This is a genomic window from Paracraurococcus lichenis (assembly GCF_030657435.1).
Lineage (GTDB): Bacteria > Pseudomonadota > Alphaproteobacteria > Acetobacterales > Acetobacteraceae > Paracraurococcus > Paracraurococcus lichenis.
Window position 1 is genome coordinate 1 of sequence record NZ_JAUTWS010000020.1, and the last position, 54,929, is coordinate 54,929.

Here is a 54,929-nt window from a genome sequence, read left to right on the forward strand (position 1 = left end):
AGGAGCGGGAGTCGCCAACTCGATTGTATTATACCTGACGCATGCTATCGCGCCCATTGCAGGACGAGGATGCTAGACCCGAAGCCGCAGCTAGGGGCAATGGGCGGGGCGGTCTTCCATTTTTCCCATGGCACTACGAGGATGAGCATCTCTACAGCTTGATCGCCCGATACGTCCGATATTCTCAAAGCTCTCCAAAGTGGGTGCGAGAGGAGCTTTTCGGCTCGAAGAGATACTTCATGTCATTGGATGTGCCGGACTCGATCGGCGACTTCTGCTCCGCGATCGGCGCTGGCGCGCTTTCCGACACAAACTTTGTGATCCAGAACCTGACGCCGTTTAATTACATGGTTGCCTACACAGCGGGAGCGGAGCGCAAGGCGCTGTTCGACAGAATGGTGTCAAGACGCGTGAGGGGCAAGCCTCTCCAAGTCCGTCGGGGCATCGTAGTCCCTCGTGTCAGCGGGTTACGGTATTGCGCATCATGCTTTCGCGAAGACCAGAAGAGTCGTCCGATAGGAGAACTATTTTGGAGAAGGTCGCACCATCTCCCGACCGTAATCGTGTGTACGAGGCATCGCATCCCGCTGCTGGAGATTGGATGGGCTGTTACCGGCAGTCGTACTAACTTCGCGCACCCATCTATAGGACTAATCGACGCTCGCATCGTGAGCGCGGCGCCGATTGATGATACCGCGATGTCGATGCTCCACGAACTCGCCGTGAAATCGGAGCTTCTGCTGAACTGCCAGTTCGAAGTTGAGTCGCCAGCCGTCACCATTGAAAGCTACAGAGCGGAGATCCGACGTATAGGTCTCACAAAGGCGGGCCGACTCGATCTCGCTGCAGTGGCGATCTCCTTTAAGGAAGTGATGATTCCTGTCCTGAAGTTTTTCCCTTTTCTGCTCGCCTCTGACGGATATCCCTCTTGGTGGCTGCAGGTTTTCTTGGCTGGTGGAAGTCGAGTTATCAAACAGCCGCTCCTGCACCTGCTTGTCGAGCAATGGCTTACCCGTGCTAGCTCGGTGCGGGACGACGACGGCCGACGTGATATCTTGCGGGTCACCAGGGCTAAGAACCCGGGGCGCGGAAGTGTCGCTGGATGTCAGCCGGAAATTCGCGACGCCATCTCAGCCAGCCAGGTTGCAAAAGCAGCGCATCGGATAAGGTCGAAGGTCCCGCTGACGCGAGTGACCCGAATGAAGCTGGCGGGTGAACTGGGGATCTTGACCTTTTCCTCGCATTCCCGAGCAGAAAGGGTTTGGCCTCTTACCTCCCAAGCGATCTTGGGTGAAGTGGAAACCTTCGAAGTGTTTTTTCAGCGGCGGCTCAAATACGAAATCGAGAAACTCACGGCAGAGGGCAGGGAACCACGGGTTCACCTTGTTCTCAAACGACTGGGTCATCGCAATCGGCATGCCGATGTGGCGCAGGGTATCGCAGCGTGGAAGGCGCAATCCCGCAGCAGCTGATGAAGCAGCCGAATTTGAAAAAGTTAATTTTTGGTCGGGAAGGCCGTTTGTAAGCCGATTTGGAACGGGTTAGCCGACATCAATGGCCATCTTGCAAGGGCAGTTGGGACCGGTTCATTTTTTCACTACATCCCCGCGCGGGATCGTGAGCGCCGCGCCCGGGCCTACTTGCGCCGCCGCAAGGCCGCGGCATGCCGGCCGGGCTGGATTGCTCCCTTCCAGGAGGGAAGCGCCATGCCGAAGACCATGATGGCCGCCGTCTTCGTCGAGCCCGGCACGATCAGGCTGCGGGAGAAGCCGGTGCCCGAGGTGGGGCCGCTGGACGCGCTGCTGCGGATCACCACCACGACGATCTGCGGCACGGATGTGCATATCCTGAAGGGCGAGTACCCGGTCGAGCGCGGGCTGACCATCGGGCATGAGCCGGTCGGCGTGATCGAGCGGCTCGGCTCCGCCGTGCGGGGCTACCGGGAGGGCCAGCGCGTCATCGCCGGCGCCATCACGCCCTCGGGCCATTCCAATGCCTGCCTCTGCGGGTTCTGCAGCCAGGACGGCGCGGGCACAGCGCATGGCTGGAAGCCGCTCGGCGGCTGGCGCTTCGGCAACACCATCGATGGCTGCCAAGCGGAATACGTCCTGGTGCCGGATGCCATGGCGAACCTCGCCCCGGTGCCGGATGGGCTGACGGACGAGCAGGTGCTGATGTGCCCCGACATCATGTCGACGGGCTTCGGCGGCGCCGAGAGCGGCGCCATCCGCATCGGCGACACGGTCGCGGTCTTCGCCCAGGGGCCGATCGGCCTCTGCGCCACGGCAGGCGCGAAGCTGATGGGCGCGACGCGCATCATCGCGGTGGACCGGGTGCCGGAGCGGCTGGAGATGGCGAAGCGCCTCGGCGCCGATGCGGTGGTGGATTTCTCCAAGGCGGATCCCGTCGAGGCGATCCGGCAACTGACCGATGGCCGCGGCGTCGATGTCTCGATCGAGGCGCTAGGCCTGCAATCCACCTTCGAGGCGGCGCTGCGCGTGCTGCGGCCGGGCGGGACGCTCTCCTCGCTCGGCGTCTATTCCACCGACCTGCGCATCCCGCTCGACGCCTTCATGGCCGGGCTCGGCGATCATCGGATCGTCACCACGCTCTGCCCCGGCGGCAAGGAGCGGATGCGCCGGCTGATGTCGGCGATCAGCTCCGGCCGCGTGGACCTGAAGCCGCTGGTGACGCACCGCTTCCGGCTGGAACGGATCGAGGAGGCCTATGACCTGTTCAGCCACCAGCGCGACGGCGTGCTGAAGGTGGCGATCACGCCATGAGCAAACCCCTCGGGGTTTGCGACGCAAGAAGATCCTCAGCAGGCATTCATCCCAGGGGCCTGGGCCGCACGACCTATGGCCCGGGCCGCGAACGCCTGCCGAGGCCCGCGGGGCAGGGCGGGTGCTATTCCTCGAAGATCGCCACCGCCCGCGTCCAGCCGGCCGAGCCGCGATGCACCTTCACCGGGAAGCAGGCGACCATGAAGCCGTCCGCCGGCAGGGCTTCCAGGTTGTGCAGCTTCTCGAGGTGGCAGTAGCCGATCTCCCGGCCGGCACGGTGGCCCTCCCAGATGATGTCGGGCGAGGCGCCCTCGGCGATGCGCCGCTTCGTCACGCTGAAGGGCACGTCCCAGGACCAGGCATCGGTGCCGGTGACGCGGATTCCCTGCTCCAGCAGCCAGAGCGTCGCCGCCCGGCCCATGCCGCAGCCGGTATCGACATAGTCGTCCTCGCCATAGCGCGCGCCGGCGGCGGTGTTCACCACCACGATCTCGAGCGGCTTCAGCACATGGCCAATGCGGTCCAGTTCCCGCTGCACCTCCTCCGGCTGCACGGTATGGCCGGTCGGCAGGTGGCGGAAGTCGAGCTTCACCCCGGGCTGGAAGCACCAGTCGAGCGGGACCTCGTCGATGCGGAGCGAGGGGCGGCCGCCGGGCGTCAGGCGTTCGTCCTGGCGGGGGAAGAAGTGGTAGGGCGCATCCAGATGCGTGCCGGCATGGGTCGAGAGCCGCGCCTGCTCGCGCGCCGCGTAGTTCCCCTCCGGCAACTGGTCCTGTCGGATGCCGAAGTAGTCGGCGATGGGCGGCGCCGTCATCTGGTGGTCGTGATACTCGATCTGCGGCAGCGCCCAGGGCGGGTCGGACTTGATGCCGGCCCTGAGCGGAACCGAGATGTCGATGATGCGGCGCGCCATGGCGTCCCTCCTGTGTCGTTGCGGCCAGGGTAGGCAGCCTGCGCCGGCGATGGAAGCCGCCCCCAGCCAACCGACCCCAAACCAACCGCCCCTGTCAGGGGCGGCGGTGCGGGCCTATCTTCCGCCCATCCAAGGGAAGGAGACCGGCCATGCTCGATGCCGTCGCAAGCCTGCCGCTGAAGGATCCCGAGCTCTTCCGCCAGGCCAATTACATCGGGGGCCAGTGGGTCCAGGCCGATAGCGGGAAGACGATCGAGGTCCGCAACCCCTCGACCGGCGAGGTGGTGGGCCGCGTCCCGGCCATGGGCGCCGCCGAGACCCGCCGCGCCATCGAGGCCGCGCACCAGGCGCAGAAGGGCTGGCGCGCCATGCTGGCCAAGGAGCGCGCGGCGATCCTGCGCAAGCTCTTCGACCTGATGATCGCCAATACCGACGACCTCGCGGCGATCATGACCGCCGAGCAGGGCAAGCCGCTGGCCGAGAGCAAGGGCGAGATCGCCTATGCCGCCAGCTTCATCGAGTGGTTCGCCGAGGAAGGCAAGCGGGTCTACGGCGACACCATCCCGCAGAACGCCAAGGGCCGCCGGATCATCGTGACGAAGGAGCCGATCGGCGTCTTCGCCGCGATCACGCCCTGGAACTTCCCCGCCGCCATGATCACCCGCAAGACCGGGCCGGGCTGGGCGGCGGGCTGCACCGGCGTGATCCGCCCGGCCAGCCAGACGCCCTTCTCGGCGCTGGCGCTGGCGGTGCTGGCCGAGCGCGCGGGCATGCCGCCCGGCGTCTGCAACGTCATCACCGGCCTCTCCGGCGAGACCGGCAAGGAGCTCACCGGCAACCCGCTGGTGCGCAAGCTGACCTTCACGGGCAGCACGGATGTCGGCCGCCTGCTGCTGGCGCAATGCGCGCCCACCATCAAGAAGACCAGCATGGAGCTGGGCGGCAATGCGCCCTTCATCGTCTTCGACGATGCCGACCTCGACGCGGCGGTGCAGGGCGCCATGGCGTCCAAGTACCGCAACACCGGCCAGACCTGCGTCTGCGCCAACCGCATCCTGGTGCAGGACGGGGTCTACGACGCCTTCGCCGAGAAGCTGAAGGCCGCCGTCGAGGCGCTGAAGGTCGGCGACGGCTTCGAGCCGGGAGTGACCCAGGGCCCACTGATCAACGCCGATGCGGTGAAGAAGGTCGAGGAACACGTTGCCGACGCGCTGCAGAAGGGCGCGAAGGTGGTGACCGGCGGCAAGCGCGCAGACCGCCCCGGCAATTTCTATATGCCGACCATCCTGACCCAGGTTGCCAAGGAGAGCCTGGTCTTCAACGAGGAGACCTTCGGCCCGGTCGCGCCGCTCTTCCGCTTCAGGACGGAGGAGGAGGCGATCGCGCTGGCCAATGACACGCCCTTCGGCCTTGCCGCCTATTTCTATGCCCGCGACGTCGGCCGGATCTTCCGGGTGGCGGAGGCGCTCGAGGCTGGGATGGTCGGGATCAACGAAGGCCTGATCTCGACCGAGGTCGCGCCCTTCGGCGGCGTGAAGGAAAGCGGCCTCGGCCGCGAGGGCAGCCATTACGGCATCGAGGAGTACCTGGAGGTGAAGTACCTCACCCTCGGCGGCATCGGCACCTGAGGCGCGCCGATGACCGAAGGGCCGCATGGCCCGGAGGTCTGAATCGGCTCGCCCAACATACAAGGCGTCCGGCGTAGTGCCCTGGCCAGGGCGTGGTTTGCAGCCATGCCCCTGGCCGGGGTCGGGGTTACCGCCGATGCACGCAGTGACAGGCTGAAACAGGATCTACGCGGTCCTATTTCACCGGTCTGCAGGGCGCGGCATGGCCGGCGCCCCGATCGGATCGGGAGGCCCCTCCGGCATGTCAGCCACCACCCTCGCCGCCGCGCCGTCCCCGGCGCGGCTGGCCGGCATCAATACGCCTGCTGCCCTCGGCGCCGGCGCGCTGCTGGCGCTCGGCGCCCTCGCCATCGGGCAGGCCGCCAGCCCGCGGCAGGCCGCGCTCTACCTGCTCGGCGGCGCCCTCGGCCTCGTCCTCTACCACGCGGCCTTCGGCTTCACCTCCGCTTGGCGCGTCTTCATCGCGGACCGGCGGGGGGAGGGGCTCAGGGCGCAGATGGCGATGCTCGCCATCGCCGTGCTGCTCTTCTTCCCCGCGCTCTCCGCCGGCTCGCTCTGGGGCCAGCCGGTCACCGGCAATGTCTCGCCCATCGGGGTCTCGCTGCTGGCCGGTGCCTTCATGTTCGGCATCGGCATGCAGATCGGCGGCGGCTGCGCCTCCGGCACGCTCTACACGGTGGGCGGCGGCTCGGTGCGGATGCTGCTCACCCTCGCGGCCTTCGTCGCCGGTTCGGCGCTCGGCGCGGCGCATTTCCATTGGTGGCAGGCGCAGTGGCACCTGGCGCCCATCTCCCTGGTGAAGGACTGGGGCGTCGGCCCGGCCCTGGCGTTGAACCTGGTCCTGTTCGGCGCCATCGCCGCCGGCACCGCCTGGCTCGAGCGGCGGCGGCACGGCGCGCTGGTCGCGGCGCGGCCGGCGCCGCGGCAGGGCCTCGCCCGCTTCCTGCGCGGGCCCTGGCCCGTGCTCGCCGGCGCGGTCGCGCTGGCGCTGCTGAACTTCGCCACCCTGGCGCTGGCCGGGAAGCCCTGGGGCATCACCTCGGCCTTCGCCCTCTGGGGCTCCAAGGCGGCGATGGCGCTGGGCGTGGACGCGGCAGGCTGGCCCTACTGGTCGACGCCGCATGGGCAGGCGGCGCTCGCGGGCAGCGTGCTGGACGACGTCACCTCGGTGATGGATTTCGGCATCGTGCTGGGCGCACTGCTGGCCTCGGCGCTGGCGGGACGCTTCTCGCCGAGCCTGAAGGTGCCGCTGCGCTCGGCGCTGGCGGCGGTCATCGGCGGGCTAATGCTTGGCTATGGCGCGCGGCTGGCCTATGGCTGCAACATCGGCGCCTACTTCTCCGGCATCGCCTCCGGCAGCCTGCATGGCTGGGTCTGGATGGCGGCGGCCTTCGCCGGCAGCGTCATCGGCACGCGGCTCCGCCCGCTCTTCGGGCTGGAGGTGGAGCGGACGCCGCGGCAGGCGGGGTGCTGACGCGGTCCGATGACCGCAGCGATTCGCGGCAAGGCCGCGAATGGCGAAGGTCTGAATCGGCCCGCCCCGCTTGTGCCGCGGTCCGATGACCGCAGCGGTTCGCGGCAAGGGCGCGAGGGTCTGACCCGGTCTGCCCGGGTTGCAGGGCTGCCGGGTTACCATCCCGGCGGTCCGGACGCATATACTGCGCAACGGACCGACCCCGGCCGGCGCAGGAAGGGCAGCATCCATGGCCTATGACTTCGACCTCTTCGTCATCGGCGGCGGCTCGGCCGGCGTGCGCTGCGGCCGCATCGCCGCGACGCATGGCGCCCGGGTCGGCATCGCCGAGGAGCGGTTCTGGGGCGGCACCTGCGTCAATGTCGGCTGCGTGCCGAAGAAGATCATGGTCAACGCCGCCGAATACGGCCATTGGGCGGAGGACGCCGCCGCCTTCGGCTGGAGCATCGAGAGGACCGGCTTCGACCTCTCCGTCCTGAAGGCGGCGCGGGATGCCGAGGTGGCGCGGCTGAACGGCATCTATGGCCGGCTGCTGACCGGCGCCGGCTGCACCATCTTCGATGCCCGCGCCACCTTCATCGATGCCCATACGCTGGACGTCGGCGGCAGGCGTGTCACGGCGGAGCGGATCGTCATCGCGGTCGGCGGCCGGGCGGTGCGGCCGGAGATCCCGGGCGCCGAGCTCGGCATGCTATCGGACGACGTCTTCGACCTGACCGAGGTCCCGCGCCGGCTCTGCGTCGTCGGCAGCGGCTACATCGCGCTCGAATTCGCCTGCGTTTTCCGCGGCCTCGGCGCCGAGGTGGACCTGGTCTACCGTGCCGACCTGCCGCTGCGCGGCTTCGACCAGGATATCCGCGTGGCGCTGAAGGACGCGCTGGAGGCCCAGGGCATCCGCCAGCATGTCGGCCACAACCTGGCGCGGCTGGACCGGCAGGGCGACCATCTCCGCCTCTCGCTGCTGGGCGGGGAGGGGATCGAGGCCGATGCGGTCCTCTTCGCCACCGGCCGGGTGCCGCATGTCCAGGGCCTGCACCTGGACCGCGCGGGGGTGATGTGCACGGCGAAGGGCGCGGTGGAGGTGGACGAGGAGCACCGCACCACGGCGCCCAACATCTACGCCATCGGCGACGTGACAGATAAGCTGAACCTGACGCCCATGGCGACGGCGGTGGGCCATGCGCTGGCCGATACGCTCTTCGGCAACCGGCCGCGCAAGGCGAGCTACCTGAACGTGCCGACCGCCGTCTTCACCTCGCCCCCCATCGGGACGGTCGGCATGACGGAAGCCGATGCGGCGGCGCATGGGCCGGTCGACATCTACCTCACCCAGTTCACCCCGATGCGGCATACCATCAGCAAGCGCCCGGGGCGGAAGTCGCTGATGAAGCTCGTGGTCTGCCAGGAGAGCCGGAAGGTCCTCGGCGCCCATATGCTGGGCGAGGATTCGGCGGAGATCATGCAGGGCATCGGCATCGCGGTCGCGGCCGGCCTGACCAAGGAGGATTTCGACCGCACGATCGGCATCCACCCGACGGCGGCGGAGGAGTTCGTGACGCTGCGGACCCGGACGCGGGAGGCCGGGGTGGTGGCCAAGGCGGCGGAGTAGCGCCATCTCTGGGCGCCGATGCGGGGAGGCCGCGCCGGTGTCGGAGATCTTTACAGGCTGCCGCGGCGCGTGATGGCGCTTTCGCCAATCTCTTGATTCGGCGGGCCCGACCTCATCGGCAGGGTATTTGCTCGCCGAGGCATGGGCGGAGGTTCCGCTCATTTCCATGGCAGGCCGGATGGCGCCGGCGACAGCGCAAGCGGCGATCCCACCCCTTGCCCTGCCGGTGCCGCGGCATCGACAGGACGGCGAGCCCATGCGTTGGATCGGATTAGTTCTCTGCGCCTTCATCGCCGCCACCGGCGCCAAGGCGGCGACGCTCGAAATCACCTATGGCTCCGGCCTCGCCGCCCTCGGTGCGCGGCTGACCGGCGCCCTGGCGCCCGACGGCAACAGCTTCATCATCGGCGGCGGCAGCAACTTCACCCGCGGCGGCGCGGTGATCTATGACAGCCCGCCGGTCTTCTTCGGCTCCTATCTGGCCCTTGTCGTGGGCGCCACCGGCCTTGCCGGCGGCACGGCCGGCCTCGTCACCCTGGATGGCTCTGCGATCGACCTGGCCGTCCTCGCGGACAATGGGAACGATGGATTCTTCATCGGGGCAGGCAGCCTCGTCGAGTCCGTGGTCGCCTCCTCCGTCGCCCACGCCGCGGGCAGCTTCGGCGACCTGAACCAGCCCTTCGATCCCAGCCTCTGGCACGCCACCTTGCAGGTCGACAGCACCCCGGTGCCGGAGCCGTTGAGCGCCGCCCTGCTCGGCGCCGGGTTGCTCGGCCTCGGCCTGGTGCGCCGCCGCGCGGCCTGAGCGGCAGCGGTCTGGCAGCACCGCGGAGGCGCCGCCGAGGCCGGCTGTCCCAGCATGACATCCTCGGGTTCACCCCGGCGCCGGGCTCGGCTATGCTTCTCCCCCTTTTAATCAGGAAACGCTCACAATGACCGTGCGCGGGTGGCACCCCGGAAGCTGGCGGGACATGCCGATCCGGCAGGTGCCCGACTACCCCGATCAGGCGAAGCTGGCCGAGGCGGAGGCGCGCCTGGCCAAGTGGCCGCCGCTGGTCTTCGCGGGGGAGGCGCGGCGGCTGAAGGCGGCGCTCGCCAAGGCCGGCCACGGCCAGGCCTTCGTCCTGCAGGGCGGCGACTGCGCCGAGAGCTTTTCCGACTTCACCGCCAACATCATCCGCGACACCTTCCGGGTGCTGCTGCAGATGGCCGTCGTGCTGACCTTCGGCGGCGGCACGCCGGTCGTGAAGCTCGGCCGCATGGCCGGGCAATTCGCCAAGCCGCGCTCCTCCGACAGCGAGACGAAGGACGGCGTGACGCTGCCCTCCTACCGCGGCGACATCATCAACGGTCCCGAGTTCACGCCCGAGGCCCGCATCCCCGACCCGGCCCGGATGGACTTCGCCTATATGCAGTCCGCCGGCACGCTGAACCTGCTGCGCGCCTTCGCCACGGGCGGCTATGCCGACCTGCACCAGGTGCATCGCTGGAATCTCGGCTTCGTCGCCCGCAGCCCGCTCGCCGAGCGCTACCAGGACCTGGCGCACCGGATCGACGAGACGCTCTCCTTCATGCAGGCCTGCGGCATGTCCGACCTGCCCCAGGTGCGCGAGACCGACTTCTACACCTCGCACGAGGCGCTGCTGCTGCCCTACGAGCAGGCGCTGACCCGCGTCGATTCCACCACCGGCGACTCTTACGCCTGCTCGGCGCATTTCCTCTGGATCGGCGACCGCACCCGCCAGCCCGAGGGCGCGCATGTCGAGTTCATGCGCGGGGTGAAGAACCCGATCGGGCTGAAGGTGGGCCCGACCTCCGACCCGGACGAGCTGGTCCGCCTGACCGAGATCCTGAACCCCGGGAACGAGATGGGGCGGCTCACCCTCATCTCCCGCATGGGGGCCGAGAAGGTCGAGGCCAAGCTGCCGCCGCTGCTGCGCGCGGTGAAGCGCGCCGGCCGCAACGTGGTCTGGCTGTCCGACCCGATGCACGGCAACACCACCAGCGTCGGCGCCTACAAGACCCGGCCCTTCGACGCGATCCTGACCGAGGTCCGCCGCTTCTTCGACGCCCATGCCGCGGAGGGCACCCAGCCCGGCGGCGTGCATGTCGAGATGACGGGGCAGGAGGTCACGGAATGCCTCGGCGGTGCGCACCGCCTGTCGGAATCCGACCTCGCGCTGCGCTACCAGACCTTCTGCGACCCCCGGCTGAACGCGGAGCAGTCGCTGGAGCTCGCCTTCCTGATCGCGGAGGAGCTGAAGGCCCGCCGCGCCCCGGGCGCCGCGCAGCCGGCGCGCGCCGCGGAATAACGACACAACGAGGAAACGCCATGGACGGATCGCCGCCGGTCGAACCAGGGGAGGCGGCGATCTCCGCCCGCACCGACGCCTATTTCAATCGCACCCGGGCGATCGTGCAGCGCTTCGGCGACTGCCGCGTCACCTATGCGGTCTTCCTCCGCCGCCCCGTGGTCAGCGCGCCGCGGCTCGCGGTGGACTGGCTGCGGTCCGTGGCGCGGGAGCGCGGCACCGACTTCGACATCGACGTCATCCACCCCGAGGGCACCTGGGTCGGCGCCGGCGATCCGATCCTCACCATCACCGGCTCCTTCGTGCAGCTCTCGGACCTCGAGACGCTCTACCTGCAGAAGATGGGCCCGCCCTGCGTCGCGGCGCACAACGCCTACCAGATGTGCCTCGAGCTGCCGCAGGTCTCCTTCCTCGCCATGGATGCCCGGCACTGCGCCGGCGCCGAGATGCAGGAGATGATGGCCTATGCCGCCAGCGTCGGCAGCGCGGCCGCGCGGCAGGAGGGGGCGAAGGGCTTCATCGGCAATGCCACTGATGCCACCGCCCATTGGTTCGGCGCCTCGCGCGGCTACGGCACCATGCCGCATGCGCTGATCGGCTATGCCGGCAGCACGCTGCGCGCCGCCGAGATGTTCCACGAGACCTTCCCGGACGAGCCGCTGACGGTCCTGACCGACTATTTCGGCCGGGAGGTGACGGATGGCCTGGCCGTCTGCCGCCGCTTCCCGGAGCTGGCTTCGGCCGGCCGGCTCGCGGTGCGGCTCGACACCCATGGCGGCCGCTTCCTCGAAGGCCTCGACCCGGCCGAGAGCTATGCGGTGCTGGAACGCCACGCACCCGGCGCCATCCGACGCTACCGCTCGGAAACCGAGCTTCGCCACCTCGTTGGCACCGGCGTCTCGGCCTCCGCGGTGTGGAAGATGCGGGAGGCGCTGGACGAGGCCGGCTTCCCCAAGGTGCGGATCGTCGCTTCCTCCGGCTTCAACGTGCAGAAATGCCGGGTGATGGCGGAGGCCAAGGCGCCGATCGACGTGGTCGGGACCGGCAGCTTCATTCCCGATCTCTGGTCGGAGACCTACGCGACCGCCGATATCATCGCCTATGACGGCGAGCCGAGGGTCAAGGTCGGGCGCGAGTTCCTGCTGCAGCGCAACGGGGCGCGCAAGCGCAACGGCAGCGGGAGCCACGGCGGCTGAGGCCGTCGGGGGGCCGGAGCGGTTCGGCAGAGGCCTCGGACGGCCGCGGCGGGCTGGACCGGACCGCCTCCCGCACGGCCGCAGGCATCGCCCCGGCGCCGGAGGCGCTGCGGCGGCAGCGTCTGCTCGGCTGGCTCTGCGCCGGCCTGCTGCTCCTGGTCTGGGTCAGCTTCCATCTCATGTCGCGCCTGACCACCCGCCAGGCGCTGACGCCCTGGGACGTCGCGGCGCTCCGCTTCGGCGGCGCCTTCCTCGTCGCGCTGCCGCTGGTCGCCTGGCGCGGGCTGCCGCGCATCGCGCCGCGCCGCTGGCCGGCCATCACCCTCTTCGCCGGCTTCGGCTTCCCGCTGCTCGCCTATGCCGGCTACCGGATGGCCCCGGCGGCGCATGGCGCCGTGGTGACCGCGGCCGGGCTGCCGGTCGCGACCGCGCTGCTGGCGCTCGCCCTCGGGCTCGGCCGGATCGGGCCCTGGAAGGCGGCGAGCCTGCTGCTGGTCGTCGCCGGATCGCTGCTGCTCGGGGTGGCGACCAGCGGCCCGCATCCGGATGCCTGGCGCGGCGACCTGCTCTTCCTCGCCGCTGTCTGCGCCTGGGCGGTCTATACCCTGATGGTGCAGTCCTGGCGGCTGCCGGCGCTGGATGCCACGCTCGTCATCGCCCTCTCGGCCGCGCCGGCCTACCTGCCGGTCTGGTGGCTGGCGCTGCCCTCCGCCATCGGCCAGGTGCCCTGGCCGGTGGTGCTCACCCAGGGCCTCTTCCATGGCGCGGCGGCGGCGGTGCTCGCGGGGCTGCTCTATACCCAGGCGGTCGCCTCCATCGGGCCCGGGCCGACCACCATGATCGGCGCCGCCGTACCGGCGCTCGCCGCGCTGCTCGCCTGGCCGCTGCTGGGGGAGGCGATGACGCCCGCAAGCTTCGCCGCGGTCGGCCTGGTCTGCGCCGGCCTCGCGCTCTCGGTCCTGCGGCCGGACCGCGTCAGCGGGTGAAGCGCGTGCCGTACCAGGGTCCGGTGCTGCCGTCGCGCCGCCAGCCATGCGCCTCCAGCCGTCGCGTCAACGCCTCCAGCGCTGCGCGCCGGGCCGGCGTGTCCGCCACCCAGCCGAGCGCCAGCGGCACCCGGCCGTAGTCGCCGAATTCCAGGTTCGTGCTCTCCGCGATGAAGGGCGGCGCGCGCCGGCCGGGCTCGGCGGCGACGAAATTGCCGCCGGCATAGGTCCGCCTCCCCACCTGCAGCGGTACGGTGACGAGCGAGATCCCGACCACCGCCAGCGCCGAGGGGCCGCAGGCCGCGAGCGCCAGCAGGAGCGGCAAGGCAGGGCATCGCACGGGGCGGGATCCTCCGGAGTCCGGGGCTGAAACCCGCCGCGGCCCGCCGCGTCGCGCCGGGAGGCGTGCCTTCCCGGCCGCCCGGCGCTATGCCTCTCCCGAAGGACGGACCCAGCGATGAGTGCATTCGACAGCGGCCTCTTCGGCCAGCAGGGCGGCTATGCCGTCCGCATCATGGATCTCTCGGGCGGCAACGGTGCCGACCCGGTGGAGACCATTCGCGGCTTCCAGACGGTCGAGCACGCCAATGCCTTCGCCCGCCGCTATGTGCGGGACAGCCTGGAACGCTGCCGGACCCGCGGCATGACGCCCGCAGACGTGGTGCAGGCCTGGTTTGCCTTCGGCGAGGATGCCGAGGTGCTGGGCGGCGCCGAGCATGCCTGGCGCAGCGCCGCGGAACTCAACGACTTCGCCAGCCGCCCGCCCGCGGAGTCCGAGGAGCGGAACTGGCGCGCCCTCGACCCTCGGCGCGACGAGGATGCCGAGGAGGAGGAGGAGTGAGCCGCCATTCCGTCCGCTGCGGCGACCATGCCGACGAAGGCGACCCCGAGGAGGAGTGGCTGGTGGAGGGCTTCGCCTCCGCCGAGGCGGCGCAGGACTATGCCCGCCGCTTCGTCCGCGCCCAGATCGAGGACCTGCGCCGCGAGGCCGGCTCGCCCGCAGAACTCGCCGACATGTACCGCCGCTGGGGCGAATATGCCGTCACCAAGGGCTTCGACGCCGAGGCCTGGGTGGCGCATTGCATCGCCAACCCGGCGACCCGCAAGCAGGACACCGACTACGCCGCGCTGGAGCCCCGATAAGTGAAACTCCGCTTCGCCCCGTCGCCGACGGGCTACCTCCATGTCGGCAATGCCCGCGTCGCGCTGGTCAACTGGCTGCTCGCGCGCCAGCAGGGCGGCACGGTCCTGTTGCGCCTGGACGACACCGATGCCGAGCGCAGCAAACCCGAATATGCCGAGGCGCTGGAGGAGGACCTGCGCTGGCTCGGCCTCGACTGGGACGAGACCTTCCGCCAGTCCGACCGCATGGACCGCTACCAGACGGCGGCGGAGCGGCTGAAGAAGGCCGGGCGACTCTATCCCTGCTTCGAGTCCGAGGAGGAACTTCGCTACAAGCGGGAGCAGCAGATCCGCCAGAAGCGCCCGCCCATCTACGACCGCGGTGCGCTGCGCATGACGCCGGAGCAGTACGAGCGCGCGCTCGGCAACGGCAAGACGCCCTATTGGCGCTTCCTGCTGGAGAGCCGCACGGTCGAGTGGCAGGACGGCGTGCTCGGGCGCCGCGCGGTGAAGCTGCCGAGCCTGTCGGACCCGGTGCTGATCCGCGCCGACGGCACGCCGCTCTACACATTCACCAGTGTCGTGGACGATCTGGAGAGCGGCGTCACCCACATCGTGCGCGGCGAGGACCACGTCACCAATACCGGCGTGCAGCTCGACCTCTGGCAGGCCCTGGGCGGGAACCCGGCCAAACTCTCCTTCGCGCATCTGCCGCTGCTGACCGACACGGATGGCGGGCCGCTCTCCAAGCGGCTCGGCTCGCTGGCGCTGCGGCAGCTCCGCCGGGACGGCGTGGAGCCCGCGGCGCTGGCCGGCTACCTCGCCGCGCTCGGTACCTCGCAGGACCCGCATCCCGGCCTGCCGCGCGACCTGGTCGCGGGCTTCCGGCTCTCCGCCATCTCGAAATCCGCCGCGCGCTTCGACATCCAGCAACTCCTCGCGCAGAACCGCAAGCTGCTGCATGCCGCGAGCTTCGAGAGCGTGCGGTCGCACCTGCCGGAGGGCGCCGACGAGACCTTCTGGCTGGCGGTGCGCGGCAACCTCGACCTGCTGTCCGAGGCGAAGCCCTGGCTCGAGGTGGTGCGCGGCACCGTCGTCCCGCCGCCGCAGCCGGGAGAGGAGGCGTATCTCCGCGCGGCGCTGGAGGCACTGCCGCCCGCGCCCTGGGACGAGGCGACATGGGGCGCCTGGACCGCGGCGCTGCGCGAGCGGACGGGGCGCAAGGGCAAGGCGCTGTTCCACCCGCTCCGCCTCGCCCTGACGGGGGAGGAGACCGGGCCGGACCTCAAGGGCCTGCTGCCGCTGATCGGGCCGGAGCGTGCGGGCCAGCGCCTGCGGATCGCCGCCGGCGCCTGACGGGCGGCGAGGCGGCGCAATGCCGAGCGCCGCCCGCCGCGGGTCGCGCTCCGGCCACGAACTGGTCATGCTGCGGCTCCTAGGATCGCTGGCCTCGTCGGGACCGGTGCCGCATGACCCCCTCGATCCGCCTCTCCGCCCTGCTGCTCCTCGGCCTTCTCGCCGCCTGCGCGCCGCGCCAGGACTTCGTCTGGGATGGCCGCCGCGGCTATGACGGCAATGGCGATTACGGCTACGACCTCGAGGCCTCGCGCGCCGAGGCGCGCAGCTACCGCGCCCGCGCCTCCGCCGCCTATGCCGTGCCCGGCGGGCCCGAGGACCCCTGGGGCCCGCATGTCCGGGAGGCCGCATCCCGCTTCAACCTGCCGGAGCGCTGGATCCGCGCCGTCATGCGCCAGGAGAGCGGCGGGCGGCTCTACGACGCGAATGGCCAGCCCATCACCTCCCATGCCGGGGCGATGGGGCTGATGCAGGTGATGCCGCGAACCTATGACACGCTGGCGGCGCAGCACGGGCTGGGTCCCGACCCCTATGATCCCCGCGACAACATCCTGGCCGGGGCCGCCTATATCCGGGCGATGCACGACCGCTTCGGCGCGCCGATGTTCCTCGCCGCCTACAATGCGGGGCCGGAGCGGGTGCAGTCCTATCTCTCCGGGCGCTCCGTGCTGCCGGACGAGACGGTGAACTACCTGGCCAGCGTCGGGCCGATGCTCGGTACGGGCGGGACCTATGTCGCCAGTGCCGCGCCGGCCTGGCGCGCCAGGGAGATCTCGCCGGCCTGGCGCGGGGCCGAACTCGCCGAGGCCGACCGCGCCTATGCCGGTGGCGGCCTGCGCGGCAGCGACTATGCCGGGACGCTCGAGGCCGATCCCTCGCTCCGCGCCTTCGAGGGCGGCGGTCTGGTCACCCGCGACGCTCCGACCGGCGTGCTGACGCCGCGCCTGCGCTACTGACCGGCGCCGGGAGCCGCCCGGCGCTCGCGCGGGCGGCGGGCCGGCCTTTACCGGGTGGTGGTGGTCGTCCCGGTCGTGTTCCGGTGCGTGTTGGTCGTCGAGTGGCGGCTCACGCCGGAGCTATGGCTCGGGTTCGTGCCCGTCGTGTTGGAGCCCGTCGCATGGTCGAGGGCGCGGCCGGCGGCGGTGCCACGTGGATTGCCCGGGGTGCCGTCCGGCGGGGTCGGCGTGCTGCCGGTGGCATGGTCGAGGGCGCGCTGCGTCGCGGTGCTCGGCGGGTTGCCCGGGGTGCCGTCACGCTGGGCCAGGGCCGGCGCGGCGGCGAGGGTCACGGCGGCGAGGCCGATCACGAATTGGCGGATCATGGTGTCTCTCCCCTGTGGTGAGGCACCCCAAACGCCCTGCGCGCCGCCGGTTCCCTCCGGATTTGCTGGCCTCCCGGGGCGCGCAATGGCATCGTTGCGCCATGCACGCCGCGCCCGCCTGTCGCCGCCGCTGAAACCCGCCGCCACCCTGGCGGGGGAGTGATGCGTTTGGCCTGCGACCGGACTATGGATGCGCCGTGATGACCTCCGACCTCTCGCTGCACAACAGCCTGACCCGCACGCGCGAGCCCTTCGCGCCGATCGACCCCTCGCATGTCCGGCTCTATGTCTGCGGCCCGACGGTCTATGACCTGGCGCATCTCGGCAATGCCCGGCCGGTCGTGGTCTTCGACGTGCTGGCCCGGCTGCTGCGGCGCCTTTACCCGCGCGTGACCTATGTCCGGAACATCACGGATGTGGAGGACAAGATCACCGCGCGCAGCCTGGAGACGGGCGAGCCGATCGCCTCCATCACCGCCCGCACCACGGCCGATTTCCACCGCGACATGGCCGCGATCGGTGCCCTGCCGCCGGACGAGGAGCCGCGCGCGACCCAGTCCATCGGGCCGATGATCGAGCTGATTCAGCGCCTTATTGCCAACGGCCATGCCTATGCGGCGGAAGGGCACGTGCTGTTCAGCGTCCCCTCCTTCCCCGATTACGGCAGGCTCTCGGGCCGCGACCGGGAGGAGATGCTGGCCGGCGCCCGCATCGAGGTCGCGCCCTACAAGCGCGACCCGGGCGACTTCGTGCTGTGGAAGCCGAGCACGCCGGAGCAGCCGGGCTGGGACTCCCCCTGGGGCAGGGGGCGGCCGGGCTGGCACATCGAGTGCTCGGCCATGTCCTGGAAGTCCCTCGGGGAGATGTTCGACATCCATGGCGGCGGGCAGGACCTGCTCTTCCCCCACCATGAGAACGAGCTGGCGCAGACCCGCTGCGCCTTCGGCACCCCGGCCATGGCCCGCACCTGGCTGCACAACGGCATGCTGCGGGTGGACGGGGAGAAGATGTCGAAGTCGCTCGGCAACTTCTTCACCGTTCGGGACATCCTGGAGCGCGGCGCCTGGGCCGGCGAGGCCTTCCGCCTGCTGCTGCTGCGCACCCATTACCGCGCCGACCTGGACTTCACCTTCGCCGGCCTGGACGAGGCCAAGGCGGAGCTGGACGACCACTACGCCATGCTTGCCCGCGCGGTGGAGCCGGCCGACGGCCATGAGGCGACACTCAAGGACATGGCGGACTGGGCGATCGCCCCGCTGCTGGACGACCTGAACACGCCGCTGGCCCTGGCCCGGCTGCGCGACCTCCGCACCATCGAGAACGTGGCGAGCGTCGGCGGCAGCGCCACCGCCGTGCTGCACCGGATCGGCAAGCCCTGGCCGGTGGTCGCGGGGCTCGCGGCGGCGGCCTTCCGCGAGGCGGCGGGTGTGCTGGGGATCTGCCAGGACGAGCCGCGGGCTTGGCTGAAGGGCGGCGAGGATACCGACTGGGTCGAGCAGGCCATCGCCGACCGGCTGGCGGCGCGGAAGGCGCGCAACTTCGCCGAGGCGGACCGGATCCGCGATGACCTCAAGGCCAGGGGGATCGTGCTGGAGGACGGGCCGCAGGGGACCACCTGGCGCAAGGCGTGACCATCCCGGGGGGAGAGAGGACACCTCTCTCCCCCCGGACCCCCACTCACCGCTTTCTCCGAGTTTTGGACCCGACGGTTTGACCGCATCGCCCGAAGAATGGATGGACGCGATCAAGCGGATCGCCCTGACCGACCCCAAGCGGGCCTGGTTCCGGGCGCATCTGGACGCGCCCGACTGCACCGCGACCGAAGCCGACCTCGCCGCCCGCACGGGACAGCCGATCGAGGCCTACCGGGCGCTCGCCGTCGAACTGGCCGTGGCGTTGGAGACGGACCCGCCGGCGGAGCCGCTGGACCTGCTGGCCGAGCGGACGGCGCCGCAGACCTGGCGCCTGCGGCCGGCCTTCGCCTTCGGCCTCGGCATGCACCGCCTGGTGCCGGAAGCCTGGACCCGCGGCGGCAAGCCCGCCGCCGACCTCAAGCCGCTACCCGGCGAGAGCCCCATCGTCGTCCTGGTCCGCCCGCAGCTCGCCGAGAATATCGGCGCCGTCGCCCGCGCCATGGCCAATGGCGGGCTGTTCCACCTGCGCCTGGTCGCGCCGCGCGACGGCTGGCCGCAGGACCGCGCCTGGCGCACCGCCTCCGGCGCCGACGCGATCCTGGAGGCGGCGACGGTCTTCCCCGATACGCCCTCCGCCGTCGCCGACTGCCACCGCGTCTTCGCCACCTGCCCGCGGCCGCGCCACATCGTCGTCCCGCTGCGGACCGCCCGCGCCGCGGCCGAGGACCTCAGGCAGATCAACGGGCGGGGGCTCCGCACCGCCGTGCTCTTCGGGCCGGAGCGCGCCGGCCTCGAGAACGACGACGTCGCCTGCGCCGATACCCTGGTCCGCTACCCCCTGAACCCGGAGCACATGTCGCTCAACCTGGCCCAGGCGGTGATGATCCTGGCCTATGAATGGTGGACGGTGACGGAGCCGACCCCGCCGCGGCAGCTCCAGACCAACGAGACCCACGTTGCCACCAAGGGCCAGCTCGAGGGCTTCCTCGACCGGCTGGTGGCGGAGCTCGACGCCGCCGGGTTTCTGGACAACCTGCCGAAGCGCCCCGGCATGGTCCGCAACCTCCGCCACTGGTTCGAGCGGGGGGAGGTGACGGAGCAGGAGCTTCGCACCCTGCACGGCGTCGTCACGGAGCTTTCCCGCGGCCGGATGCGGCGGGGAAGGCCGGACGAGGATCAGCGCTGAGCGGCGGGCAGCTTCTTCGCCAGCTTCCGCGCCAGCACATAGCCCAGCAGGCCCGCCACCGGTGCCGCCGGCATCACCAGTAGCCAGCCGATATGCGCCCCGTTCACCGCAAGCCCGAGCCCGACCCCGAGCATCAGCCCGCCGACCAGGCTGCCCACCACGCCGGCCGTCAGGCCGAGGACCAGGATCTCTTCGCGCGTCACGCCCATGCGCGCGGAATAGAAGGCGCCTCGCGGGTTTGACAAGGCACCCTTTGACAAGAGGGGGCCCGGGTCCCTATACGGCCGCCCTCTTCCTGGGAACGTGGACGCGCCCCAAGGCGACTTGGTTCGGCGTGCGCCCGCCCTGGCCCATTCGGGGCCCGGGCCTACCGGGACAACCATCGAAGAAGGGCCGCACCCCAATCGGGGGCGGACAACAGGTACGCATGACCAAGCGCGCCGAATCCAAGTACAAGATCAATCGCCGCCTCGGCGTCAACCTCTGGGGCCGGGCCAAGTCTCCGATCAACAAGCGCGAGACGATCCCCGGCCAGCACGGTGCCCGCCGCAAGCAGAAGCCGACCGACTTCGGCGTGCAGCTCATGGCGAAGCAGAAGCTGAAGGGCTACTACGGCAACATCGGCGAGAAGCGGTTCCGCAAGTATTACGATGAGGCGGTGCGCCGCAAGGGCGACACCTCGGAGAACCTGATCGAGCTGCTGGAGCGCCGCCTCGACGCCGTGATCTACCGGATGAAGCTGGCGATCACGCCCTTCGCCGCCCGGCAGTTCGTCAACCACGGCCATATCCTGGTCAACGGCAAGCGGGTGAACATCCCCTCCTACCAGGTCCGCGACAACGACCTGATCGAGGTGAAGGAGAAGTCGAAGCAGCTCACCTCCGTGCTGGATGCGGCGCAGAACGGCGAGCGCGACATCCCCGAATACGTCGAGATCGACCACCGGGCCATGCGCGGCCGCTTCCTGCGGGCGCCCAAGTTCTCGGACGTCCCCTACCCCGTGCAGATGGAGCCGAACCTGGTCGTCGAGTTCTACTCGCGGTAAGCTTGGCAAGGCTGTTTTGAGGGGGGCGGGCCGGCGACGGCCCGCCCTTCGTCGTTCCGGGGCTCAGCGCGGGTTGGTCTCCGCCCGGATGCGCTCCAGCCAGCAGGTCTCCGTCCCCTCCGGCGACAGCACGGCGGTCTCCGCCGCATCCTCCCCCAGCCGGTGGACCAGCGCGCCGAGGAGGCGCGTGCCCGGCAGGTCCGGCTGCGCCTCCGGCTCCACCAGGAAGGACATGGCCGGCGCCCAGGCGAACCGCACCGCCCCCGACATGGCGCCGTGCTGCAGGTGCAGGTGGCCGGAGGCGACCAGGCGCAGGCCCGGATGGTCCAGCAGCGGCGCCAGGGCATCACGGGCCTCGGGCGGCACCGACCAGTAGTCGAAGGTCGGGTCGTCCCGCCTGGTGACGAAGGCCGGCTTGTGCTGGAACAGCGCGATGCGGCGACCCGCGGCGCCGGCCGCGGCCTCGGCGATGAAGGCGGCCTGCGCGGCTTCCTCGGGCAGGCCGGTGCCCATGATCTCGGTGTCCAGTCCCACCAGCCGCCAGCCTGGCAGGTCCCGCACCCACCAGTCATGTCCGACCAGGCGCCGGAAGCGCGCGACCCGCGCGGCATCGACCGGCTGCGTCGGCATGGTGCGCGGATGGCTGCCGACATCGTGGTTGCCCGGCACGGCCAGCACCGGCGCGGGCAGCCGCCGCAGCAGGCCGATGGCGAATGCCAGGTCCTCGTCCCGGTCCGCGCCGTCGAGCGAGAGGTCGCCGCTGGCGACGATGAGGTCGGGCCGGTGCCGCTCCGCCCAGCCCGTGAGGAGGTCGAGGTTCCGCCGGAACAGCCTCGTCCGCGGCGAGAGATGGGCGTCGGAGATCTGCAGGATCGTCGTCATCGGGGAGTCCGGGCGCTCGCGGGACGGGATGTGGGAGGGGAGGGAACTCCCCTCCCACGCCCACCCCACCTTTTTCTGTGAGTCCGCAGGCTGGAACAGCGGACTCGGAGAAAAAGGAGGGTTGCGGGGGTACGGGGGGAAGGGAGTTCCCTCCCTTCCCCCCGGGCAACTCGTGCAGCGCGCCCGCGGACCGAGCCGACCTCCGGCCACATCGGCGGGCGGTGTCCTCGCTAGCCCGGATAGGCGAGGAATGGCCCGTGCAACCGCCGGGGCAGGATCGGCAGCGCATGCGCCGCGGCCAGCAGCAGCGCGCGCTTGGGCGTCGGCGCCTGGGCGACGGAGGCCCGCAGCTTCTCGAGCCCCGCCGCCCGCTGGCCGTGGCGGATCAGTTCCCGCCCGACGACCCAGTCGTTCTCCGCCTCCGCCCGCCGGCGCATGGCGGCGAAGCGGGCGGGGCCGAGGCGTGCCTCCAGCGCCGGGTTGCCCCAGATCGCCAGCATGGTGGGCGCGAAGGCCGCAGGATCGCGCGCCATGCGGTTGAAGGCGCTGCCGGCGCGCTGGCGGACGAATAGGATCGGCTCCCGCCCTGCCGCCACCGCCCAGGGGCCGAGCAGCGAGAGGCGGATCCAGTATTCCCAGTCCTCTCCGTAGCGGAGATGCGGCAGGAAGGGCCCGGCCTGCGCCAGCGCCTCCCGCCGCAGCAGCAGGTGGCCGCCATTGGCGAAGAGGTTCTCGATCAGCAGCGTCTCCAGCAGGTCGCCGGCGGGGAAGGGGCCGGTCTTGCGGCGCAGCGGCCGGTCGCCGGGCTTCGCACCCTCGGCGACGAAGGCGAAGCCGCCAAAGGCGCCGACGGCCTGCGGCGCCGCGGCCAGCGCCGTGGCGAGGCGGGAGAGGGCATCGGGCGCCAGCCAGTCATCGGCGTCGAGGAAGAGGATGGCCTCGCCGCGCGCCTCCGCCATCGCCCGGCTGCGGGCGGCGGAGACGCCGGCATTGGCCTGGCGGAGCAGCCGGATGCGCGGGTCGCGGCGGGCGGCGACCACCTCCGCCGTGCCGTCGGCGGAGCCGTCATCCACCACGATCATCTCCCAGCCCGGGAAATCCTGGGCCAGCACGCTGTCCACCGCCGCGCCGACGAAGCGGGCGACGTCATAGGCCGGGGTCAGGACGGAGATGGCGGGGGCGGGGGTGGCAAGCTCGCGCGGCATGGCGGCAGGGGTGGCACGGACCGCGCCCCTGCCGGCGTCACAAGCCGCACAGTCACCGGAATGCGACCGGTGGCGGCCTACAACTGCACCGCCTTCATCGCCCCCGGCGGGTAACGGGTGCCGGAGGCGGCGCCGGCCGGGACGGCGTCCGAGATCCGCGCCACCTCCTCCGCCGTCAGCGTGACCTTCAGCGCGCCGAGGTTCTCCTCGATTCGCGGCAGGTAGCGGGTGCCGGGGATGGCGACCACGTCCTCGCCCTGCGCCAGCAGCCAGGCGAGGGTGAGCTGCGCCGGGGTGCAGCCCTTCTCCCGGGCGATCGCCTCCACCTTCTCGACCAGCGCGCGGTTGGCGGCGAAATTCGCCTCTTGGAAGCGCGGATGCGCGGCGCGGCGGCCATCGACCTGGGAGAAGTCCTGGATCGCCCCGGTCAGGAAGCCGCGGCCGAGCGGCGAATAGGCGACGAAGCCGATGCCCAGGGGGCGGGTGACCGCCCGCGTCTCCTCCGCCTCGACCCGGTAGAGCAGGGAGTATTCGGTCTGCACGGCGGCGATCGGGTGCACCGCATGGGCGCGGCGGATGGTCTCCGGCTTCGCCTCCGACAGGCCGAGGAAGCGGACCTTGCCCTGCTCCACCAGGCGCTTCATGGCGCCGACCGTCTCCTCGATGGGGACGTTCGGATCGACGCGGTGCTGGTAGTAAAGGTCGATGACCTCGACGCCGAGGCGCTTCAGCGAGGCCTCGCAGGCCTGCTGGACGTAGTCGGGGCTGCCGTTCACGCCGTTCGGTCCGCCCGGGTTCTGGGTCTGGCCGAACTTCGTCGCCAGGATGACCCGGTCGCGCAGGCCCTTCAGGGCGCGGCCCAGCACCTCCTCGTTATGGCCCCAGCCGTACATGTCGGAACTGTCGAGATGGTCGATGCCGCGGTCGATGGCGGCGCGGATCAGGTCGACCGAGGCGTTGTCGTCGGCCTCCCCGTAGACGCCCGAGAGCGACATGCAGCCGAGGCCGACGGCCGAGACCGAGAGCCCCGTGCTGCCCAGGCTGCGATGCGGCAGTGTCGCCATGCGCCGTTCCCCCGAATGGATCCTTCGGCGAAAGCCTAGCAGGGCCGCGTGGCGCGTCGAGCCGAGAAGATCGGGGAGGAAAAGGCATTTCCTCCCCGTCGGACGCCAAGGGGTTCCAACCCCATGCCTGCCTTCTGTGAGTCGGGACCCGCCGCGCGGCGGGTCCAGACTCAGAGAAATAGAGGTGGGGTGCGGGGAGGATACCTCCTCCCCGCCTCTCAGGCCGCCTTGGCCAGCGGTTCGGGCGCGATCTCCAGCCCGTCGAGGCCGGCGGTCACCCGCAGCGCCTCGCCGTCCTGGATGCGGCCCTCCAGCAGCAGGTTGGCCAGCTTGTCCTGCAGGTTCCGCTGGATGACGCGCTTGAGCGGCCGCGCGCCATAGGTCGGGTCGTAGCCGGCCTCGGCCAGCCATTCCCGGGCGCCCTCGTCCAGCTCCAGCCGGATCTTGCGGTCCTCGAGGAGCTTGCGCAGCCGCTCGAGCTGGATGTCCACGATCGCCGCCATGTCGCCGCGGGCGAGGCGACGGAACAGCACGACCTCGTCCAGGCGGTTCAGGAATTCCGGCCGGAACCGGTCCCGGACCGCCCGCATGACCGCCGGCCGCGCCGCCTCGATATCGGCGGTCTCCGGCAGCTCCGCGATCGCCTGGGACCCGAGGTTGCTGGTCAGCACGATGATCGTGTTGCGGAAGTCCACGGTGCGGCCCTGGCCGTCCGTCAGCCGCCCGTCGTCGAGCACCTGCAACAGGATGTTGAAGACATCCTCATGCGCCTTCTCCACCTCGTCGAAGAGGATGACCTGGTAGGGCCGGCGCCGCACCGCCTCGGTCAGCGCGCCGCCCTCGTCATAGCCGACATAGCCCGGAGGGGCGCCGACCAGCCGTGAGACCGCGTGCTTCTCCATGTATTCCGACATGTCGATGCGGGTCATCGCCCGCTCGTCGTCGAAGAGGAAGTTGGCCAGCGCCTTCACCAGCTCGGTCTTGCCGACGCCGGTCGGGCCGAGGAAGAGGAAGCTGCCGATCGGCCGGTTCGGGTCCTGCAGGCCGGCGCGCGCCCGGCGGACGGCCTTGCTGACCGCCTCCAGCGCCTCCTCCTGCCCGACCACGCGGCGGCGGAGCTGGTCCTCCATCTTCAGCAGCTTGGCACGCTCGCCCTCCAGCATCTTCTCGACCGGGATGCCGGTCCAGCGGGAGACGACCGCGGCGATGCCTTCCTCGGTCACCGCCTCGTTCACCAGCCGCGCATCGCCGTCGCCGGCGGAGGCGATCTGCTTCTCGAGGCCCGGGATGACGCCGTATTTCAGCCGTCCGGCCTCGGCGAAGTCGCCCTTGCGCTCGGCCAGCTCGAGCTCGGTCTTGGCCTGCTCCAGCGCCTCCTTGGCCTTCTGGACCTCGGCGACCTTGCCCTTCTCCGCCGCCCAGCGCTGCGTCATCTCGTGCGAGCGCTCCTCGAGGTCAGCGACCTCCTTCTCCAGCCTCTCCAGCCGGTCGCGGGAGGCGGGATCGTCCTCCTTCTTCAGGGCTTCGCGCTCGATCTTCAGCATCATCAGCCGGCGGTCGAGCTCGTCGAGCTCCTCCGGCTTGCTGTCCACCTGCATCCGCAGGCGGCTGGACGCCTCGTCCACCAGGTCGATCGCCTTGTCCGGCAGGAAGCGGTCGGTGATGTAGCGGTTGGAGAGGGTGGCCGCCGCGACCAGCGCGCTATCGGTGATGCGGACGCCGTGATGCGTCTCGTACTTGTCCTTGATGCCGCGCAGGATGCTGATCGTGTCCTCGACGCTCGGCTCGCCGACGAAGACCGGCTGGAAGCGCCGGGCCAGCGCCGCGTCCTTCTCCACGTGCTTGCGGTACTCGTCGAGCGTCGTGGCACCCACGCAGTGCAACTCGCCGCGGGCGAGCGCCGGCTTGATCAGGTTCGACGCATCCATCGCGCCGTCCGCCTTGCCCGCGCCGACCAGGGTATGCATCTCGTCGATGAAGAGGATGATGTCGCCGGCGGCCTGCTCGACCTCCTGCAGCACGCCCTTCAGGCGCTCCTCGAACTCGCCGCGGTACTTGGCGCCGGCCACCATGGCGCCGAGGTCGAGCGCCATGACGCGCTTGTCCTTCAGCGCCTCCGGCACGTCGCCCTTGACGATGCGCAGCGCCAGCCCCTCGACGATGGCGGTCTTGCCGACGCCCGGCTCGCCGATCAGCACCGGGTTGTTCTTGGTGCGGCGTGCCAGGACCTGGATGGCGCGGCGGATCTCCTCGTCGCGGCCGATGACGGGGTCGAGCTTGCCGGTGCGGGCGAGGTCGGTCAGGTCGCGCGCGTATTTCTTCAGCGCGTCGAAGCTCTGCTCGGCGTTCTGGCTGTCCACCTTGCGGCCCTTGCGCAGGTCGGCGACGGCGGCCTCAAGCCGCTGCGCATCGGCGCCGGCCTGCTTGAGGATGCGGCCGGCAGGCGCGTCGGAGGCGGCGAGCGCCACCAGCAGCCGGTCCTGGGCGACGAAGCTGTCGCCGGCCTTCTGCGCCTGCTGCTGCGCGGCATCCAGCACGCGGACGATGTCGGGGGTGAAGCCGGGCTGGCCGGCGCCGCCGCCGGTCACCTTGGGCTGGCGGCCCACCTCGGCATCCACGGCCTGCTTGGCCCGGGCGGGATCGCCGCCGGCGGCGCGGATCAGGCCCGCGGCCGCGCCCTGCTCGTCATCCAGCAGGGCCTTGAGCAGGTGCTCCGGCGTGACGCGCTGGTGGTATTCCCGGATGGCGATGGTCTGCGCCGCCTGCAGGAAGCCCTTGGCGCGGTCGGTGAATTTCTCGATGTCCATGCTCGTATGTCCCTCATCGTGAGGCGACTGGCCCCAGCCATCCCTCTAGAGGCGATGGCCGGCACCAAGTTCACCCGGGATGTGGTATTCCGCCTTGCGGCGGGTCAAGGGTCCCTGGAAGGAAAATGTTCCGATGCGCGTCGAGCAGATCTACCGCTATCCCGTAAAGGGCCTGACCGCCGAGGCGCTGGAGGAGGTGCTGCTGACCCCCGGCCAGTGCCTGCCGTATGACCGCCGCTTCGCCCTCGCCCAGGGGGACGCCCCGATGGATCCGGCGGCGCCGGCTTGGCTGCCCAAGCGGAATTTCGGCTGCCTCGCCTATAATGCGCGCCTCGCCCTGTTGCATTCGGCCTTCGACCCGAAGACCGGCACGCTGGCGATCCGCCCGCCCGAGGGGCCGCCCCTGCTGGCGAGCACCCGGACCGAGGCGGGGAGGGCGGAGATCGCCGGTTTCCTCGCGGCCTGGCTGGGGGAGGAGGCCCGCGGCGCCCCGCGCTTCGTCGAGGCGCCGGGGCACAACTTCACCGACGTGGCGCAGAAATGCGTCTCCATCATCGGCCTCGCCTCCCTGCATGCGCTGGAGGAGAAGATCGGGCGGCGGCTCGACCCGCTGCGCTTCCGGGCGAATATCTATGTCTCGGGGGCGACCCCTTGGGCCGAGTTCGACCTGCTGGGGCAGGAGGTGCTGCTGGGCGGCGCCCGCCTGCGGGTGTTCAAGCGCATCGTCCGCTGCCCTGCGACCGAGGTGAACCCGGAGACCGCCGAGCGCGACGCGATCCCGCCGCGCTGGCTGCGCGAGCATTTCGGCCATGCCGATCTCGGCGTCTATGCCGAGGTGCTGGAGGGCGGGCGGATCGCGGTGGGGGACGCGCTGGAACCGATGGAGGGCGAGTCGCTGCACTGAGCGGCTCTCGCCCGGCGGTCATCAGCCCGACGTCTTGCCCGTCGCCGACCGCTCCACATGCTGCCGCAACACGCGGTTGATCTCCGTCCGATAGCCACTGCCTCCGGCGGCCTGGTTGCGGAACCAGGCGAGCACATCGGCATCCACGCGGATGGTCACCGCCTCCTTCCGCGGCCCGAACAGCCCGCCGCGCACCGCGCCGCTCCAATCCGTCACCTCTAGGATATCGTCGGTGTCGATCGTCTCCTCCGGGGTGGCGGCGAGGCGTTCCAGCCGTCGCCGCTGCAGGTCCGGGATCGTCATCCTCATAGGCCCTCCGCTCCGCACGGATGCGGGGATCAAACAAGCGGCTCGGACGAGGTCCAGGTCCGGGCCGTGCCCGGCCTAACCCTCCAGCCGGTAGTTCGGCGCCTCCCGCGTGATGGCCACGTCGTGCACATGGCTCTCGCGCAGCCCGGCCCCGGTGATGCGGCGGAAGCGGCAGTTCTGCTGCATCTCGGCGATGGTGGCGTTGCCGGTATAGCCCATCGCCGCCCGCACCCCGCCGACGAGCTGGTGGACCACCGCGCCGACCGGGCCCTTGTAGCCGACCCGGCCCTCGATGCCCTCGGGCACGAGCTTCAGGCTGTCCTGCACCTCCTGCTGGAAGTAGCGGTCGGCGCTGCCGCGGGCCATGGCGCCGAGGCTGCCCATGCCGCGATAGGACTTGTAGGAGCGGCCCTGGTAGAGGAAGACCTCGCCCGGCGCCTCGTCGGTGCCGGCGAAGAGGCTGCCCATCATCACGCAGTCGGCGCCGGCGGCGATCGCCTTGGCGATGTCGCCGGAGGTGCGGATGCCGCCATCGGCGATCGCCGGCACGCCCTTCTCCCGCGCCGCCGCCGCGCTCTCCAGCACCGCGGTGAGCTGCGGCACGCCGACGCCGGCGACGATGCGGGTGGTGCAGATGGAACCGGGGCCGATGCCGATCTTCACCGCATCCGCCCCGGCCTCGATCAGCGCCCGCACGCCCTCCGGCGTCGCCACGTTGCCGGCGACCACCTGCACGGCGTTCGACATGCGCTTGATGCGCTCGATGGCCGAGAGCACGCCGCCGGAATGGCCATGCGCGGTATCCACCACGACGACATCCACCTCGGCCGCGACCAGCGCCTCGACGCGGCGGAGCCCGTCCTCGCCGACGCCGGTCGCGGCGGCGACGCGCAGCCGGCCGAGCGCGTCCTTCACCGCGTTCGGATTGGCCTGCGCCTTGTCCATGTCCTTGACGGTGATCAGGCCGACGCAGCGCCCGGCCTCGTCGGTGACCAGCAGCTTCTCGATCCGGTGGCGGTGCAGCAGGGCCCGGGCCTGGTCCGGCGTGATCTCCGCCGTGGCGGTGATGAGGTTGTCGCGCGTCATCAGCTCGTAGACCCGGGTGCCCGGATCGGTGGCGAAGCGGACGTCGCGGTTGGTGATGATGCCGACGAGGCGTCCCGACCCGCGCTCGACCACCGGGATGCCGCTGATGCGGTGCTGGTCCTGCAGGGCGCGGACATCGGCGAGCGTCTGGTCGGGATGGATGGTGACCGGGTTCACCACCATGCCGGACTCGAACTTCTTCACGCGGCGGACCTGCGCCGCCTGCTCCTCCGGCGTCATGTTCTTGTGGATCACGCCGATGCCGCCGGCCTGCGCCATGGCGATGGCCATGGGCGCCTCCGTCACCGTGTCCATGGCGGCGGCGACGAGGGGGATGTTCAGCGGGATCTCGCGCGTCAGGCGCGTGCGGGTATCGGTCTGGTTGGGCAGGACGGCGGAATAGGCCGGGACCAGCAGCACGTCGTCGAAGGCGAAGGCCTCCTCGATGACGAGGCTGCGGCGGCCGGTAGGGGCAACGTCCGGAGGGGAGTCGGGTGCCATGCGGGAGACCTTTCGCACTGGGCGCAGTCTGGGCGCCCGGTCTTGTGCGGCGGTCGCGCCAGGGCGGCACGGTCCGCTGCCTTGGCGCGTCCCCTTAGCCCCTTCCGCCGCGCCGCGGCAAGCCGGGAAGCCATGACGGTTGCGCGGCGCTGGATCGCGGGCGGTGACGAAACCGCATGGACCCGCCCGCGCGACGTCCGGCGAAAGCGGCTGCCGCTGCCGCTCAAGCCGGCCGGAAGCCGGTGGCGACGACGTAGAGCTCCGCGCTGTCCTTGCGGCTGGCCGGTGGCTTGACGTGCCGGACCGTGGCGAAGCGCTGCTTGAGCTGGTCGAGGAGGTCCTTCTCCGTGCCGCCCTGGAAGACCTTGGCGACGAAGCCGCCGCCCGGCGCCAATACCTTCAGCGCGAAATCCAGCGCCAGCTCCGCCAGGGCGATGATGCGCAGATGGTCGGTGGCGTTGTGACCGGTGGTATTGGGCGCCATGTCGGAGAGCACCAGGTCGGCCGGGCCGGCCAGCGCCGCCAGCACCGCCTGCTCCGCCGCCGGGTCCTGGAAATCGCCCTGCAGCACGGTCGCGCCCGGCACCGGGTCCATCGCCAGCAGGTCGAGCGCGACGACCTTGCCCGCGGGCCCGATCCGCTCCAGCGCCACCTGCGTCCAGCCGCCCGGCGCGGCGCCGAGATCGACCACCCGGGCGCCGGGCTTCAGGAGCTTCGCCTTCTCATCCATCTCCAGCAGCTTGAAGGCGGCGCGGGAGCGGAAGCCGCGCGCCTGGGCGGCGCGCACATAGGGGTCGTTGAGCTGGCGCTCGAGCCATTTCTGGCTGGCGGTGGTGCGGCCCTTGGCGGTGCGCAGGCGCGTGGTGACGCCCCGCCCACCCGGCGGCGGTCCCTTCATGATGGCAATGACCTTACGGGCCCTGGCGACGGGCGAGCATGCCGCCCCTGTCCCGCCCGGCATGGCGGTCCCCGCGCATCATGCGGAGCAGCATGCCTTCCCGCAACCCGCGGTCGGCGACGGTCAGGGTCGGCACCGGCCAGACCCGGCGGATGGCGGCATAGACGGCGCAGCCGGGCAGGACGAAGTCCACCCGCTCCGGCCCCACGCAGGGATGCGCGGCGAGGCCCGCCCGGCCCAGGGCGAAGAGGTCGCCGAGCGCCTGGTCCGCGACCTCGATGTCGAGGATCCGGCCATCCACCAGCGGGCGGCGGTAGCGCGGCAGGGCGAGCGCCACGCCGGCGATGGTGGTGACGGTGCCGCTTGTGCCGATCAGGCGCACGCCGCCGGCGCGGATTTCCTGCCCGATGCAATGGACGCGGTCGAAGCGGCGGAGATGCTCCGCGACCTCGTCGACCACCGCGGCGAAGCCTTCCTGCGTGAAGCAGGAGGCGCCGGCCCGCTCCGCCAGGGTCACCACGCCGAGCGGCATGGAGACGTAGCCGATGAGCTCGGCCGCCGACTGGCACTGGCCCTGACCTTGGCGCGCGCCACGCTGCGGCACCCGGATCCAGGCGATCTCGGTGCTGCCGCCGCCGATGTCGAAGAGCAGGGCACGCCGGTCCTGTTCCTCCAGCAGGGGGGAGCAGGACTCCATCGCAAGCTCCGCCTCCTCCCGCGCCGAGATGATGCGCGGGCGGAGGCCGGTCTCGGCCTCGACGCGGGCGAGGAAGGCGGGGCCGTTCTGGGCGCGCCGGCAGGCCTCGGTCGCCACGGCCTGGAAATGCCGGACGGGGCGGCGGGAGAGCTTCTCGGCGCAGGCGGCGAGCGCGGCGATGGCGCGGTCCATCGCGGCTTCCGAGAGGCGGCCGGTGGCGGCCAGGCCTTCACCGAGCCGGACGATCCGGCTGAAGCTGTCCACTACCCGGAAGCCGCCATGGGCGGGGGCGCCGACCAGCAGCCGGCAATTGTTGGTGCCGAGGTCGAGGGCCGCATAGGTGGAGGCGACGGTGCCACACCGGCCCGCATAGCCGCCATGCCGTTCCAGGACGGGTCCCGGCGACTCCTGCAGCCCGAGGGTGGCGCTATCGTCTGGCATGATGCAGGGCGCTCCGGCCCACCTCTCCTTCCCGGTGCCGCCGGCGGCGGCGATGCTGAGCCATCGTCCTGTAATGTGGGGTGCCGGGCAAGCGCTTTCGACGGGTGGGAGGTTGCAGAGCCCGGGGCGGGGATGTATAGGAGCGCCCCTGCCGGTGCGAAGCGCCTGCGGGACCCGCTTGGGGGATAGTTTAACGGTAGAACTCCCGACTCTGACTCGGGCAGTCTTGGTTCGAATCCAGGTCCCCCAGCCACCCCATCACGACCCCGAACGCCCCTGACCTCGCCGTTGCGGCCTTCGCCCGCGGCGGTCGATCATGCCCGCCTCAACCAGGGGGAAACGGGCGCATGGCGGGCCAAAGCGGGCATCCCCTGCTCACGGGCGGGCAGATCACCGGCCCCAGCAAGATCGTCACCGCGGCCGAGGCCGTGCGCCTCATCCGCGACGGCGCGACGGTCGCCACCGGCGGCTTCGTCGGCATCGGCTTCGCCGAGGCGATCGCGGTGGCGCTCGAGCAGCGCTTCCTCGAGGCCGCCCGGCCGCGCGACCTGACCCTGGTCTACGCCGCCGGCCAGGGCGACGGGAAGGAGCGGGGCCTCAACCATCTCGGCCATGAGGGGCTGCTGCGCCGGGTCATCGGCGGCCATTGGGGCCTCTGCCCGCGGCTGCAGCGCCTCGCCCTCGACAACCGGATCGAGGCCTACAACCTGCCGCAGGGCGTCATCTCGCACCTCTTCCGCGACATCGCGGCGGGCAAGCCGGGCACCGTCACCCGCGTCGGCCTCGATACCTTCGTCGATCCGCGCCATGGCGGCGGCCGCATCAATGCCCGCACCACCGAGCCCCTGGTCGAGGCGGTGACGCTGCGCGGCGAGGAGTACCTGTTCTACCACGCGCTGCCGATCGACGTGGCGATCCTGCGCGGCACCACCGCCGACCCGCTCGGCAACATCACCATGGAGCGCGAGGCGCTGGTGCTGGAGGCGCTGGCGATCGCCACCGCCGCCCGCAATTCCGGCGGCGTCGTCATCGTGCAGGTGGAGCGCCTGGCGGAGGCGGGCAGCCTGAACGCCCGCCTGGTGCGCATCCCCGGTGCCATGGTGGACTGCGTCGTCGTCGCGCCGCCCGAGGCGCATTGGCAGACCTTCGCCACGCCCTACAACCCCGCCTTCAGCGGCGAGGTGCGCGTGCCCATGCGGTCCCTGCCGCCCATGCCCATGGGTCCGCGCAAGGTCATCGCCCGCCGCGCCGCCTTCGAGTTGCGGCCGAACAGCGTGGTCAATCTCGGCATCGGCATGCCCGAGGGCGTCGCCAGCGTCGCCAACGAGGAGCGGATGCTGGAATTCCTGACGCTGACGACCGAGCCCGGCACGATCGGCGGCCTCCCGGCCGGCGGGCTCGATTTCGGCGCGGCCAGCAACATCGAGGCCCTGGTGGACCAGCCCGCGCAATTCGACTTCTACGACGGCGGCGGGCTGGACGCGGCCTTCCTCGGCATGGCGCAGGTGGACCGGGAGGGCAATGTCAACGTCAGCAAGTTCGGCAGCCGCCTCGCCGGCGCCGGTGGCTTCATCAACATCAGCCAGAACGCCAAGAAGGTCGTCTTCCTCGGCACCTTCGCAGCCCGCGGCGAGTCGAAATTCATCGATCGGGTGGAGCACCGCACCTTCAGCGGCCGCCTCGCCGCGAAGCGCGGCCAGCCCGTGCTCTACGTGACGGACCGCTGCGTCTTCCGCCTTGCGCCGGACGGCCTGGAACTGGCCGAGATCGCCCCCGGCCTCGACCTCGAGCGCGACATCCTGGCCCTGATGGCCTTCCGCCCGCTGCTGCCGCGCGACCCCGCGCCGATGGACCCGCGCATCTTCCAGGACGCCCCCATGGGCTTCCGCGAGGACTGGCTGAGCCTGCCGCTGGAGGCGCGGCTGACCTACGACCGCGCCGAGGACATCTTCTTCATCAATTTCGAGGGCATGACGATCCGCCGGAAGGAGGACATCGCCCGCATCCACCGCGCGGTGGAGGAACGGCTGGCGCCGCTCGGCCGCAAGGTGCCGGCCATCGTCAACTACGACCGCTTCCAGATCTCGCCCGAGCTGCTGGACGACTATACCGACATGGTGCGCGACCTGGTGCGGCGCTTCTACGCCGGCGTCACCCGCTACACCACCAGCGCCTTCCTGCACCGCAAGTTCGGGGAGGCGCTGCGCCGCCGCCGCGTCTCGCCGCATATCTACGAGAGCCGCGCCGAGGCCGAGGACCACCTGCACGCGCTGGCGCGGCCGGCGGAGGCAGAGGCGCACCATGCCGAGCATGGCCGGCGGCGGGAGACGCCGCGGCGCCGGATGCCGGAGGGGCCGGAGCCGCAGACCTCGTAGCGAGGGCTCGCGCCCCCGGACGATTCCGTTCCGCGGCCGTCCGACTCAGGTGCCGCGGAAGGCGATGGCGTTGCGCAGCGCATGGATGATCAGTTCCATCCGCTGCTCGAAGCCTGCCGCGGCGGCCTCGCGCCCGGCCTGCTCGGCGCCGACCACCCCCCGCAGCACCGAACCCTCCAGCGCCTTCGCCATCCCCTCCATCGCCTGCAGCGCGCCCGCGGTCCCGCTGCCCTCGATGGCGGCGCGCAGCACGGCGATCTCGCCGCAGGCCGCCGCGAGCGCGGTTTCCAGCGCGATGATCTCGCCGCGCAGTCTCTCGGCCTCGTCGCCCGGCATCGCCCGCTCCCCATCAGGTCGCCGCAAGCTGGGACCGGCCGGCAGGCCGCGCAAGCCGGCGCGGCTGGCGGCACCGGCCGGGCCGTCCTAGGGTTTCGGAAAACGGAGGGAACGAGCATGCGCGCCGCCATCTTCCACCAGGGCCGTTTCAGCACCGGCGAGATCCCCGACCCGCGCCTCGCGGAAGGGCAGGTGCTGGTCCGCACCCGCGCCTGCGGCATCTGCGGCTCCGACCTCCATGCGGCGAAGTACACCGAGGATTTCGTCGACCTCGCGCGCCGCTCCGGCGGCCGGTTCCAGATGTCGGTCGACCGGCCCGTCGTCTTCGGCCATGAATTCGTCGGCGAGGTGGTGGAGAACGGCCCCGGCACGGAGGGTCGCTTCCGCCCCGGCACCCTCGTCACCTCCATGCCGCTGACCATCGCCGGCAACCAGGTGCTCGGCATCGGCTACAACCCGGACGTCGCCGGCGGCTTCGCGGAATACCTGCCGCTTGCCGAGCGCATGCTGCTGCCGCTCCCGGCCGGGATGGACCCCGACCATGCCGCGCTGGTCGAGCCCATCGCGGTCGGCATCCACGCCGTCGAGTACGGCCGCATGGCGCCGGACGACGTCGCCCTCGTCATCGGCTGCGGCCCGATCGGCATCGCCGTCATCGCCGCGCTCAGGCTGCAGGGCATCGCGCCCATCATCGCCGCGGATTTCTCGCCGGCGCGGCGCGACCTCGCGCGCCGCATGGGCGCCGACATCGTCCTCGACCCGCGCCAGGCCTCGCCCTATGCGGCGCTCGAGCAGGCGATCACGCCCGCGGGCTTCGATCCCGGCCGCCATGCCCAGCTCTTTGGCCTCTCGCCGCGGCGGCGCGGCGCGGTGCTCTTCGAATGCGTCGGCATGCCGGGCATGATCCAGGAGATGATGGCGGGCGCCCCCGCCGGCGCGCGCATCGTCGTGGTCGGCGTCTGCATGCAGCCCGACCGCTCCGAGCCCTTCTTCGGCATCGTCAAGCAGCTCAACCTGCAATTCGTGCTGGCCTACACGAAGGAGGAGTTCGCCGCGACGCTCGAGCATATCGGCAGCGGCCGGATCGACGTCTCGCCGCTCATCACCGGCCGCGTCGGGCTGGAGGGCGTCGGCCAGGCCTTCGAGGACCTGGCCAGCCCGGAGCGGCACGCGAAGGTCCTGGTCGAGCCCTGGCGCTGAGCGGGCGCGCGCCCCTGGATGCCAGGCGGACCGCTCAGTCCACCTTGAAGCCGCTCCGCTCCACCACCGGCCGCCAGCGCTCGATATCCTCGGCAAGGATCCGCCCGAGCGCCTCGGGCGTCGACACCTCCGGCTCCAGCCCGATCGTCAGCAGTTGCGCCTTCACCTCCGGCTCCAGGGTCGCCGCCGCGAGTTCGGCGTTCAGCGCGGCGACCATCGGCGCCGGCGTGCCCGCCGGGGCGAAGAAGGCGTAGAAGCCGAAGCTCGCCTGGTCGGGATGGCCGAGATCGGCGATGGTCGGCACCTCGGGCGTCGTCACGCCACGCTTCGGCCCGCTGGTCAGGACGATGCGTAGCTTGCCGTCCTTGTGGTGCGTCAGGAAGTCCGAGACGCCGCCGCAGCCCGCCACGATGTGCCCCGCCGCGAGGTCGGAGATCAGCGGCGCCGCGCCCCGGTACCCCACCGGCTCCAGCTCCACTCCGAAGGCCGCGGCGATCTGCAGGCCGAAGAAATGCGTGGACGACCCCAGCGCCGTGCTGCCGAAGCTGCCGCGACGACCATCCGCCTTCACCCAGGCGATGTAGTCCTCGAAGGTCCTGGCCGGCAGGTGCGGCGCCAGCACCCAGCAGGTCTGCACCGTCCCGGTCATGGTGACCGGCGCGAAGTCGGTGCGCGGGTCCCAGGGCAGCCGGCGGAAGGTCAGCACCGGCTGCACGGTGGAGGCGCTGGGCGCGAAGAGCAGCGTCGTGCCGTCCGGCGCCGCGTGCTTCAGCGCCTCGCAGGCCAGGGTGCCGCTGGCGCCGGCGCGGTTCTCGATCACCACGTTCTTCAGGTTGCCGCGCTTCCTCAGCGTCTCGGCGATGACGCGGCCCATGACGTCGGTCCCGCCGCCCGGCGGGAAGCCGACCAGGATTCGGACCAGGCCCTGCGGCAGGGCGGCGCGCGCTGCCCCCGGCAGGGCCAGCGTCGCGGCGCCCGCGCCGGTGGCGCGCAGCAGGTCTCGGCGTGACGGATGCATGGCGTTCCCCCCGAAGCCTTCGTGGCGAGGCTTTCCTGGATGGGGGCAGGCTGCGGAACCGCGCCCGCGCCTGTCAACGTATAGCCGTCACGGCGGCGGCAGGCCGGCGGCGGCGGCGAAGACCTCGGCCAGCAGCCGCGCCTCGCCATCCTCGTAGCGCGGAGAAAAGTGGAAGGGCTCGATCCGCTTCGCGCCGGCAGCGCGCGCGATCTCCCCGGCCGCCCGCGTCGTCAGGTGCCGCCGGTCGAGCGCATGCGCCGCGTCCTCGGCGGCGAAGGGCGCCTCGATGAACAGGATATCGGCCCCGCGCGCCAGGGAAACGGCCGCCGCCCGGTTCGCCGGCGTGTCGGCGAGGTCCGTCAGGTAGGCGAGCTTCTGCCCCGGCGTCACCTCCACCAGGTCGCGCAGCGTGCCCAGCGGCGCGCTGCCGCCGCCCGGCAACATGACGGGCGCTGCATCCCCGGCACCCGCGGCCACCGCCGCCTTCAGCGCCGCCAGCCAGGGCCCGGTCGGCAGGCCGCGCGCCTCCAGCCGCGTGCGCCAGACATTGACGTGCAGCGCCTCCTCCACCGCGAAGCCGAGGCAGGGGATGCCGTGCTCCAGCACCGCCGCCCGCAGCCTGAGCGGCCCGAGCGCGAGCACCGTCCCGTCCGGCGCGGCGGGCGCCGGCGGCAGCGGCTCCGGCGCGAAGCCCGTGCGGAGGCGGAAGCGGCGGCGCGGCCAGAGCGGCTCCGCCACGACCTCCGTCGCCTCGAAGCAGAGCTCCGCCGCGATGCGGTCCACCAGGTTCCAGGTATAGGCCTGCAGCCGGTGGTGCAGCCGCTCGGCAAACCCCGCCGGCCCGACCACCGGCACGACCTTCTCCCGCCCGATCAGCGGCCGCAGCAGCGCGTCGAACCCCGCCCAGTGGTCCATATGGGCGTGGGAGACGGCGACCACCGCGACCCGCAGCAGGTGCCGCGGGCCGAGCGCCGAGAGGTCGCCGCAATCCAGCAGGATCGCCCCCGGCCGGTGCAGCGCCTCGAGGAAGACGCCGGGATCGCCGGTCCGCCCGTTCAGCAGCCGCGGGAGCAGGGTGGCACGCATCCCCCGGTGGTGCCATGCCGGCCGCGCCTCTGCTAGGCTTGCCTGCCTATCAACCAGGACCGGTCATGGCGCCAGGCACCGAGCCCCTCGACCCCGATTTCGAGGCGCTGATCCGTTACATCCAGGAGAGCCGGGGGCTCGACTTCCGCGGCTACAAGAAGACCAGCCTGCGCCGCCGCGTGCTGAAGCGGATGGAGGAGGTGGGCTCGGACGGCTTCGGCGCCTATCACGCCTTCCTCGAGGCACATCCGCAGGAATTCGTCGAACTCCTCAACACGGTGCTGATCAACGTCACCTCCTTCTTCCGCGACCCGGAGGCCTGGGAGGCGGTGCGGCGCGAGGCGGTGCCGCGGCTGCTCGCGGCCGACCGGCCGATTGGCGAGCGGCCGCTGCGGATCTGGAGCGCCGGCTGCGCGAGCGGCGAGGAGCCCTACAGCCTGGCCATGATCTTCGCCGAGGCGCTGGGCATCGAGGAGTTCGGCCGCCGGGTGAAGATCTACGCCACCGATCTCGACGAAGGCGCGCTGCGCGCCGCCCGCCATGCCGCCTACCTGCCGCGGGATGTGGAGAGCGTGCCGGGCGAGTTGCTGGAGAAATATTTCGAGCGCACCAACAACCACTACTGCGTGCATCGCGACCTGCGCAAGAACGTGATCTTCGGCCGCCACAACATCGTACATGACGCGCCGATCAGCCGCATCGACCTGCTGGTCTGCCGCAACCTGCTGATCTACCTGGAGAGCGAGACGCAGAACCAGGTCCTGCCGCGGCTGCACTATGCCCTGGTGGATGACGGGCTGATGTTCCTCGGCAAGGCGGAGACGCAGCTCGCCCGTTCCCGCCTTTTCCAGTCGCTCGACCTCAGGCACCGGATCTTCCGCAAGGTGCCGCAGGAATGGCGCCGCAGCACCGGCGGCAGCCTGGTCTTCAACGGGTCCGCCGGGGGGCCGCCCGTGCCGCGCCTGCCGCCGCTGCAGTTCCGGCTGCTGGAGGCGATCGCCGACACCACGCTGGTCGCCTATCTCGCCGTGGACCAGGACGGCGCGCTGGTCTTCGCCAATGCCGCGGCGCGGCGGATGCTGGAGGTGGGGGAGGGCGATCTCGGCCGCCCCTTCCACGACCTCAGCGTCTCCTACCGCCCGGCCGAGCTGCGCGGCCGGATCGAGGAGGCGGCGCGGCTCGGCCGCACCGTCCGGCTGGAGCACCAGGACTACCACCGCCCACCGGCCGACCCGGTGCGGCTGACCATCGACGTCACGCCGCTCTTCGGCCGGGACGGACGGCAATTCGCCACCGTCCTCGCCTTCAGCGACACCACCCGCGTCTTCGCCATGCAGCAGGAGCTGGAGGCGGCGCAGGAGAGCCTGGAGACGACGATCGAGGAGCTGCAGAGCGCCAACGAGGAGCTGGAGACCACGAACGAGGAGCTGCAGTCCACCAACGAGGAGCTGGAGACCACCAACGAGGAGCTGCAATCCACCAACGAGGAGCTGGAGACCACCAACGAGGAGCTGCGCTCGGCCAACGAGGAGCTGGAGACCGCCAACGAGGAGCTGCGCACCCAGCACGAGGAGAGCGCCGAGTACCGCCGCTATGCCGAGAGCATCCTGCGCAGCATCGATGCCGGCATCATCGTCCTGAACCACGATCTGCGCATCCGCTCCTGGAACCGCTGGAGCGAGAATGCCTGGGGCCTGCGCGCCGAGGAGGTGGAGGGCCAGGAATTCCTCGACCTCGATATCGGCCTGCCGGTGCACCGGCTGCGCAGCGACCTGATGCGGCTGCTGGCCGGCGAGGCCCCCCAGGCCGAGCTGATGCTGGACGCCCTGGACCGCCGCGGCCGCAGGCTGAACTGCCGGGTCCGCCTCTCGCCGCTGCTCTACGACGCGCGCGCGCCCCGTGGCATCGTGGTGATCGCCGAGGATATCACCGAGGAGGCGCGGGAGCAGGAATACACCCGCTATCTCGGCCGCATCATCGGCCAGTCGCTGAACGAGGTGTATTTCCTCGACCCCTCCAGCCTGCACTTCCGGCTCATCAACCGGGGTGCGGAAGAGAAGCTCGGCTATTCCATCGCTCAACTGCGGCAGATGGCGATCACCGACCTGATGCGCGGCGTCCCGCCGGAGGCCCTGCGCGCCCTGCTGGCCCCGGTGCTGGAGGGCGAGAAGCAGGAGGTGGTGTTCGAGACCGTGATGCGCGGCCGCGACGGTCGCGAGTACCCCGCCGAGATCTGCATGCAGCATTTCGCGCGGGAACACCCGCCCTTGCTCCTCGCCATCGTGCACGACACCACGGAGCGGCGCCGGCTCGACGCGGCAGAGTAGCTCAGGCCGGTTCGGCCGGACCTGCCGCGGCCTCGGCCTCTTCCTCCTCCGCCGCCGACTTGCGCAGGATCTCGGCGGCGGTCTGGATCAGCGTCGCCGCCTGCCCGGCCTCCCGCGCCGCGCGGTCCCAGCGCGCCGCCGCCAGCATCATGCCGCGGCCCCGCGCGGCATCCTCCATGCGGCGGAACAGCACCTGCCGCTCGTGATGCGTCCGCACCGCGGTGGCCAGCGCCTCCTCCAGCGCGTCCGCCTGGCTGGCCGCGAGCGATTCCGGCCCATAGGCATGGCCGATCTGGCAGCGGAAGCGCGTCGTCTTCGGGTCCTCGATCTCGTTCAGCACGCCGCCGCATTGCGGGCAGCTCATGCGGCTGGGCGGGCCAAGCTGCTCCGTCTCCCCGGCCATGTCGGCGATCTCCTTCTCGGCGATCCGGGCTTCCATCGCGATCCTCGGCGGCACCGGCCGCGCGGGGCCGGCCGGGCTGCGGGCCAACCGGTCGAGCAGCGCCGCCATGTCGGCGAGCGGCACGCAATGATCCGGGCTGTCGCCGCGCAGCGCGTTGCGCGGCATGTCCGGCCAGGCGGCGTCGTCGGGGTCCTGCACCACGCTGAGCCCGCCGCAGGCCTTCACCGCGACGAGGCCCGCCGTGCCGTCGTCGAGCAGCCCGCTCAGCACGACGCCGATGACGCGCGGCCCGAAGGCGACGGCGGCCGAGCGGAAGAGCGGGTCGATCGCCGGCCGCGTCCGGTTCTCCTGCGGGCCGCGCCGCAGCATCAGGCGGTGGTCGTCGCGGTTCACGAGCAAATGATGATCCGGCGGCGCCACATAGATCCGGCCCGGCAGGATCTCGTCCCCTTCGTGGGCGCGCAGGGCCGGCAGCGCGCCGCAGCGCGAGAGGATCTCCGGCAACAGGCTGCGCGCCGTCGGCGCGACGTGCTGCACGACCAGGATGGCCGCCGGCAGGTCGGCTTTCAGGTCGCGGCAGAGCCCGCACAGCGCGTCCACGCCGCCGGCCGAGGACCCGAGCAGGATGAGATCGTGGCCCACGTCACCGTCCTTTCCGGGGCGACACGCCGTCGCCCCACGCAGGAAACGCCTGAAGTGTCGCGATGTCACGCACCCGCGCCGAACGCGATGCGATATGCTCCGTTGAGAGGGCAACAACCTTGCCACATCGGCAGCGGGATCGAGAGTGAGGGCGACGAGCTGATGCGCCGTGCCGGGCCGGACAAGGCGCTGATCACGAATCACGCCCGCATCGAGGACGAGCTGGAACAATTGCGCGTCAGCGTCGAGGACGCGCGCGAGGAGGCGGCCGCGCTCGCGGCCGAGCGCGACGCGCTGCGGACCGAGCTCGCGACCCGCAGCGTGCAGTTGCGGGAGGTCGAGGCAAGGCTGCGCCAGCGCGAGCAGGCGGGCGAGGCTGCGCGCATGGCCGTGATCGGCAATGACCAGGTGATCGCCCGTCACATGTCGGAACGGGATGCGACCGCCGAGGAATTGCGCGTCGCGGTCGAGGAGCTGCAGGTCCTTGCCGAGGAGCTCGAGGAGAGCAACAACGCGCTCACCCACACCAATGCCGCGCTGGAGGAACGGGTCGCCGAGCGCACGGCGGAGCTCGCCGCGCTGAACCGGCAATTGCGCGACAGCGAGGAGCGGCTGCGCCTCGCCCAGCGCTATGCCGGGGCCGGCACCTGGGACTGGGACATTCCCGGCGGGCGCCTGTCCTGGTCGCGGGAGTATTTCGATCTTTGCGGTCTCGATCCCGAGACGGTCGAACCGAGCTACGAAGCCTGGATCGCCTCGGTCGCGCTGCAGGACCGCGCCGCGACCGAGGCCGCGCTGCAGGACTGCCTGCGCCGCCGCGATCCCGATTTCCGCGTGGAGTACCGCATCAACCATTCCCAGCGCGGCGAGCGCTGGCTGACCGGGCGCGGCCGGCTGATCTGCGACGACAAGGGCGACCCCGTCCGCCTCATCGGCCTCAACATCGACATCACCGACCGCAAGCGCGCCGAGCTGGCGATCGCCGAGGTGAACGAGGGCCTGAAGCGCGAGGTGGAGGAGGAGGCGAAGGCGCGCGAGGCGGCGCAGGCCCGCCTCTTCCAGACCCTGAAGCTGGAGGCGCTCGGCCAGCTCACCGGCGGCGTGGCGCACGACTTCAACAACCTGCTCTCCGTCATCACCAATGGCGTCGGCCTGCTCAGGCGCGGCGCCGACGAGGCGCGGCAGGCGCGGCTGCTGGACGCCATGGAGCAGGCGGCGCGCCGCGGCGCCGAGCTGACGCGCCGGTTGCTGAGCTTCGCCCGCCGCCAGGCGCTGCGGCCGGAGCCGCTCGATGTCCAGGCCTGGCTCCAGGACATGCGCGAGCTGCTGGCGCGGGCGCTGCGCGGCGACATCGCCATCGAGATCGAGGTGCCGGAGGACCTCTGGTGGGCGCGGGTCGATCCGGGCGAGCTCGAGCTCGCGGTCCTGAACCTCGGCGTCAATGCGCGCGACGCCATGCCGCAGGGCGGCACGCTGCGCATCTGCGCCGAGAATGTCGAGCTGGACGCGCTCACCGACCCCGACCGCCTGGGCGGGCCTTTCGTCCGCCTCAGCGTCACCGATACCGGCACCGGCATGCCGCCGGAGGTGCTGGCGCGGGTCTTCGAACCCTTCTTCTCCACCAAGGATATCGGCCAGGGCACCGGCCTCGGCCTGGCGCAGGTCTATGGCTTTGCGCGGCAGAGCGGCGGCACGGCGCGGGTGCGGAGCCGCCTCGGCGAGGGCACCACGGTGACGCTGCTGCTGCCGCGCGCGGCGCCGACCGTGGGGCCGGAGGCGCGGCCCGCGCCGCCGCCGCCTGCCATCGCGGATGTCGCGCCGCTGCAGCTGCTGCTGGTGGAGGACGATGACGCAGTGGCGGAGCTGACGGCGGAGACGCTGCGCCATCTCGGCCACGACGTCTCGCGCGTCATCAGCGCGCCGGCCGCGCTGAAGGCGCTGGAGGAGGGGCTGGCGGTGGACATGGTGCTGACCGATGTCGTCATGGCCGGCGGGCAGGACGGGCTGGAGCTCGCGCAGCGGCTGCGGGCGGCGCGGCCGGGGCTGCCGGTGCTGCTCTACAGCGGCTATGGCGGCGCGCCCGCGCGCGTCGCCGCGGCCGGCCTGCCGCTGCTGCGCAAGCCCTATTCGCTCGAGGAACTGCGCCGCGCCCTGGTCGCGGCGCGCGACGCCGCGACCCGACGGCGCCCGCCGGAGGCATGACGTCGGCGCGACCCGGGCGACGTTCCGCCTGACCGCCGCATCCGTGCCGCGCCGCGGGCGTTCGCCCGGCGGACCTGGAGCGCTGTCATGGCCGGACCCGACGACGACAAGCAGACGCAAGGCCGGCCCGCGGGCACGGAGGCCATGCCGAACACGCCCCTGCCCGACGAGCCCGGCGCGCCGACCGGCGCGGAGGGCATCGGCTCCGGCGTGCAGCCCGGCGGCACGGCGCCCGGCGGCGGGCCGGGCGCGGGCCTCGGCAGCATCGGGACCGGCGGCGGCGCCTCGGGCGGCGCAGCCAGCGGCAATGTGAAGCGAGGCGGCCGATGATGGGCGGGACGCGCAAGGGCGCGCCGACGCCGCAGGGCCCGGAGGCGGCCGGCCCCGGCAACGCGCATGGCGCGGCGCCGCAGGACGCGCCGCAGCCCTGGGGCACCGACGAGGCGCCCTTCGATCCGCGCGGCGGCAGCCCGGCCGCCGATCCGGAGGCCAGGGCGGAGGAATTGCTGGCACAGCACCGCACGGGCCGCGCCGCGGCAGGCGATGCCGGGCCGGAGGTCGCCGGCAAGGACCCGGGATGACCGAGGCCGCGCCGCCGCTCCGCATCGTCATCCTCGGCGCCGGCTTCGGCGGGCTGGAGGCGGCGCGGGCGCTGGCCCATGCGCCGGTCGAGGTCACGCTGGTGGACCGGCACAACCACCATCTCTTCCAGCCGCTGCTCTACCAGGTGGCGACGGCGGCGCTCTCGCCCGGCGACATCGCCTGGCCGGTGCGCAGCATCTTCCGCCGCCAGCGCAACCTGCGCGTGGTGATGGCGGAGGTGACCGGCCTCGACCTCGCCGCGCGCTGCGTGCGGGCCGGGGAGCTGGACCTGCCCTATGACGCGCTGGTCGTCGCGACCGGCGCGACGCATTCCTATTTCGGCCGCGACGACTGGGCGCCGGTCGCGCCGGGCCTGAAGGCGATCGAGGACGCGACCGATATCCGCCGCCGCCTGCTGCTGGCCTTCGAGCGCGCGGAGATCACCGCCGATGCCGAGGAGCGGCGGCGCCTCCTGACCTTCGTCGTGGTCGGCGGCGGGCCGACCGGCGTGGAACTGGCGGGGGCGATGGTCGAGCTGGCGCGCCATGCCATGCCGCGGGAGTTCCGCCGCATCGATCCCGCCCAGGCGCGCGTCGTGCTGATCGAGGCCGGGCCGCGCATCCTGCCGACCTTCCCCGAGGAACTCGGCGAGGTCGCCCGCCGCTCGCTCGAGCGCATGGGCGTGCAGGTGCTGACCGGCACGCGGGTGACCGACTGCACCCCGACCGGCGTGCAATGCGGCGAGGAGCGGATCGCGGCCAGCACCATCGTCTGGGCGGCGGGCGTCGTTGCCTCGCCTGTCGGCGGCTGGCTCGGCACGGAGCGCGACCGCGCGGGACGCGTGCGGGTGGGTCCGGATCTCGCGGTGCCCGGCCATGCCGAGGTCTTCGCCGTCGGCGACCTCGCCGCCGTCACCGATGCGAAGGGAAGGCCGGTGCCGGGCAATGCGCCTGCGGCGAAGCAGATGGGCCGTTATGTCGGCCGGCTGCTGGCGGCGCGCGCCGTGGGGCAGGCGCCGCCGCCGCCCTTCGCCTATCGCCACCATGGCGACCTGGCGACGATCGGCCGGCGCTCGGCCGTGGTCTCGCTGGACGGCATGCGGCTGACCGGCCTGATCGGCTGGCTGTTCTGGGGCGTCGCGCATGTCTGGTACCTCATCGGCTTCCGCAGCCGCGTCGTCGTCTCCTTCGAATGGCTCTGGAGCTACCTGACCTTCCAGCGCGGCGCCCGGCTGATCACGGGGCGCGAGCCGGCGGGCGGCAATGCCACGCCGATGCCGGGCGAGCGGCAGGCGGCGGCGCTCGGCACGCGCGTCGCGGAACGCCTGCCGGCCGCCGCGCCGCGCGAGTTGCCGGCCCCGCGGCGCGTCGCCGCCGGCGGCTGACCGGAGCGGCGCACGGAAGCGTGCGGCGCGGCCCGCGGATTCGTGCCTATGTTCCTTCCGTCACCGAAGGAATTGGAGGCTGCCCTGGGACTGCCGCTGGCCCTGCCGCGACTCGCGGGCAGTGCGCGCCGTCGCCTGCCGCGCGGCGAGGCATCGAAGCCGGCGCGGCCGGCGCGCCGCCGCTTGGGCTGGCTGCGTGCGGTGCTGGTGGCAACGCTGGTGCTGCCCGGTGCCGCCATGGTTGCAACCGCGTGGCAGGGCTGGCACGAGGTCTGGGAGTCGGCGGGGCGCGAATTGCAGCGCGGCGCGGATGCCGGGGCGGAATACGCGCTGCGCGTGACGGAAGGCCAGCGGCTGGCCGGCGATCTCGCCAACGACCTGCTGCGCGGCCTCAGCGATGCCGAGATCCGTGCCCGCGAGGCGGAGCTGCACGAGAGCCTGCGCGCCCTCCTGCCCCGCCTGCCGCTGGTGCAGACCATCGCGATGTCGGACCGCGACGCGCATATGCTGGTGACGGCGAACATCTACCCGGTGCCGCGCGACGTCTCGATCCAGGACCGCGAATGGGTGCAGGCGCTGCGGGCACCGGACGCGCCGGCGCTGCATGTGAGCGGCGTGCATGTCGGCCGCATCGACGGCAACCTGTTCTACGGCATCACCCGGCGCCGCAGCGGCTCCGGCAATGGCCTGCCGGAGCGAGCCTATGACGGCGCGATCAATGTCTCGGTCAATCCGAACAGCGTCGCCGCCGGCTTCCTCGCGCTCGGCGGCGAGCCGGCGGACGTCACCGCCCTGGTCCGCGCCGATGGCGAGGTGCTGGTGCGCACGCCCGGCTTCCCCGACCCGCTGCCGGCCGTGCCGGAGGGCAGCCCGCTGCGCCGCGCGATCGCCGCGGGGCAGGAGCGCGGCAGCTATCTCGGCCTCACGCTCGGCTTCCATCCGGACCGGCCGGGCGAGGGACGGCTGATCGCCTTCCGCCGCGTCGGCACGCTGCCGCTCTATGTTACCGTCGCGCGGCCGACACCGGTGATCGCCGCGCGCTGGCGGAGGAGCGTGCTGCAGCAGCTCGCCATCGCGCTGCCGATCACGCTCATGCTCTTCGGCCTTGCCTGGCTGGCGCTGCGCCGGACGGAGGCGGCCGCCATGGCCGAGGAAGCGCTGCGGCGCGAGGCGGCCGAGCGCGCGGCGGCAGAGGCGGCGCGCGCCGCCGAGGCGCGCTTCCGCGGCGTCTTCGAGAGCCGGGCCATCGGCATGTCGGTCTTCGACCTCGCCAGCGGGAAGACGATCCTCGCCAACGACCGGCTGCTGGAGATGACCGGCGGGACGCGCGAGGCCTTCGCCGCCGGGCGCTGGGACTGGCGGCGCGTGACGCCGACGGAGCACCTGCCGCTCGACGACCGCGCGGTGGAGCAGGCGCGGGCGCGCGGCTGGTGGGAACCCTTCGAGAAGGAATACCTGCAACCGGACGGGTCGCGCCTGCCGGTGCGCCTCTCCTCCGCCCCCCTGCCGGGCGAGCCGGGCCGGGTCGTCGTCTTCGTGCAGGACATCACCCAGCAGCGCGAGGCCGAACTGCGGCGCGATTTGATGATGCGGGAGATGGACCACCGCGCGAAGAACGCGCTGGCCATGGCCCGCTCCGCCCTGCGGCTGACGCGGGCGCCGACGATGGAGGCCTTCGTGCGCGAGCTCGACGGCCGCATCGGCTCGCTCGCCCAGGCCATCGCGCTGCTGGCCGATACTGGCTGGCATGGCGCCGAGCTCGGCATGCTGGCCCGGGCGGAGCTCGCGCCCTTCCTCGGCGGGGGCACCGAGGGCCCTTCGGTCACGCTCGACGGCCCGCCGCTGGTCATCCGCTCGGTCGCCACCCAGCCGCTGGCCATGGCGCTGCACGAGCTGGCGACCAATGCCATCAAGTACGGCGCGCTCTCGGCCTGCGAGGGAAGGGTGACGCTGCGCTGGGCGGAGGAGGGCGAGGTGGTGCGGCTGACCTGGCAGGAGCGCGGCGGCCCGCCCATCGCGCAGCCGCCCGCCGGGCGCGGCTTCGGCACGCGCGTGCTGCAGGCGACCATCGCGCGGCAGCTCGGCGGCAGGCTCGAGCAGCGCTGGGATCCGGAGGGGCTGACCTGCGAGATGGCGCTGCCGGCGGCGAAGGTCCTGGCCGAGGCGGAGCCCGCGGATCAACCCGGCCGCAGCGGCCAGCACAGCGCGATCATCGGCACGCCGACCACCAGCACGGTGATGGAGAGCGGCAGCCCGAGCCTCCAGTAGTCGCCGAAGCGGTAGCCACCCGGCCCCATCACCAGCGTGTTGCACTGGTGGCCGATGGGCGTGAGGAAGTCGCAGGCCGCGCCGACCGCGACCGCCATCAGGAACGGATCGGGGCTGAGGCCGAGCCGCTGCGCGAGGCCGGCCGCGATCGGGCCCATCATCAGCACGGTCGCGGCATTGTTGAGGAAGGGCGTGACCGCCATGGCCACCAGCATGATGAGCCCGAGCGCGCCATAGGGCGGCAGCGGCTCCACGGCATGGGCGAGCCAGCCCGCGATGAGGTCCGTGCCGCCGGTGGTCCGCACCGCCTCGCTCACCGGGATCAGCGCGCCGAGCAGCACGATCACCGGCCAGTCCACGGCCTGGTAGGCCTCCTGCGGCTTCACCGAGCGCAGCAGCATCAGGATGACGGAGGCGCCGAAGAAGGCGACCGCGACCGGCACCAGGTTCAGCGCGACCACCAGCATGGCGTCGCCGAGGACGAGGATGGGCACCAGGCTGCGGCGGCTGCGGCCGAGCGCGACCTCCCGTTCCGTCAGCGGCAGGATGCGCAGGCTGGCCAGGGTGTCGGGCAGGCGCCCGGCCTCGCCCTTGAGGATGGCGACGTCGCCGGCGCGGAGCCTGAGGCGGTTCAGCCGCTCCGCGATCCGCTCGCCGCGCCGGCTGATGGCGAGCAGGCTGACGCCGAAGCGCTCGGCGAGGCGCGCGCCGGCGGCGGTGGCGCGGACCAGCGGCGATTCGCCGGTGATGACGCCCTCCACCACCGCCATCTCGGCCTCGGGCGCGGGCTCCGGCGCGTGCGTCTCGGCATCGAGGGTGAGCCGGGCGCGGGCGACCAGCGCCTCGAGCGGCGCCGGCTCCCCGGCCAGGATCAGCCGGTCGCCGGGCTGCAGCACCGTATCCTCCGGCGGCGCCTCCCGCCGCAGGCTGTCGCGGATGACGGCGGCGACGGTGACGGCATTGTCGCCGAGGCCGCGCAGCGAGGCGATGTCCTGGCCGGCGAGCGGGCTGTCGGCCGGCAGCGTCGCCTCGGTCGCGTAGTCGGGGATGGCGATCGCTTCCTCCAGCGAGGCCTGGGCCTGGCGCCCGCGCGGCAGCAGCCGCCAGCCGAAGGCGAGGAAGACGAGGCCGGCGAGGGAGACCGCGATGCCGACGGGGGCATAGTCGAACATGCCGAAAGGCGTGCCCAGCAGCTCCGCCCGCACCCGCGCGACGATGATGTTGGGCGAGGTGCCGATGAGGGTGACGAGGCCGCCGAGCAGCGAGGCGAAGGACATCGGCATCAGCAGCGCCGAGGGCGGCGTCCCGGTCCGCCGCGCGAGCTGCAACGCGACCGGCATGAAGAGCGCGAGGGCGCCGATGTTCTTGGTGAAGACCGAGGCGAACATGACGGCGCCGGCCAGCACCGGCACCTGCCGCGCGACGGTGGTCAGGCGTGGCAGCAGCGGGCGCATTGCGCTCTCGACCGCGCCGGAGCGGGCGACCGCGCTGCTGACGACGAGCGCGCCGGCGACGATGACGACGATGTCGTCGCCGAAGCCGGCGAAGGCCTCCTTGGCCGGGACGATGCCGGTGAGCAGGCCGGCGAGCAGCGCCAGCATGGCGACGACGTCGTAGGGTAAGCGGCCCCAGGCGAAGAGGCCGAGCGTCGCGGCGAGGATGGCGAAGGCGAATCCCTGGTCGAGGGTCACGCTGCGGCGGTCTCCTGCATGGACCGCGGCAACCGCCGGACCTGGGACGAAGTTCCTTGGTGCGACGGCGACTCCTGCCGGAGGCTCAGCGCAGTCGGGCGCGCCTCCGGCGCACCCGACGCGAGGGGCATCAGGCCTCGCCGCTCGGCAGCGGCGGCGGCGAGGTGCCGGCCAGCAGCGCGGCGCGCGCGGCGGCCAGGATCGCGCCGCCGCCCCGCTCCGGCCGCAGCACGAAGAGCAGCAGCGAGCGGCCCGTGACCATGAAGGGATGGCCGAACTCGAAGGGCTCCGGCTCCTCGATATCCGGCCGGTTGGTGTCGATCAGCAGCAGCCAGCGCTGGCCCTTCGGCGGTTCGGGCAGCGCGAATTCCACCACATCGTGGTAGGAGTTCAGCACCAGCAGCAGCGTGGCGTCGGAAGCGGGGCGACGGATGCCGGTCGCCTGCGCGCGGCCGTCGAGCAGCAGGCCGAAGCAGCGGGTATTGGCGTCGCCCCAGTGCTCGGCCTGCATCTCCGTGCCGTCGGGCGTCAGCCAGGTGGCGTCCTTCGCGCCCGCCACCTCGTCGTAATGGCCGGTCAGGAAGCGGTTGCGGCGCAGCACCGGGAAGTTCTGCCGCAGCGCGACCAGCTTGCGGGTGAAGGCGGCGAGCGCCTGGCCATCCGCGTCGATGCCGCTCCAGTCCAGCCAGTTCAGCGCATTGTCCTGGCAATAGGTGTTGTTGTTGCCCTGCTGCGTGCGACCGAATTCGTCGCCGGCCAGGATCATCGGCGTGCCCTGGCCCAGCAGCAGCGTCGCCAGCATGTTGCGCTTCTGCCGCTCGCGCAGCGCGCGGATCTCGGGATCGTCGGTCGGCCCCTCGACGCCGTGGTTCCAGGACAGGTTGTGCGAGTGGCCGTCGTTGTTGTTCTCGCCATTCGCCTCGTTGTGCTTCTCGTTGTAGGAGACGAGGTCGTTCAGCGTGAAGCCGTCATGGGCGGCGATGAAGTTCACGCTGGCCCAGGGCTTGCGGCCGCGCTTGTCGAACTTGTCGCCCGAGGCGGTCAGCCGCGCGGCGAGTTCGGCCGCCTGGCCCTCGTCGCCCTTCCAGAAGGCGCGGACGGTGTCGCGGAAGCGGTCGTTCCATTCCGCCCAGCCCGGCGGGAAGCCGCCGACCTGGTAGCCGCCCGGGCCGATGTCCCAGGGCTCGGCGATCAGCTTGGCGCGGCTCAGCACCGGGTCCTGCCGGCAGGAATCGAGGAAGCCGCCGCCCTCGTCGAAGCCGTAGGGCTCCCGCCCCAGGATCGTCGCCAGGTCGAAGCGGAAGCCGTCGACGCGCATCTCCGTCGCCCAGTAGCGCAGGCTGTCGGTGACAAGCTGCAGCACGCGCGGATGCGAGAGGTTGAAGGTATTCCCCGTGCCGGTGTCGTTGATGTAGTAGCGCGGCGTGTCGGGCAGCAGCCGGTAGTAGCTGGCATTGTCGATGCCCTTGAAGGACAGCGTCGGCCCGCGCTCGTTGCCCTCGGCGGTATGGTTGTAGACGACGTCGAGGATGACCTCGAGCCCGGCATCGTGCAGCCGCGCCACCATTTCCTTGAACTCGGAGAAGGCGAAGGCCTGGTTGCGGGCATAGCGCCGGGCGGGGGCGAAGAAGCTGATGGTGTTGTAGCCCCAGTAGTTGGTGAGGCCCTTGTCCAGCAGCATGCTGTCGTTGACGAAGGTGTGGATCGGCAGCAGCTCGACCGAGGTGACGCCGAGGCCGCGCAGATAGCCGACGACCTCCGGCGAGGCGAGGCCCTGGTAGGTCCCGCGCATCTCCTCCGGCAGGTCGGGGCGGCACTTGGTGAAGCCCTTCACATGCGCTTCGTAGAAGATGGTGCGGTCCCAGGGCACGGAGGGGCTGCGCTCCCGGCCCCAGGTGAAGGCCGGGTCGATGACCCGGCATTTCGGCATCAGCTTCGCGCTGTCGCGCTCGTCGAAGGTGAGGTCGTCCTCGGTCTCGAGCTTGTAGCCGAAGACCTCCGGTCCCCAGGTCAGGTCGCCGACGATGGCGCGCGCATAGGGGTCGAGCAGCAGCTTGTTCGGATTGAAGCGGTGGCCGGCCTCGGGCTCGTAGGGGCCATGCACGCGATAGGCGTAGATCGTGCCCGGCCGCGCATCGGGCAGGTAGCCGTGCCAGACCTCGTCCGTGTATTCCGGCAGCTCCAGCCGCTCCAGCTCCGTCTCGCCCGCATCATCGAAGAGGCAGAGCTCGACCTTGGTGGCATGGGCGGAGAAGAGGGCGAAGTTGACGCCGAGCCCGTCCCAGGTGGCGCCGAGCGGGAAGGGCGAGCCTTCGCGGACGCGTGAGCGTCTTGTCACGCGCGGCTTGGCGATCTCGGCGCGCATATCCATGGTCCCGGCCCTTGCTGCTGCTGCCCGTGACAACAAGGAAGCGGCGCCTTCGTTTCCGCGGTGCAGCGGCGCGCCGCCGGGGAACCGCGCGGGTGGCGGCGGCGATTCACCCCTGCGGCCGGAAACCGCGGAGGACACCGCCATGACGGAGCATGTCTACAAGGTGGTCGAGCTGGTCGGCTCCTCGAAGGAGGGGGTGGACGATGCCATCCGCACGGCGATCCGCCGCGCCGGCGCTTCGCTGCGCCACCTCCGCTGGTTCGAGGTGACGCAGATCCGCGGCGCGGTCGCGGAGGGCGGCGCGGTGGACCATGTCCAGGTCACGCTGAAGGCGGGCTTCACCCTGGAGGAGGACTAGGCATGTACCTCGCGCGCTTCTCCTACGACGTGCTGCCGGTGAACCGGCAACGCGCCATGGACTTCATCCGGCGGGAGGTGGAGGCGGCCGAGGGGAGGGGCCTGAAGGCCCGGCTGCTGGTGCCGCTGACCCGCGGCCAGGGCGGCCCGGCGCTGCAATTCGAGGTGGAGCTGACAAGCCTCGACCAGCTCGAGGGCCTGCGCCAGCGCGGCGGCGACACCGCGGCGCAGGACTGGATGCATGCCTTCAGCGAGGTGCTGACCTGCCCGCCGGCGGTCGAGATCCTGCGGGTGGAGGGGTAGGGGCGCGCGGCGCCCCTACCCACGCATGTTGGACCGCCCGCGCCTCAGCCCTTGGCAGCGACGGGAACACCCTTCTCCTCGAGCGCGCTCTGCAGCTCGCCGGACTGGAACATCTCCATGACGATGTCGCAGCCGCCGAGGAACTCGCCCTTGACGTAGAGCTGCGGGATGGTCGGCCAGTTGGCATAGGCCTTGATCCCCTCGCGGATCTCCATGTCCTCCAGGACATTCACGCCCTTGAAGGGCACGCCCAGGTGCGACAGGATCTGCACCACGCGGGCGGAGAAGCCGCATTGCGGGAAGACCGGCGTGCCCTTCATGAAGAGCACCACGGGATTCGCCTTGATGTCGGCCTCGATGCGCTCGAACACCGGGTTGGTCATCGCTCTCTTCCTTTCCGACTGCGGCGGCGCACTGCGGGCGCCGTCATCCTCACTCACCTGGTCCTCGACTCAGCCCGGCGCGGAGGTCTGCAGCGCTAGGGCGTGCAACTCCCCGCCCATGCGCCCGCGCAGCGCGGCATAGACGATCTGGTGCTGCTGCACCCGGTTCTTCCCGCGGAAGGCCTCGGAGACGATGGTGGCGGCGTAGTGGTCGCCGTCACCGGCCAGGTCCTCGATCGTCACCTGGGCGTCCGGCAGGGCCGCCTTGATCAGGGCCTCGATCTCCGCCGCCTGCATCGCCATGCGTCCGCGCTCCTTCCCGTCCTGCTATGCCGTCTGCGCCATCAGCGCCGGCAGGGTCCGCTCATGGGTCTCCACCAGGCTCGTCACGGATATGGCCAGGCCACCGGGGAGAACCAAGGCCTCCCCGCCGCTGCGGCCGATCCGCGCCGCCGGAACCCCCGCCGCCGCGGCGGCGGCCAGCAGCCCGGCCCCGTCCGCCACCGCCAGAAGATAGCGCGCCTGATCCTCGCCGAACCACCAGGCATGCGCCGGCAGGCCTTCCGGGCCGGCCAGCAGGGTGGCGCCGGTGCCGCCCCCCATCGCCATCTCGGCCACCGCCACCAGCAGCCCGCCATCGGCGAGGTCGTGACAGGCGACGACACGGCCTTGTCGGATCCACGACCGCACCGCGTCGCCATTCCGACGCTCGGCGGCGAGATCGACCGGCGGCGGCGCGCCTTCCTCCCGGCCCGCGATCTCGCGCAGCCAGAGGCTCTGGCCGAGCCAGCCGCGGGTCTCGCCGACCAGGATCAGGTCGAGGCCGGGCGCGAGGGCAAGGCCCACGGCCTGCGCCACGTCCTCGAGCACGCCGACGCCGCCGATGGCCGGCGTCGGCAGGATGCCGCGGCCCTTGGTCTCGTTGTAGAGCGAGACATTCCCGGAGACGACGGGGAAGTCGAGCGCCGTGCAGGCCGCCGCCATGCCGCGCACGGCGGCGGCGAATTGCCCCATGATCTCGGGCTTCTCGGGATTGCCGAAGTTCATGTTGTCGGTGATGGCAAGCGGCGTGCCACCGGTCGCGGTGATGTTCCGCCAGGCCTCGGCCACCGCCTGCTTGCCGCCTTCCTCGGGGTCGGCGAGGCAGTAGCGCGGGGTGCAGTCGGTGGTCATGGCCAGTGCCCGGCGGCCGCCCCGCTCCAGGCTCTCCTCGACCCGGACGATGGCGGCATCCGCCGCGCCCGGCCGCTTCGCGGTCTGGCCGCCGACCATGCTGTCATACTGGTCCCAGATCCAGCGGCGGGAGCAGAGGTCGAGGCTGCCGACCAGCCTCAGCAGCGCCGCCTCCGGCCCCACGGGATCGGCGACCGAGCCGGGGTCGAGCACCGGCTGCTTCGGCGTCTCCGCGGTCGGGCGGCGATAGAGCGGCGCCTCGGACTCGAGCGGCGCGAGCGGGATGTCGGCCTCGAGCACGCCCCTGTGGCGGACGGTGATGCGGCCGGTATCGGTGAGGTGGCCGATGACCGCGAAGTCCAGCTCCCACTTGTGGAAGATGGCCTGCGCCTCGGCCTCCCGGCCGGGCTTGAGGACCATCAGCATGCGCTCCTGGCTCTCGGAGAGCATCATCTCGTAGGCGGTCATGCCTGTCTCGCGCTGCGGGACGTCATCCAGCACCAGCTCGATCCCGAGGCCCCCCTTGCCCGCCATCTCGACGGAGGAGGAGGTGAGGCCGGCCGCGCCCATGTCCTGGATGGCGACGATGGCGTCCGTCGCCATCAGCTCCAGGCAGGCCTCGATCAGCAGCTTCTCGGCGAAGGGGTCGCCGATCTGGACGGTGGGGCGCTTCTCCTCCGAATCCGCGCTGAACTCGGCCGAGGCCATGGTCGCGCCATGGATGCCGTCGCGGCCGGTCTTCGATCCCACATAGACCACCGGGTTCCCGACGCCGGCGGCGCGGGCATAGAAGATGCGGGAGGCATCGGCGATGCCGACGGTCATGGCATTGACCAGCGGGTTGCCGTTGTAGCGCGGGTGGAAGTTGACCTCCCCGCCCACGGTCGGGACGCCCACGCAATTGCCGTAGCCGCCGATGCCGCGCACCACGCCGTCGATCACGCGCTGCATGCGCGGCGCATCGGGCATGCCGAACCGCAGGGCGTTCAGGTTGGCGATGGGCCGCGCCCCCATGGTGAAGACGTCCCGCAGGATGCCGCCGACGCCGGTCGCCGCGCCCTGGTAGGGCTCGATGAAGCTCGGGTGGTTGTGGCTCTCCATCTTGAAGATGGCGGCCAGCCCGTCGCCGATATCGATCACGCCGGCATTCTCGCCCGGGCCCTGGATCACCCAGGGGGCCTTGGTCGGCAACTCGCGCAGCCAGACGCGGCTCGACTTGTAGGAGCAGTGCTCCGACCACATCACGCTGAAGATGCCGAGCTCGGTCAGCGAGGGTGCGCGGCCGAGGATGGCGAGGACGCGGTCGTACTCGTCCGGCTTCAGGCCGAACTCGGCGGCAAGCTGCCGGGCGCGGTCGGGAGCAAGGAGGGCAGGGGTCTGGGTCATGCGAGGGGGCCCCGGATGCCTGCCCTGGCACCGGGCAGGCAGGACGAACTGAGGAAGCGGCGGTCCTGCCGCGCGGTCACGCC

49 protein-coding genes, 1 tRNA gene and 1 pseudogene (1 of these 51 running past the window's edge) are annotated in these 54,929 nt (G+C 71.6%); 29 read left to right on the forward strand and 22 right to left on the reverse strand.

Annotated elements, in window-relative coordinates; all coding sequences use genetic code 11:
* Positions 1–41: 41 nt before the first annotated feature.
* The 3 genes and pseudogenes from Q7A36_RS41605 to Q7A36_RS20045 all read left to right on the forward strand — a co-directional run.
* Positions 42–578 (forward strand): annotated as a pseudogene (locus tag Q7A36_RS41605) (TniQ family protein); the annotation flags it as partial.
* Positions 579–698: 120 nt separating this feature from the next.
* Entirely contained in the window at positions 699–1,472 is a 774-nt protein-coding gene (locus Q7A36_RS20040; protein ID WP_305105514.1) for a hypothetical protein, read from the forward strand.
* Between the two features lie 234 nt (positions 1,473–1,706).
* Positions 1,707–2,783: an NAD(P)-dependent alcohol dehydrogenase gene (locus tag Q7A36_RS20045; RefSeq protein ID WP_305105515.1), complete on the forward strand. Its 1,077-nt coding sequence runs from the start codon at positions 1,707–1,709 to the stop codon at positions 2,781–2,783.
* A 124-nt stretch (positions 2,784–2,907) separates the two neighbouring features.
* Here the strand turns inward: Q7A36_RS20045 and Q7A36_RS20050 are convergent, their stop codons facing one another.
* Positions 2,908–3,696 (reverse strand): cyclase family protein, encoded by a 789-nt coding sequence (locus tag Q7A36_RS20050; protein WP_305105516.1) that lies wholly within the window; start codon positions 3,694–3,696, stop codon positions 2,908–2,910.
* Positions 3,697–3,845: 149 nt separating this feature from the next.
* Here Q7A36_RS20050 and Q7A36_RS20055 point away from each other — a divergent pair, with 149 nt between their 5' ends.
* The 7 genes from Q7A36_RS20055 (at position 3,846) to Q7A36_RS20085 (ending at position 12,901) form a co-directional block, all read left to right on the forward strand.
* A complete protein-coding gene (locus Q7A36_RS20055; RefSeq protein WP_305105517.1) occupies positions 3,846–5,324 on the forward strand; it encodes an NAD-dependent succinate-semialdehyde dehydrogenase in 1,479 nt (492 codons plus the stop codon).
* Between the two features lie 241 nt (positions 5,325–5,565).
* On the forward strand, positions 5,566–6,798 hold the full coding sequence (locus Q7A36_RS20060) for a YeeE/YedE family protein (RefSeq protein ID WP_305105518.1): 1,233 nt from the start codon (positions 5,566–5,568) through the stop codon (positions 6,796–6,798).
* A gap of 229 nt (positions 6,799–7,027) precedes the next feature.
* Positions 7,028–8,407, forward strand: a complete 1,380-nt coding sequence (gene gorA / locus Q7A36_RS20065) for a glutathione-disulfide reductase (protein ID WP_305105519.1) — start codon at positions 7,028–7,030, stop codon at positions 8,405–8,407.
* Between the two features lie 256 nt (positions 8,408–8,663).
* On the forward strand, positions 8,664–9,212 hold the full coding sequence (locus Q7A36_RS20070) for a PEP-CTERM sorting domain-containing protein (RefSeq protein WP_305105520.1): 549 nt from the start codon (positions 8,664–8,666) through the stop codon (positions 9,210–9,212).
* 127 nt (positions 9,213–9,339) lie between these two features.
* On the forward strand, positions 9,340–10,719 hold the full coding sequence (locus tag Q7A36_RS20075; RefSeq protein ID WP_305105521.1) for a class II 3-deoxy-7-phosphoheptulonate synthase: 1,380 nt from the start codon (positions 9,340–9,342) through the stop codon (positions 10,717–10,719).
* A 20-nt stretch (positions 10,720–10,739) separates the two neighbouring features.
* Positions 10,740–11,915, forward strand: coding sequence for a nicotinate phosphoribosyltransferase (locus tag Q7A36_RS20080; RefSeq protein ID WP_305105522.1), 1,176 nt, complete (start codon positions 10,740–10,742; stop codon positions 11,913–11,915).
* Positions 11,916–12,094: 179 nt separating this feature from the next.
* Entirely contained in the window at positions 12,095–12,901 is an 807-nt protein-coding gene (locus Q7A36_RS20085; RefSeq protein WP_305105523.1) for a DMT family transporter, read from the forward strand.
* Here the strand turns inward: Q7A36_RS20085 and Q7A36_RS20090 are convergent.
* The gene (locus tag Q7A36_RS20090) at positions 12,891–13,226 is read right to left on the reverse strand and encodes a hypothetical protein (protein WP_305105524.1); all 336 of its coding nucleotides are present in this window, start codon (positions 13,224–13,226) and stop codon (positions 12,891–12,893) included. The two genes, Q7A36_RS20085 and Q7A36_RS20090, sit on opposite strands and share 11 nt — an antisense overlap.
* A gap of 132 nt (positions 13,227–13,358) precedes the next feature.
* Between Q7A36_RS20090 and Q7A36_RS20095 the strand changes: the two genes are divergently transcribed.
* From Q7A36_RS20095 to Q7A36_RS20110, 4 genes are all read left to right on the forward strand, one after another.
* Positions 13,359–13,742: a hypothetical protein gene (locus Q7A36_RS20095; protein ID WP_305105525.1), complete on the forward strand. Its 384-nt coding sequence runs from the start codon at positions 13,359–13,361 to the stop codon at positions 13,740–13,742.
* Positions 13,739–14,044, forward strand: coding sequence for a hypothetical protein (locus Q7A36_RS20100; RefSeq protein ID WP_305105526.1), 306 nt, complete (start codon positions 13,739–13,741; stop codon positions 14,042–14,044). Before Q7A36_RS20095 ends, Q7A36_RS20100 begins: the two co-directional genes overlap by 4 nt.
* On the forward strand, positions 14,045–15,379 hold the full coding sequence (gltX, locus tag Q7A36_RS20105) for a glutamate--tRNA ligase (RefSeq protein ID WP_305105527.1): 1,335 nt from the start codon (positions 14,045–14,047) through the stop codon (positions 15,377–15,379).
* Positions 15,380–15,492: 113 nt separating this feature from the next.
* Entirely contained in the window at positions 15,493–16,335 is an 843-nt protein-coding gene (locus tag Q7A36_RS20110) for a lytic transglycosylase domain-containing protein (RefSeq protein ID WP_305105528.1), read from the forward strand.
* A 47-nt stretch (positions 16,336–16,382) separates the two neighbouring features.
* Here the strand turns inward: Q7A36_RS20110 and Q7A36_RS20115 are convergent, their stop codons facing one another.
* Positions 16,383–16,700: a hypothetical protein gene (locus Q7A36_RS20115; RefSeq protein ID WP_305105529.1), complete on the reverse strand. Its 318-nt coding sequence runs from the start codon at positions 16,698–16,700 to the stop codon at positions 16,383–16,385.
* A 200-nt stretch (positions 16,701–16,900) separates the two neighbouring features.
* Here Q7A36_RS20115 and cysS point away from each other — a divergent pair, with 200 nt between their 5' ends.
* The gene (gene cysS / locus Q7A36_RS20120) at positions 16,901–18,331 is read left to right on the forward strand and encodes a cysteine--tRNA ligase (RefSeq protein WP_305105530.1); all 1,431 of its coding nucleotides are present in this window, start codon (positions 16,901–16,903) and stop codon (positions 18,329–18,331) included.
* A gap of 364 nt (positions 18,332–18,695) precedes the next feature.
* Complete coding sequence (locus tag Q7A36_RS20125) at positions 18,696–19,520, forward strand: RNA methyltransferase (RefSeq protein WP_305105618.1); 825 nt, start codon at positions 18,696–18,698, stop codon at positions 19,518–19,520.
* On the opposite strand, the gene Q7A36_RS20130 is transcribed toward Q7A36_RS20125, so the two are convergent.
* The gene (locus Q7A36_RS20130; RefSeq protein ID WP_305105531.1) at positions 19,511–19,765 is read right to left on the reverse strand and encodes a hypothetical protein; all 255 of its coding nucleotides are present in this window, start codon (positions 19,763–19,765) and stop codon (positions 19,511–19,513) included. The genes Q7A36_RS20125 and Q7A36_RS20130 overlap by 10 nt on opposite strands.
* 182 nt (positions 19,766–19,947) lie before the next feature.
* Between Q7A36_RS20130 and rpsD the strand changes: the two genes are divergently transcribed.
* Positions 19,948–20,565 carry a 30S ribosomal protein S4 gene (rpsD, locus tag Q7A36_RS20135; RefSeq protein WP_305105532.1) on the forward strand — a complete coding sequence of 206 codons (618 nt, stop codon included), beginning with the start codon at positions 19,948–19,950 and terminating at the stop codon, positions 20,563–20,565.
* Positions 20,566–20,628: 63 nt separating this feature from the next.
* Here rpsD and Q7A36_RS20140 read toward each other — a convergent pair whose 3' ends face one another.
* From Q7A36_RS20140 to clpB, 4 genes are all read right to left on the reverse strand, one after another.
* Positions 20,629–21,447 (reverse strand): metallophosphoesterase family protein, encoded by an 819-nt coding sequence (locus tag Q7A36_RS20140; RefSeq protein ID WP_305105533.1) that lies wholly within the window; start codon positions 21,445–21,447, stop codon positions 20,629–20,631.
* A gap of 230 nt (positions 21,448–21,677) precedes the next feature.
* Positions 21,678–22,652, reverse strand: a complete 975-nt coding sequence (locus Q7A36_RS20145) for a glycosyltransferase family 2 protein (protein ID WP_305105534.1) — start codon at positions 22,650–22,652, stop codon at positions 21,678–21,680.
* 77 nt (positions 22,653–22,729) lie between these two features.
* Positions 22,730–23,716: an aldo/keto reductase gene (locus Q7A36_RS20150; RefSeq protein ID WP_305105535.1), complete on the reverse strand. Its 987-nt coding sequence runs from the start codon at positions 23,714–23,716 to the stop codon at positions 22,730–22,732.
* Positions 23,717–23,934: 218 nt separating this feature from the next.
* Positions 23,935–26,523 carry an ATP-dependent chaperone ClpB gene (gene clpB, locus Q7A36_RS20155; RefSeq protein WP_305105536.1) on the reverse strand — a complete coding sequence of 863 codons (2,589 nt, stop codon included), beginning with the start codon at positions 26,521–26,523 and terminating at the stop codon, positions 23,935–23,937.
* Positions 26,524–26,656: 133 nt separating this feature from the next.
* On the opposite strand from clpB, the gene Q7A36_RS20160 reads away from it, so the two are divergent.
* The gene (locus tag Q7A36_RS20160; RefSeq protein WP_305105537.1) at positions 26,657–27,427 is read left to right on the forward strand and encodes an MOSC domain-containing protein; all 771 of its coding nucleotides are present in this window, start codon (positions 26,657–26,659) and stop codon (positions 27,425–27,427) included.
* A gap of 21 nt (positions 27,428–27,448) precedes the next feature.
* Here Q7A36_RS20160 and Q7A36_RS20165 read toward each other — a convergent pair whose 3' ends face one another.
* The 4 genes from Q7A36_RS20165 to Q7A36_RS20180 all read right to left on the reverse strand — a co-directional run bounded on the left by Q7A36_RS20165 (position 27,449) and on the right by Q7A36_RS20180 (position 31,359).
* The gene (locus tag Q7A36_RS20165) at positions 27,449–27,730 is read right to left on the reverse strand and encodes a BrnA antitoxin family protein (protein ID WP_305105538.1); all 282 of its coding nucleotides are present in this window, start codon (positions 27,728–27,730) and stop codon (positions 27,449–27,451) included.
* 81 nt (positions 27,731–27,811) lie between these two features.
* Positions 27,812–29,323 (reverse strand): IMP dehydrogenase, encoded by a 1,512-nt coding sequence (gene guaB, locus Q7A36_RS20170; RefSeq protein WP_305105539.1) that lies wholly within the window; start codon positions 29,321–29,323, stop codon positions 27,812–27,814.
* Positions 29,324–29,546: 223 nt separating this feature from the next.
* Entirely contained in the window at positions 29,547–30,221 is a 675-nt protein-coding gene (locus Q7A36_RS20175) for an RlmE family RNA methyltransferase (RefSeq protein ID WP_305105540.1), read from the reverse strand.
* Positions 30,222–30,234: 13 nt separating this feature from the next.
* Positions 30,235–31,359 carry a Ppx/GppA phosphatase family protein gene (locus Q7A36_RS20180; RefSeq protein WP_305105541.1) on the reverse strand — a complete coding sequence of 375 codons (1,125 nt, stop codon included), beginning with the start codon at positions 31,357–31,359 and terminating at the stop codon, positions 30,235–30,237.
* A 179-nt stretch (positions 31,360–31,538) separates the two neighbouring features.
* On the opposite strand from Q7A36_RS20180, the gene Q7A36_RS20185 reads away from it, so the two are divergent.
* Positions 31,539–31,612: transfer RNA gene (locus Q7A36_RS20185), tRNA-Gln, on the forward strand.
* 94 nt (positions 31,613–31,706) lie between these two features.
* On the forward strand, positions 31,707–33,734 hold the full coding sequence (locus Q7A36_RS20190) for an acyl CoA:acetate/3-ketoacid CoA transferase (protein ID WP_305105542.1): 2,028 nt from the start codon (positions 31,707–31,709) through the stop codon (positions 33,732–33,734).
* A gap of 45 nt (positions 33,735–33,779) precedes the next feature.
* On the opposite strand, the gene Q7A36_RS20195 is transcribed toward Q7A36_RS20190, so the two are convergent.
* A complete protein-coding gene (locus Q7A36_RS20195; protein WP_305105543.1) occupies positions 33,780–34,070 on the reverse strand; it encodes a hypothetical protein in 291 nt (96 codons plus the stop codon).
* A gap of 117 nt (positions 34,071–34,187) precedes the next feature.
* Between Q7A36_RS20195 and Q7A36_RS20200 the strand changes: the two genes are divergently transcribed.
* On the forward strand, positions 34,188–35,270 hold the full coding sequence (locus Q7A36_RS20200; RefSeq protein ID WP_305105544.1) for a zinc-binding dehydrogenase: 1,083 nt from the start codon (positions 34,188–34,190) through the stop codon (positions 35,268–35,270).
* Positions 35,271–35,304: 34 nt separating this feature from the next.
* On the opposite strand, the gene Q7A36_RS20205 is transcribed toward Q7A36_RS20200, so the two are convergent.
* Complete coding sequence (locus tag Q7A36_RS20205) at positions 35,305–36,288, reverse strand: Bug family tripartite tricarboxylate transporter substrate binding protein (protein ID WP_305105545.1); 984 nt, start codon at positions 36,286–36,288, stop codon at positions 35,305–35,307.
* An 87-nt stretch (positions 36,289–36,375) separates the two neighbouring features.
* Positions 36,376–37,374 carry an MBL fold metallo-hydrolase gene (locus tag Q7A36_RS20210; RefSeq protein WP_305105546.1) on the reverse strand — a complete coding sequence of 333 codons (999 nt, stop codon included), beginning with the start codon at positions 37,372–37,374 and terminating at the stop codon, positions 36,376–36,378.
* 65 nt (positions 37,375–37,439) lie between these two features.
* Between Q7A36_RS20210 and Q7A36_RS20215 the strand changes: the two genes are divergently transcribed.
* Positions 37,440–39,701, forward strand: a complete 2,262-nt coding sequence (locus Q7A36_RS20215; RefSeq protein WP_305105547.1) for a CheR family methyltransferase — start codon at positions 37,440–37,442, stop codon at positions 39,699–39,701.
* 1 nt (position 39,702) lies between these two features.
* Here Q7A36_RS20215 and Q7A36_RS20220 read toward each other — a convergent pair whose 3' ends face one another.
* A complete protein-coding gene (locus tag Q7A36_RS20220; protein WP_305105548.1) occupies positions 39,703–40,746 on the reverse strand; it encodes a chemotaxis protein CheB in 1,044 nt (347 codons plus the stop codon).
* Positions 40,747–40,908: 162 nt separating this feature from the next.
* Here Q7A36_RS20220 and Q7A36_RS20225 point away from each other — a divergent pair, with 162 nt between their 5' ends.
* The 5 genes from Q7A36_RS20225 to Q7A36_RS20245 all read left to right on the forward strand — a co-directional run bounded on the left by Q7A36_RS20225 (position 40,909) and on the right by Q7A36_RS20245 (position 47,182).
* Positions 40,909–42,948, forward strand: a complete 2,040-nt coding sequence (locus Q7A36_RS20225) for an ATP-binding protein (RefSeq protein ID WP_305105549.1) — start codon at positions 40,909–40,911, stop codon at positions 42,946–42,948.
* A gap of 87 nt (positions 42,949–43,035) precedes the next feature.
* Positions 43,036–43,278 carry a hypothetical protein gene (locus Q7A36_RS20230; protein ID WP_305105550.1) on the forward strand — a complete coding sequence of 81 codons (243 nt, stop codon included), beginning with the start codon at positions 43,036–43,038 and terminating at the stop codon, positions 43,276–43,278.
* Positions 43,275–43,529 carry a hypothetical protein gene (locus Q7A36_RS20235; RefSeq protein ID WP_305105551.1) on the forward strand — a complete coding sequence of 85 codons (255 nt, stop codon included), beginning with the start codon at positions 43,275–43,277 and terminating at the stop codon, positions 43,527–43,529. The genes Q7A36_RS20230 and Q7A36_RS20235 overlap by 4 nt, the downstream gene beginning before the upstream one ends.
* Positions 43,526–44,914: an NAD(P)/FAD-dependent oxidoreductase gene (locus tag Q7A36_RS20240; protein WP_305105552.1), complete on the forward strand. Its 1,389-nt coding sequence runs from the start codon at positions 43,526–43,528 to the stop codon at positions 44,912–44,914. Before Q7A36_RS20235 ends, Q7A36_RS20240 begins: the two co-directional genes overlap by 4 nt.
* A 48-nt stretch (positions 44,915–44,962) precedes the next feature.
* The gene (locus Q7A36_RS20245; RefSeq protein ID WP_305105553.1) at positions 44,963–47,182 is read left to right on the forward strand and encodes an HWE histidine kinase domain-containing protein; all 2,220 of its coding nucleotides are present in this window, start codon (positions 44,963–44,965) and stop codon (positions 47,180–47,182) included.
* Here the strand turns inward: Q7A36_RS20245 and Q7A36_RS20250 are convergent.
* Both Q7A36_RS20250 and glgX read right to left on the reverse strand, forming a co-directional pair.
* Positions 47,092–48,873, reverse strand: coding sequence for an SLC13 family permease (locus tag Q7A36_RS20250; RefSeq protein ID WP_305105554.1), 1,782 nt, complete (start codon positions 48,871–48,873; stop codon positions 47,092–47,094). The two genes, Q7A36_RS20245 and Q7A36_RS20250, sit on opposite strands and share 91 nt — an antisense overlap.
* A 130-nt stretch (positions 48,874–49,003) precedes the next feature.
* The gene (glgX, locus tag Q7A36_RS20255; protein WP_305105555.1) at positions 49,004–51,244 is read right to left on the reverse strand and encodes a glycogen debranching protein GlgX; all 2,241 of its coding nucleotides are present in this window, start codon (positions 51,242–51,244) and stop codon (positions 49,004–49,006) included.
* Between the two features lie 142 nt (positions 51,245–51,386).
* Between glgX and Q7A36_RS20260 the strand changes: the two genes are divergently transcribed.
* On the forward strand, positions 51,387–51,602 hold the full coding sequence (locus Q7A36_RS20260; RefSeq protein WP_305105556.1) for a dodecin: 216 nt from the start codon (positions 51,387–51,389) through the stop codon (positions 51,600–51,602).
* A gap of 2 nt (positions 51,603–51,604) precedes the next feature.
* Complete coding sequence (locus Q7A36_RS20265) at positions 51,605–51,904, forward strand: hypothetical protein (RefSeq protein ID WP_305105557.1); 300 nt, start codon at positions 51,605–51,607, stop codon at positions 51,902–51,904.
* 44 nt (positions 51,905–51,948) lie between these two features.
* Here the strand turns inward: Q7A36_RS20265 and grxD are convergent, their stop codons facing one another.
* From grxD to purQ, 4 genes are all read right to left on the reverse strand, one after another.
* Positions 51,949–52,287 (reverse strand): Grx4 family monothiol glutaredoxin, encoded by a 339-nt coding sequence (gene grxD, locus Q7A36_RS20270; protein WP_305105558.1) that lies wholly within the window; start codon positions 52,285–52,287, stop codon positions 51,949–51,951.
* A 69-nt stretch (positions 52,288–52,356) separates the two neighbouring features.
* Positions 52,357–52,590 (reverse strand): BolA family protein, encoded by a 234-nt coding sequence (locus Q7A36_RS20275; RefSeq protein WP_305105559.1) that lies wholly within the window; start codon positions 52,588–52,590, stop codon positions 52,357–52,359.
* A 24-nt stretch (positions 52,591–52,614) separates the two neighbouring features.
* Positions 52,615–54,846: a phosphoribosylformylglycinamidine synthase subunit PurL gene (gene purL, locus Q7A36_RS20280; protein WP_305105560.1), complete on the reverse strand. Its 2,232-nt coding sequence runs from the start codon at positions 54,844–54,846 to the stop codon at positions 52,615–52,617.
* A gap of 76 nt (positions 54,847–54,922) precedes the next feature.
* Positions 54,923–54,929: the end of a phosphoribosylformylglycinamidine synthase subunit PurQ gene (gene purQ / locus Q7A36_RS20285; RefSeq protein ID WP_305105561.1), read on the reverse strand. The gene runs 701 nt beyond the window's last position; 7 of the gene's 708 nt are visible here — the last part of the coding sequence; the start codon falls outside the window, past its right edge — the gene reads right to left on this strand; the stop codon is at positions 54,923–54,925.

Bases quoted from the DNA above. Each gene is read 5' to 3' on its own strand.
- Q7A36_RS20040 (WP_305105514.1), top strand. From the start codon at position 699: ATGTCGATGCTCCACGAACTCGCCGTGAAATCGGAGCTTCTGCTGAAC.
- Q7A36_RS20045 (WP_305105515.1), top strand. From the start codon at position 1,707: ATGCCGAAGACCATGATGGCCGCCGTCTTCGTCGAGCCCGGCACGATC.
- Q7A36_RS20050 (WP_305105516.1), bottom strand. From the start codon at position 3,696: ATGGCGCGCCGCATCATCGACATCTCGGTTCCGCTCAGGGCCGGCATC.
- Q7A36_RS20055 (WP_305105517.1), top strand. From the start codon at position 3,846: ATGCTCGATGCCGTCGCAAGCCTGCCGCTGAAGGATCCCGAGCTCTTC.
- Q7A36_RS20060 (WP_305105518.1), top strand. From the start codon at position 5,566: ATGTCAGCCACCACCCTCGCCGCCGCGCCGTCCCCGGCGCGGCTGGCC.
- gorA (WP_305105519.1), top strand. From the start codon at position 7,028: ATGGCCTATGACTTCGACCTCTTCGTCATCGGCGGCGGCTCGGCCGGC.
- Q7A36_RS20070 (WP_305105520.1), top strand. From the start codon at position 8,664: ATGCGTTGGATCGGATTAGTTCTCTGCGCCTTCATCGCCGCCACCGGC.
- Q7A36_RS20075 (WP_305105521.1), top strand. From the start codon at position 9,340: ATGACCGTGCGCGGGTGGCACCCCGGAAGCTGGCGGGACATGCCGATC.
- Q7A36_RS20080 (WP_305105522.1), top strand. From the start codon at position 10,740: ATGGACGGATCGCCGCCGGTCGAACCAGGGGAGGCGGCGATCTCCGCC.
- Q7A36_RS20085 (WP_305105523.1), top strand. From the start codon at position 12,095: ATGTCGCGCCTGACCACCCGCCAGGCGCTGACGCCCTGGGACGTCGCG.
- Q7A36_RS20095 (WP_305105525.1), top strand. From the start codon at position 13,359: ATGAGTGCATTCGACAGCGGCCTCTTCGGCCAGCAGGGCGGCTATGCC.
- Q7A36_RS20110 (WP_305105528.1), top strand. From the start codon at position 15,493: ATGACCCCCTCGATCCGCCTCTCCGCCCTGCTGCTCCTCGGCCTTCTC.
- Q7A36_RS20115 (WP_305105529.1), bottom strand. From the start codon at position 16,700: ATGATCCGCCAATTCGTGATCGGCCTCGCCGCCGTGACCCTCGCCGCC.
- cysS (WP_305105530.1), top strand. From the start codon at position 16,901: ATGACCTCCGACCTCTCGCTGCACAACAGCCTGACCCGCACGCGCGAG.
- Q7A36_RS20125 (WP_305105618.1), top strand. From the start codon at position 18,696: ATGCACCGCCTGGTGCCGGAAGCCTGGACCCGCGGCGGCAAGCCCGCC.
- rpsD (WP_305105532.1), top strand. From the start codon at position 19,948: ATGACCAAGCGCGCCGAATCCAAGTACAAGATCAATCGCCGCCTCGGC.
- Q7A36_RS20140 (WP_305105533.1), bottom strand. From the start codon at position 21,447: ATGACGACGATCCTGCAGATCTCCGACGCCCATCTCTCGCCGCGGACG.
- Q7A36_RS20145 (WP_305105534.1), bottom strand. From the start codon at position 22,652: ATGCCGCGCGAGCTTGCCACCCCCGCCCCCGCCATCTCCGTCCTGACC.
- Q7A36_RS20150 (WP_305105535.1), bottom strand. From the start codon at position 23,716: ATGGCGACACTGCCGCATCGCAGCCTGGGCAGCACGGGGCTCTCGGTC.
- clpB (WP_305105536.1), bottom strand. From the start codon at position 26,523: ATGGACATCGAGAAATTCACCGACCGCGCCAAGGGCTTCCTGCAGGCG.
- Q7A36_RS20160 (WP_305105537.1), top strand. From the start codon at position 26,657: ATGCGCGTCGAGCAGATCTACCGCTATCCCGTAAAGGGCCTGACCGCC.
- Q7A36_RS20165 (WP_305105538.1), bottom strand. From the start codon at position 27,730: ATGACGATCCCGGACCTGCAGCGGCGACGGCTGGAACGCCTCGCCGCC.
- guaB (WP_305105539.1), bottom strand. From the start codon at position 29,323: ATGGCACCCGACTCCCCTCCGGACGTTGCCCCTACCGGCCGCCGCAGC.
- Q7A36_RS20175 (WP_305105540.1), bottom strand. From the start codon at position 30,221: ATGAAGGGACCGCCGCCGGGTGGGCGGGGCGTCACCACGCGCCTGCGC.
- Q7A36_RS20180 (WP_305105541.1), bottom strand. From the start codon at position 31,359: ATGCCAGACGATAGCGCCACCCTCGGGCTGCAGGAGTCGCCGGGACCC.
- Q7A36_RS20190 (WP_305105542.1), top strand. From the start codon at position 31,707: ATGGCGGGCCAAAGCGGGCATCCCCTGCTCACGGGCGGGCAGATCACC.
- Q7A36_RS20195 (WP_305105543.1), bottom strand. From the start codon at position 34,070: ATGCCGGGCGACGAGGCCGAGAGACTGCGCGGCGAGATCATCGCGCTG.
- Q7A36_RS20200 (WP_305105544.1), top strand. From the start codon at position 34,188: ATGCGCGCCGCCATCTTCCACCAGGGCCGTTTCAGCACCGGCGAGATC.
- Q7A36_RS20205 (WP_305105545.1), bottom strand. From the start codon at position 36,288: ATGCATCCGTCACGCCGAGACCTGCTGCGCGCCACCGGCGCGGGCGCC.
- Q7A36_RS20210 (WP_305105546.1), bottom strand. From the start codon at position 37,374: ATGCGTGCCACCCTGCTCCCGCGGCTGCTGAACGGGCGGACCGGCGAT.
- Q7A36_RS20215 (WP_305105547.1), top strand. From the start codon at position 37,440: ATGGCGCCAGGCACCGAGCCCCTCGACCCCGATTTCGAGGCGCTGATC.
- Q7A36_RS20225 (WP_305105549.1), top strand. From the start codon at position 40,909: ATGCGCCGTGCCGGGCCGGACAAGGCGCTGATCACGAATCACGCCCGC.
- Q7A36_RS20230 (WP_305105550.1), top strand. From the start codon at position 43,036: ATGGCCGGACCCGACGACGACAAGCAGACGCAAGGCCGGCCCGCGGGC.
- Q7A36_RS20235 (WP_305105551.1), top strand. From the start codon at position 43,275: ATGATGGGCGGGACGCGCAAGGGCGCGCCGACGCCGCAGGGCCCGGAG.
- Q7A36_RS20240 (WP_305105552.1), top strand. From the start codon at position 43,526: ATGACCGAGGCCGCGCCGCCGCTCCGCATCGTCATCCTCGGCGCCGGC.
- Q7A36_RS20245 (WP_305105553.1), top strand. From the start codon at position 44,963: ATGTTCCTTCCGTCACCGAAGGAATTGGAGGCTGCCCTGGGACTGCCG.
- glgX (WP_305105555.1), bottom strand. From the start codon at position 51,244: ATGGATATGCGCGCCGAGATCGCCAAGCCGCGCGTGACAAGACGCTCA.
- Q7A36_RS20260 (WP_305105556.1), top strand. From the start codon at position 51,387: ATGACGGAGCATGTCTACAAGGTGGTCGAGCTGGTCGGCTCCTCGAAG.
- Q7A36_RS20265 (WP_305105557.1), top strand. From the start codon at position 51,605: ATGTACCTCGCGCGCTTCTCCTACGACGTGCTGCCGGTGAACCGGCAA.
- grxD (WP_305105558.1), bottom strand. From the start codon at position 52,287: ATGACCAACCCGGTGTTCGAGCGCATCGAGGCCGACATCAAGGCGAAT.
- Q7A36_RS20275 (WP_305105559.1), bottom strand. From the start codon at position 52,590: ATGGCGATGCAGGCGGCGGAGATCGAGGCCCTGATCAAGGCGGCCCTG.
- purL (WP_305105560.1), bottom strand. From the start codon at position 54,846: ATGACCCAGACCCCTGCCCTCCTTGCTCCCGACCGCGCCCGGCAGCTT.